This is a genomic window from Helicobacter sp. NHP19-003, assembly GCF_019703305.1.
GTDB lineage: Bacteria > Campylobacterota > Campylobacteria > Campylobacterales > Helicobacteraceae > Helicobacter > Helicobacter gastrocanis.
The window spans coordinates 449,534-506,920 of the sequence record NZ_AP024814.1 but is presented as its reverse complement, the minus strand read 5'-3'; the positions used below and the strand labels follow the sequence as shown (position 1 = coordinate 506,920).

Sequence of the window (57,387 nt, the reverse complement as noted above, 5' to 3'; positions counted from 1 at the left end):
TCGCTCTCGATGTTTCGCAAGGGCTTTTTTAGCATTTTTAGGGGCTCAATCTCAGCCCGCATGGGGGCGACTCGCTTTCTCATCAATAAGAACAACGCCGTTTTTGACAATTTGGACGAAGAGTCCTTCATCGTCTTGCAAGATAAATTGGACTACCGCTGGAGAGAGGCGAGCATGGATGTGGGCATCCACGCCAGCATTTACCGCCACTTCACAGAAGCCCGTTTCATCGCCTATGGCCGCCCCCCACACGCCATTGCCTACTCTTTAACCAACGAATACCTAATTCCCAAAGATTACCTGGGCGCCACCCTCCTAGGGTCAAAAATAGAAATCTACGACCCCAAGAGCTATAAAGATTGGCAAGATCGCTCCTCGGTGGACATTTTGCACTATTTACAAGCGAGCAAGCGGCATTTCATTTTCATCAGGGGGTGTGGGATTGTGGTGTACCACAGAGAGTTACAAGGCTTGCTAAAAATGCTTGATCTCATTGAAGGGAGTTGTGAAATCTTGCAATTTGCAAACTTCACCCAAACCCACAGGGGGGACCCTTTGTCCCACAAGGAGACTCCGCCCCCTGCCCGGGCACTGCCCGAGCAAACGAGCCAAAGCTAGGTTTAAAACTTATAGGCGGCTCGCGTGTTCTTTGAGGTATTCAGCCACACCCTCATGGCTAGCTTTCATGCCCGCATCGCCTTTTTGCCAACCAGCAGGGCAGACCTCGCCATGTTCTTCAAAGAAAATCAAGGCATCCACCATGCGTAGCATTTCATCTACATTGCGCCCTAGGGGGAAGTCGTTGATCACTGCATGGCGGATTTTTTGGTGTTTGTCAATGAGAAAGGAACCTCTAAGAGCGATGGCGTTTTCAAAGAGCACATCGTAGGCCCTAGCGATGTCTTTGGTCACATCTGCCACGATAGGGAAAGTAACTTGACCGATTCCGCCCTTTTCTGTGGGGGTGTTTTTCCAAGCATAGTGGACCACTTCGGTGTCGGTGGAAACCCCAATCACATTAAAGCCCCTTTCGTTAAATTCTTTCACGCGGTGGTCAAAAGCAATGACTTCAGAGGGGCAAACAAAAGTAAAATCTTTGGGCCAAAAGAACAGCACTGCGCCATTGCGTCCTAAATTTTTAGACAATTCAAAATGCTCATCCACTTGGTTATTGGGCAAAACAGCCGCGGCTTTAAAATCGGGTGCGACTTTTGTAACTAACATAAAAAATCTCCTCGTAAATATGATTGTTTTTGTTAGAAAAACTAACGGGCGCATTGTAGCCAAATATCCATTAACAATCAAGGTGGGTTTTGGGTATAATTTGCTCCTTTAAATTGTCTTTTAAGGATTCTACTTGGCTTCAAAGAAGCGTCTCAGCCTCTTTAAAATTTTCTTGCGTTCGCTCTTGCAAATCTCTGCCCTATTTGATAAACGAGATAAAAAAATCTTAGTTGTGTTGGTTTTTATGTCGATTCTGCTCTCTTTGATCGAAGTCTTTTCGATCAGCGCGATCATGCCCTTCATCACGCTGGCTAGCTCGCCAGATTTGATCCTCTCTAACCCCTATGCCCGCGCGGTTTATGACACTTTTCACTTTAAAACCCCTCTACACTTTGCCTACTTTTTCAGCTTTGTGCTCGTGGGGCTGTATGTGTTCCGTTTGGGTTATAGCGTGCTCTTTGCCTATGTCAATGGCCGTTTTGCCTCCAAAAAGGCGCACGCCCTTGCCCAAAGGCTGTTCATGCACCACCTCAAAAGCTCCTACTTAGAGCACATCAACCTCAACCTAGACAAAATCCGCCACGCCATCATGGGAAAAAGCCAGAATGTAGCAGAGGGCTTGAATGCCATTTTAGGATTGCTCTCCGAACTGAGCATCATGTTATTTTTGTATGGACTCTTGCTTTACACCAACTGGAAAATGACCCTTGCTTTAACCTTTATCCTCGCCCTGCAAGTCTTTTTCATTACCAAATACATGTCTAGGTTCATCCAACAAAAGGGGCAGATCGCCAACAACACGCAAGTACAATCCCTAAAAATCTTTTCTAAGTTTTTTGGCAATTTTAAAATCACCAAACTGAAAGACAATCACGAACAAGCCTACCAAATCTTTAGCCAAAACAGCCTCAATAGTGCCAAAGCCAACATCACCTACCGCACTCTGCAAGCGATCCCCAACCGCTTTTTAGAGACCGTGGGCTTTAGTCTGCTCATTTTAGCGGTCGTCTATGTCTTGCATAAATATGGAGAGGCGCGGATGGTCTTGCCCATCATCTCCATGTACGCTTTAGCCCTTTATCGCATGCTCCCCTCCTTAAACCGCATTTTAGATCAATACAACATCATCTGTTACCAACAGCACGCGATCAATGGGGTTTACAAGGACTTGAAGCGCCCCATCCAAGAAGAGGGGGCATTAGATTTACCCTTTAAAGAGGCGATCTGCCTTAAAAATGTCAGTTTTGCCTACAAGCATACCCACCCCATTTTACAAGGCGTGGATTTGGAGATCAAAAAGGGGCAAAAAGTCGCTTTTGTCGGGCCTAGTGGGTGTGGTAAATCCACACTCGTGGACATCATTATAGGTGTGCTGTATCCAAATGAGGGGCAGATTTTCATAGATCATGCCCCCCTAACCCCCCAAAACATCCGTACATGGCGGCAAAAGATCGGCTACATCCCCCAGCACATCTATTTGTTTGATGGGAGTGTGGCAGAAAATGTCGCTTGTGGTAGCCCGCTGGATGAAAACAGGGTCATAGAGGTTTGCAAAATGGCGCACATTTACGACTTTTTGTGCCAACATCGGGGGATTGAAACGACCATAGGCGAGGGGGGGATCAACCTCAGCGGAGGGCAAAAGCAAAGGCTAGGCATTGCTAGGGCCTTGTATGACAACCCCGAGATTTTAGTCCTAGATGAAGCCACCTCTGCCCTAGACACCCCTACAGAGGCAAAAATCATGGACGAGATTTACAGCGTGGCTGAAGACAAAACTTTACTCGTAATCGCACACCGCCTCAGTACCATTGAGCGTTGTGATGTCAAAATTGATCTAAGCAAGCCCTCTGTGTGAGTTTTTCTAAATCTAAGCCTTTAAAAGTATGGATATAGGCATTTGGCCACAACTCTTTTAGGGCGGGGTTGTTGTAACCTAAAAAAGCAATTTTATTGGCCCTTGCGCTCTCATAATCGCTCTTGCTATCGCCGATCAAGACCATTTGGCTAGGCTCATAGCCGTACTTGGCGCAAAGATTGCTTAAAATTTTAACCTTTGCCGGGGGCGTGCCCTCAATGCTCTTAAAATAGGGCACAATCCCCAAAAACTCGCAGAGCACTTGCAACTCGCTATGCAGAGCCGCCGAGGCGATGTGGAAAATATACGCCTCATCGTTTGCCTTGATGAAGTCCAACACTTCTGCGTTTAAATGTTCTCTCGAGAACAGGTCTTTAGAAATGATTTGCCCGAACTCCTCAACTAGGGCGTTGATTTTATCCACATCTATGGTTTTCTTTAAAATTTGGGTGTAAAAATGGGCAATTTTATCAAAGCGACTCACCCCCCCATTGGCGTAATGGTAATCCTCAAACGCCTTTAAGATTGTTTCATCCGCCTTTGTGTGCCGTCTAAACAACGCCTTAAACCCCTCGCCTTTTAAGTGCATGCTGTTAAACACCACTCCATCAAAATCCCACACCACAACTCTTAACGCCATGCTCGCCCCTTTTTGCTACACCTTACCAAATTTGCGTTGTCTTTGGTTAAATGAAGCGATGATTTGCGCCAAATGCTCGGGTGTAAAGTCGGGCCACAACACGGGACTAAAAAACAACTCGGCATAGCTAGATTGCCACAGCAAAAAATTAGACAGGCGCATCTCCCCCCCTGTGCGCACCAACAAATCCACATCGGGCAAGCCAGCGGTGTCTAAATGCGCCCCGATGAGCTCTTGCAAATCTCCCTTTAAGCCACGCTCCAATATGCGCCCACACGCCCTAGCGATCTCATCACGCCCCCCATAGTTTAGGGCTAACACCTGCGTTAAGGCCGTGTGTGTGGCGGTTTCCTGCTCCAAATTTAAAATGGTCTTTTGCAGGGTGGGGCTGAACTTCTTTAAATTGCCGATCGCCTTGAAGCGGATTTTATGCTCTAAATAAGTGGGGCGTTCTTGCACGAGATATTTTTTGAGCATGCGCATTAGAAACTCCACTTCGGTTTTGGGGCGACTCCAATTCTCGGTAGAAAAGGCGTAAAGCGTGAGGTAGGCGATGTGTTCTTTGGCACACCAAATGGTGATGTTTCTTAGGGCATTGATTCCCTGCTGGTGTCCATGGGTGCGGGGTTTGCCCTGCAACTTTGCCCACCGCCCGTTGCCATCCATAATAATGGCTAAATGCGCTAAGTTATTCATCGCTGCACGAATCGACCAAGTAGGCAATGTGCTGGAAGGGGATGTTTGTGTGCTGGCTTAAGCCCACTTCGCAAGTGCTGGAGCTGCAAAAGCCTTTTTTAAGTTTTTTATCTTGGTAGAAGCTGGTGAAATCTAGCAGGGCGTGGTCGTTGAGCTCTGGGGTTAAAAACCCCTTATTGCCGGCAAAACCGCAACAACCCGTGTCGGTGTGCTCTACAACCTTACCACTCACGCATGCTTTAGCCAAATCCCGCATGTTCTGCGCATAGCCCAAGCGTTTGGCTGCACACATTGTGTAAAGGGCGATGTCCTCGTTTAAAGGCGTGATTTTTAAATGGGGCAACAAAAACTCTTGGATGAAAATGGGCATGTCGTAGATTTTGAGTCCCGTGTGTTCTAACTGTTCGATCAAATACGCGCTGCATGCGCTGTGGTCGATCACAATGGGGATTGCGCCATTTTGAGACAACTCTTTTAGCAATTTGGCGTTTTTCTCTGTGTTTTGTACACTCAAGTCTGGATAGTCAATGAACGCCTTGCCACAGCAAAATTTAGGCAACTCTGTCGGGTAGATCACCCCAAAGCCGGCTTTTTGGCACAGCGACTCAAAGACTTCTTGCAAGCTGCGCTGATCGGGCATTAATTTAGAGGGTGCAAACGCCCGATTGATACAAGTGGAAAAATACAGCACGCTTTGGTTGCCGGGCTTGCTGGTGAGTTTAAATTGATTCCTTCTTGGCATGTAATTTGGGACGATGGGCGTGTGGATTTTGGCGTGCAACTTTTGGCTGCACTTGTGGATAAAATTTGCCCCCAATGCCACTTGCCCCACTTGCACCGCGCCAAGCCCCACTTTTAAGCCCCCGACCACGGCACCCATGTGTTTTAAAATTTCTTTAGCCACTAGGGGGGTTTTTTCTTGTCTGCGGCTTTTAAGCGCAATCGTGGCGCTGTCAATGCCTAGCGGACAAAGGGTAGAGCACATATGGCACGCCGCACAGGTTTCATCGCTCAGATATTTATACCCCTCTAACAACTCTTCAAGTAGGGCAATGTCTGTGGCTAAACCTTGTGCCGCTTTTTTGCCCAAATAGGCGATCTCACGCTGTAAGCTTATGCGCTGGCGTGGGGTGAGCGACAAATACCGACTAGGGCAAATGCGCTCACAAAATCCACACTCCATGCAAGGCTCGATCTCGGGGGCAATGGGCACGCTCTCTTTTAAATTCTTGGCGTGGATTTGCGGGTCGTTGGAGAGAATCACATCGGGGTTTAAGAGTTTGTCCGGGTCAAACAAAGCTTTAATGCGCTCGCAAATTTGATAGGCCTTCTCACCCCACTCTAATTTGACAAAGGGGGCGACCATGCGCCCTGTGCCATGCTCGGCTTTGATCGAGCCTTGCAAAGAGGCGACCATTTGGGCTAAATCCTCCATGAGCGCGCTAAATTGCGCCCGCTCTTTGGGGTTTTCTAAAATGGGGGTGATTAAAAAATGCAAATTGCCACTCAAGGCATGCCCAAAAATCACACTATGTTCTTTAAAGCCATGCTTTTCTAACAAGCTTTGCAAGTTGGCAATTCCCTCTTGTAAATGCTCCATGTCAAAGCATAAATCCTCTGTAATCACACTCGCCCCACTGCGCCGCCGCCCCGCCACAATGGGAAAAATGCCTTTTCTAATTTTCCACCATGTGTTGTAGACTTTGGGGTCTGCGCTTTGCTCTAGGGGCAAAATTGTGGGGGCGGCTTGCAATTTTTCTAACACAAAGGTGCTGTTGGCTTCAAGGGTGCTTAGATCGGTGCTCTCAAGTTGCGCCAAAATGCACGCATAGCCCGGCTTCACCTCGTTTAACACGCTAGGCATGCCCTCCGCACCCTTCACGCTGGCTAGACACGCATAGTCCATTAGCTCGGCGGCGCTGATTTTATCCGCATTTTGTGCCAAAATTTGCACCCCTTTTAAGCTTGCCGCCAAGCTCTCGTAAAAGAGCAAGAAGCAGATTTTATAAGGGTAGTCGGGCACACAATGCAGCTCACAGCTAGAGATAAAGCCCAAAGTCCCCTCCGAACCTATGAATAAATGGCTTAAAATGTCTATGGGGTCTTCAAAATCCACAAGAGCGTTTAGACTATAACCTGTGGTGTTTTTGATTTTGTATTTCTTTTGGATCAAGGCGTGCAATTCTTCATCCTCCAGCACCTCTTTGCGCAAAGCTAATAACCCCTCTAGGAGCGGGGCGTGGCTTTGTTTAAACGCCTCCACGCTCTCTTGTTTGCTCGTGTCTAAGAGCGTGCCATCGGCTAAAACTACACGAATCGATTTCAAGGTTTTATAGCTGTTTTGTGCTACTCCGCAGCACATGCCGCTGGCGTTGTTGGCTAAAATCCCCCCCACCATCGCGGTCGCGATGGTCGCAGGGTCTGGCCCGATCTTTTTTTGGTACGCCCTCAGGGCATTGTTGGCTTGTGCTCCGATCACCCCACAACCAAGCCGCACACTTGCCCCATCGTTTTGAGGCTTGATCTCTTGCCAGCCTAAATTTGCCATCACCAACACTCCACTCCCACACGCCTGCCCGGATAAAGAGCTGCCTGCCGCCCTAAAAGTTAGGGAGGTGCTGTGTTTTTTAGCCAAAGCGCAAAGGCGCATGACCTCTGCCTCGTGGCGGACTTTGACGACCAACTCGGGGACATAGCGATAACATGACGCATCGATGCCATAGACCACTCGGCGCAAATAATCCTTATAAACACGATCGCCCAAAAACTCTTGGGCTTCTTGGTAAAATGCGGCGTAATTTTGTTGCATGTGTTGCCTTTGTTGTCAAAATAAGCCAATTTTACCACTTCTTTTGCTGTTTATCTTTGTGTGCGAAAACATGCTAAAATCCCCCGTAAAATTTTAAAGGATTTGCATGCAGAGCAGCTACACCCACCAACTCGTGGATTTAGGGCATTTTAACCCCAAGGACTATCGCGTGATCGACATCAGGGACGCAGAGAGTTACCACAAGGCGCATTTAAAAGAAGCGATCCACATGGACGACTTGAACGCCATTAAAAGGTTCGCCCTTGAACACCCACAAGAAAGGATTATTTTGCAATGCTGGCGGGGCAACACCGCTGCGCAGTACGCCAATGCTTTGCACGGGGCTGGGGTTTCTAATGTCTACTTTTTGAAGGCAGACTTTGACGACTTTAAGGCATCGGGCTTAGAAGTCCTAGAGAATTAGTGCGTCCAATTGTCGTGGTCGGCAGCACTCCCACAGGGAGTGCAAGGCCAGCGGACTTTGGCGGTGTCGGCTACTTGGCCTGTGGCCAAATTGTCTATTTGCCCTTAAATTTAGACAATCTAACCCCCCCCCTGCATTCTTTGAAAGCCTTGCTTTTCACTTCTAAACACGCCCCTTTGAGTTTAGAACACAATTTAAAAAACAGCAAAACCCTCGCCTTTTTAAAAAGCCTGCCCGTGTTTGTATTGGCACATAAAAGCGCACAAGTGGCTAAGGATTTGGGCTTTAATGTGTCCTTTGTGGGGCAAAGCGGAAATGCCACAGGTTTTTTAAGAGAAATCAAAACCCTTTTGCCCAGCCCCACGCTCTTTGTGCGTGCCAAAGAAACCGCCACAAATGCCCTAGACTTTTTACCCTCTCTCATCGCTTATCAAAACACTCCCTTAAAGTTGCCCCAAACGCAAAAACCCAAACCCCACTCTGTGCTGGTGTTTAGCGCGCCTAGCAGTTATAGGCATTTTTTGGCTAATTTTGCGTGGGATTCTAGCTACACCGCTATCGCCATCGGCACAAGCACTTTAAACGCCTTTTCTAAAAACATTTGCGCCCATTTAAGTCCACAGACCAGCCTTGAAGCGTGTATAGAGTTAGCCAAAACGCTCTAAATCTTTGCTAGTATTGGTGAAAATTTTAAAGGACTCGAGATGCATTTGATGTTTTTACTAGCCGCTTTGGGCGGTGCTGTGGGGGCGAGTTTGCGCTATTTTGTGGGCAAGATCGCGCCCACGAAGCTATGGATTTGGCAGAGTTTCCCGGTCGGCACTTTCAGCGTGAATTTGATTGGGTGTTTTGTGATCGGCTTTGCCGGGCATTTGGCGGCCAAGTCTGTGTTGGGCGATAAAATGAGCGTGTTTTTCATCACGGGGGTACTAGGGGGGTTCACGACTTTCTCTTCCTTTGGGCTAGACACCCTAAAACTCCTACAAAAACAAGCCTTCGGTGAAGCCATCGCTTATGTGGTGGGCAGCAACCTCTTAGGCTTGCTGTGCGTGGTCTTGGGCTGGGGCTTGGCTAAATTTGTGACACATTAGACTTTTGGGCTTTAATGTCTAAAAAGAAGCGGGCTAAAATGATGGTCTGTAAAAGTGTGGCGAAGAAGTTAAAGATGGGGATTAAAGAGAACAAATAAGCCATGATCGAGATTTTGTGGTGGGGCACTTTGTAGTCTCTCAGCACTTCCCGATAGGTTTCTTGATTATAAATGGAGCTGCCGATGTCAAAAGAGATCGTGTTTTTAAAGAAGAAGTAATGGGGGATGAGCGACACAAATACACCGATGATGGGGATAAAGTAGAGTGGGGCGCACACCACCAAAAACATACACAAGTAAGCAAATTGCTTTAAGAAGTGCTGGATACAACCCATGAAATCTCCAAAGTTTTCTAGGGGTAGGTTTGTGTAATCGTGGCTGTGTAGGTAGCAGATCACCACAGGGGTGTAAAAGAGAGAGATGAAGAGATTGCCGATGAGGCTGAGCATTAAAACGCTCAACAGCAACAGCACATAAGTGAACATCTTAATGGCGAGCAAGAACATGGCGGGCAAAAGTCCATTTGTGTGGGCGTAGTGATCCCAGCTTGTGGGTAAAAAGCCCTCGATGATGCGCACCATGTTGCCCCCAAAGTGGAACAAGATCACCCCCCAAAAGAGTACCCCCAAGAACACGGGCCCCAAGTTTAAAAACAACATTTTCCAGCTTAAAAAGTCTTTCCAGCTTTTGTGGATGTTTTGTAGTGGTGTTTCCATTTTTTCCTCGTATTTTTAAGATAGCCCACTTTGTAGCTTTAAGTGGTTACATTAAGTTTAGCATGCTAGAATAAACTTTTCATGCCTTTGCAAATGCAAGGCTTCAATTCACAATAAGTTTGGAGAACTTTATGGTTAAGAGAAGCGTTATGAGTTTGGTTTTAATGGGGGTTTTAGGTGTGGGCTTTGTGGGAGCTAAGACTTTAGCCACCGTGACCTTCCCCGCTCCCCAAGACACACCTACTAAGGGTAAACACCATAGGAGACACAAAGAAGCCCCCGCCAAACCTGAAGTGGTGGACATCACAGAGAGCGATTTTAATGTGATTAAACAGCGCAACCCCAATTTTGACTTTGACAAACTCAAACCCGAGCAAAAAGAAGCCTTGTTAGAACAGGCCATCAACAATTTGTTGATTGAAAGAGAAGCCAAAAAAGAGAAGTTAGACGAAACGCCAGAATTTGCCAAAAGGATGGAGGCTTACAAAAAACAACTTCTTGTCGAAACATGGGCAAAAAATAAGGCTGAAGTCATCGGCAAAGAGGACATCCCCGAGGCCAAATTAAAACAATACTACGAAGCGAATAAGGCGCAGTTTGTGCAGCAAGAAGCCCACGCCCGCCATATTTTGGTGAAAACCGAAGCTGAAGCCAAACGGGTGATCTCCGAGCTCAACAAAGTCCCCAAAAATAAAGTGGAGCAAGAGTTCATCAGCATTGCCAACAAAGAATCCATCGACCCTAACACCAAGAACAGCAAGAATGGCGGGGATTTAGGCAAATTCCAAAAAAACCAAATGGCGCCTGAGTTTTCCAATGCTGTCTTTGCACTAAGACCCGGCAGTTACACCAAAACCCCCGTTAAAACCAAGTTTGGCTACCATGTGATCTACCTCACGAGCAAAAACGAGCCCAAGACCCCCACTTTTGAGCAAGCCAAACAAACCATCATCGGTATTCTCAAAGAACACCAATTTCAAGAATATGTCAAAGGGGAGCTGGAAAAATTGCGCAAGCATGTAGAAATCAACATCGCCAAAGACTAGGGGGTTTGTATGTTAGTCACCGGCATTGAGATTTTGAGCAAGGCGCATCAAGAAGGTTATGGGGTCGGGGCGTTTAACTTTGTCAATTTTGAAATGTTGCGCGCCATTTTTGAGGCCGCCGACACTGCACAATCGCCCCTCATCGTGCAAGCCAGCGAGGGGGCGATCAAGTATCTAGGCATCGACATGGTGCTTAGCATGGTCTACACCATGAGCAAGCGCCACTCAAACATCCCCGTGGCTTTGCATTTAGACCATGGCAGCAGCTTTGAGAGCTGTAAAAAGGCGGTGGATGCGGGTTTCACCTCTGTGATGATCGATGCCTCCCACCACCCCTACAAAGAGAATTTAGAACTCACTAAAGAGGTCGTGGATTATGCCCACTCTAAGGGGGTGAGCGTAGAGGCGGAGCTGGGGCGACTCATGGGGATTGAGGACAACATCTCTGTAGATGAAAAAGACGCGGTTTTAGTCAATCCTGATGAAGCTGAAGAGTTTGTGAAGGTCAGCAAGGTGGATTATTTGGCCCCCGCCATCGGCACGAGCCATGGGGCGTTTAAGTTTAAAGGCGAGCCTAAATTAGACTTTGAACGGCTTGTGGAGGTGAAAAGACGCACAAACATTCCCTTAGTCTTACACGGAGCCAGCTCGATCCCTGAGAGTGTACGCCAAGCTTTCTTGAGTACGGGCGGGGATTTAAAGGGGGGCAAGGGTGTGCCCTTTGACTTCATCGAGCAGTCCATCAAGGGTGGGATCAATAAAATCAACATCGACACAGACTTACGCCTCGCTTTCATCGCACAGGTGCGTAAAATGGCAAATGAAAACCCCAGCGAGTTTGATTTGCGTAAGTATTTCACCCCCGGCATGGAGGCGGTGAAAGCCGTCATTGTGGAGCGCATGCGTGTGCTTGGCAGTGCGGATAAAATTTAAGGATTAAAGGAATTAAATGGCCATTGGCATGGGCGAGTTAAAAAAGAATTTGAAGATTGAAATACAGGGCGTACCTTACCGCATTGTGGAATACCAGCATGTCAAACCGGGTAAGGGTGCAGCCTTTGTTAGGGCTAAGATCAAATCGTTTTTGGACGGCAAGGTGATTGAAAAGACCTTCCACGCCGGCGATAAATGCGATGAGCCCAACTTATTGCAAAAACCCATGCAGTTTCTCTACTTTGATGGGAGCAGCTACCAGTTCATGGATACGGAAACCTACGAGCAGATTGCCCTCACAGAGAATCAAGTGGGCGATGCGCCTAAATGGATGCTCGATGGCTCACAAGTGCAAGTGCTCTTCCACAACGACAAGGCGATCTCTGTTGAAGTCGCCCAAGTGGTGGAGTTGAAGATCACAGAAACGCCCCCCAACTTCAAGGGCGACACTTCAAGTGCGAGCAAAAAACCCGCCACACTCGAAACCGGCGCGGTGGTACAAGTGCCCTTCCATGTACTCGAGGGCGAAGTGATTAAAGTCAACACGCAAACAGGCGAATACCTAGAAAAGGTCAAGTAAACCTCCCCCTTTTGTGCTCCCTTTTAGATTTCCCGTTGGGGGCTTTTAATGCCCCCCGCGCTCTTTCGTGAAGTCGTGATGGTTTTTGGTGTCGTTCTCTAAACTCACTTCATTGAAGATCTTTTTCACACCCGCAGTGATCTGCTGAATCGTTTCTGGAGCTAAAGATTTGATTTTTTCTAAAGCCACTTGGAGTTTAGTGGGGTCGTAAAAGTTTACCTGCACCAGCATGAAGACCTCTTGATTGTTCGGGTTGATGTACTCGCCTAGTTGCACGCCATGCCCCAAACTTGCAGAAATGGCTTGGATGACCTGGTTAAAAATCGCGTCATCGTAGGGCTTTTGGTGGGCGTTTTGGCTGGCAGTGTAGGTTTCTTTGAGTTTATTGGCGATGTGGACCGCCACCCTAAAGCGGGCACGCTCTCTGGCAATCACCTCCGATCGCTCCACTTGCCCATCGATCACATGGGAGCTGTCGACCCCTTGCGTGGTGTACCCACTCATGTCCTGCACCATCCAACTGGGCATGTTTTGTAAAAAGACGGCCTGTTTGGGGCCTGAACTACACGCCCCCAAAAGCAATACACTAGCTAAGGTTAAAGCAACGCGCCTAGACATTTCAATCCTTTCATTTGGTTTGGTTTATTGTCGCAAAATCCGCCCCTTGCATCCGCCACGCCCCGATCAACAGACTCCCCACAGCCAAAACAATCAAGGCGCACAGGTCATAAAGCACTGTGCCAAAGGGGGCGGCAAATTGGTTGAGCATCACAAAACCTGAAATGCCATGCGTGGCGGGGATAAGCTGCAAGGGCAGGCGTAAAAAGGCGGGGATGAGCTCAGAAGGCCAAATAAAGCCCATCATAAAAACGAGGGGTAAAGAGCTGACAAGGACGATTTGTGTAGCGTGGGCGGGCTTGGTTAAAAATGTCCCAAAGAACACCCCACAGCTTGAAACTGCAAAGAGAAAGACGAAGCCAAAGGCTAAAAGCTCCGTGGGGTGGGCATGGATGTGCACGCCATAGTAGGGGAAGAGCACGCCAAAGTAAAGTAGCATGTGGAAGAGATATAAAAATGTAAAGCACAACGAACGCGCCAAACAAACCTTTAGTGCTTCATCAAAGCTCTTAAAGCGTCTAAGGTTGGCACAAGTGATCGCCCCCACCCCGATCAAGAGTGTTTGGTGCAAAATGAAGATAAAAACATGGGCGATGGCATAGTTTAGGTAACCAAGGGAGGGGTTGTAAAGCGGGATGGTTTGCAAATCAAAGAGGTTGTGCTCTGTGGTGCGCTCGCTTAGGTATAAATCCTTGTAGATTTTGAGCTTTTGGCTTAGGGCTTGCACGGCCTTAGCGGTGGCGTGCCCGATGGTGCTGTAGATGAGAAAATAGTTGGCGTTGGCGTACAGCTCAATGCTTGCGGGGATACTTGTATAAACATGCCTTTCAAAAAATTTAGGGATCAACACAATCCCAAAGACTTTTTCTTGTTCTAAAAGTTTCTTGGCCTCTTGCATAGAGCTTGGGCGGGAAGCGACTTTCACCTCTTGGGATGCCTCGAGCATTTTGGTGAGTTGGCGGGACAGGCGGCTGTGGTCGTGATCTACAATGGCAATTTTTTGGGCTGTAACGATGTCGTTTTTATAAGGCAGGGGGTAGAGCAAGGCGTAAAAGAGCGGCCCCCCAATCACCACCACCAACACGCCAAAATGGCTGAAAATTTGCCTAAACTCTAGGGCTATGGTCCTAAACACGACAAAACCTTTTTTCAAAAATCCACAAACCCACCGGCAAAAAGAGCGCAAAGAAGGCCAAATTAGACAGCGCGCTCAAGGCTAAACCCAAACCCGCTTGGTAGTGGTCTAGGGCGATGGTGGTTTTGATGAAGTAGGTGGCGGGCAAGAGCGCACCCCAAAACTGCGCTAGGGCGGGCATGTTGTCTGTGGGGTAGGTTACGCCCACAAAGGCTAAAGAGGGGGCGGTGTAAAGCGCAATGAAGGAGGCGGTGCGGAAGGGGTCTTGGATGGTGGTGTAAAGGAAAAGCACCACACTAGAGATCGCCACCACCAAGAGCACCACAGAGAGCAGCGACAGCCCCCAATGGGCGTTGTAGGGTTTTAAATAAAAGAGCATCAACACCCCCCACGCGCTAAAAATGAGCGTGTTGAGCCCAAAAGCCGCCCACACTTCGCGACCATTGTTACAGACTTGCAAGAAGTTAAACATCCCCAAAGCCGCCAAAATTTGCCACACACAGGGCAAGATCGCTGTGAGCAAAAACTGGGCGTAGTTGTTGTGTTCGTTGTAAAGGGCGTGTAAATTTACATGTAGAGGGAAGGCCAGGGCTTTGGCGGTGATTAAATCTCCATGTATGCTAAGATTTTTAGCGACATCTTGCTTGATCTCTAAAGTGGCAAGGGTGTATAAAAAGGCGTTCATTAAGGTTTTACCCACCAAAACATACTCGGCATTGTAGTACAAGGCCACAGGGGTTTGCACGCCTAGTTTGACCTGCCGCTCTAAATTTTTGGGCAAGACCACCACGCCATAGATTTTCTTGGACGCCAAAAAGGGTTTGGCTTGATCTAAGCCGCTGTAAAAATGCGCCACATTGAGCGCGCTGTTTGCGTTGAGGGAGCGCACCATCTCGTGGCTCAGATGGCTGTTGTCTAAATCCACCACCCCGATATTAAGCCTCGTGGGGATTTGCTTGTAAAACAAAACCACCATCACCAACCCAAAGACAAGCGGGGCCACACACACCGCCAACGCAAAGCGCGGTTTGAAGAACTTCGCCCACATTTTAATCGCTAGGGATGTCCACCAACACGCTCATACCCACCCGCAAGGCTTGCATGTCCTTTAGGGGTGTGGCCTCAATGCCAAAGCTTTTCATGTCGTAACTTTGGCTGCTGTTCGTGCTTTTCCAAGTCGCAAAGTCGCCCATCACCGCAATGTGTGTTACCTTAAACTCCATGCTCTCTTTCAAGGCGGGGATGTAGCCTGTAAAAGTCTCTCCTTTTTTAAAGCGACTCAAATACTTCTCAGGCACGCTTAAATCCAACCACGCATGGGCGGTGTCGGTTACAAGCACCACAGGAAAACCCTTGGGGCTCAACTCCCCACCATAAAGCAACACATTGCTCACCTCCCCATCGATGGGGCTGTAGGCCTTTTTATCCCTTAAAAACGCCTGCACTTCATTGAGTTGCCCTAAAGCGGCTTGTTCTTTTTCTTTGGCGGCGATTTTGCTCTCATTAGACGCGCCCTCTAGGGCCAATTGGTATTGCTCGTAGGTGGCGTTTTTCCTAAAGGTTGCGCTTTGGAAGGCGGCATAGGCTTCATCGCGCTTTTGCAAACTCGCCACGCCTTTGTCATAAAGGCTTTGGATGCGTTTATAAGTTTCTTCGGCTAAATCGCTCTGCGCCTTAGCGGCTTGGTAGACATCTTTGGCACTCTTGATGGTTTGGCTTCTACTACCCTTGAGCACTTCATTGCTTAAAGCTTTGGCGGCCTTATGGCTGGAGCTGGCTTGTAATAATTTTGCCTCCGCCTCAGGGCTATCGATCGTGAAGACCAAATCCCCTTTTTTGATGAAGTCGCCCTTGTTGACAAGCACGCTCTCCACCCGCCCTGCAAGCTTAGAACTCACGCTGTACTCCCTAGCCTCTATGAAGCCTTGCAGGCGTTGCTGTTTGTGGTTGTAAACACTGTAATACACCTGCCCGAGCCAAATTAAAATCCCCACTGCCGCCAAAGCGGCTAGAATGATCGGGGTCCTTGTTGTTTTCACTCCGCTTCCTTAATAAACAAAATCGTAAAATAGGTCTGTATGCCCGCTAAGCACCATCAAATCCACCAATGCGCTGATGTATTTATAGGCGTGGGTCTTTTGCTCCACTAAAATGCCCGCCAACGAGTTGCGCGCGTCTACCACCATCGCGTTGGTCGCCATGCCCTGATTGAATGCTTCTTCTTGCAGTTTTAAGTTTTCTTTGGCGAGCTCCACACTCGTGTCCAAACTTTTATACTCTTTAAGTAAGGCTTGGCATTGTAGGTAGGTTTTATGCACCAACAGCTCCATGTCCTTTTTGGCTTGGCTCTGCAGGGCGGATGTTTGCAGTTCATCGATCTTGGCTGCCTGATAATGCATGATACGCCCATTGGGGGTTAAAATAGGCAACCTTGCCCCCACGCCCACAAACCACTCGGGGATCATGTTCATCATCGTGGAGTTGTTCTCTTTCATCAAGTACGCCCCAAAGAAATTAAAATGGGGGAGAAACTTCGCCACTTGTAATTTTGTCATTTGCCTTGCGCTCTGCTGTTTGATGGCTAGGCTTCTTAGCACGGGGTAGGAGCTTAAGGTTTCCTGCACAAAAAAATCCAAACTAGGCAAAGCTTTAGGGCGGATGTTTAAGTGTGCTGTGGGGGCAAAATGGGCTTTGGCTACGGGGATGTTTTGGCTGCTTAAAATGGTGTTGAACGCCAAAGTCGCCACCTCCAGCGCATCGTCTGCTTGCATAGACTTGGTCTTGCTTTTTTCATAGGCGACTTGGGCACTTAGGGCTTCTACTTTGGCAATTTGCCCTGCTTTTAGGCGTTTTAGGGCGTTTTGGTAGTGCTTCAAATGCCCCGCTTGCACGCCCTTAAGCACCTCATCCACCTCCATATTCAGCACCAAGCCATAGTAAATCTTCACCAACTCTTGAAAAGTGGAGAGTCTTTTAAGTCGGGAAACCTCCATCGACTCTTTGTGTGCCAAAGACGCTAACTTTGTCATGTAAAAGCGCTCTCCCCCCATATACAAGGGGTAAATGATGCTTAAAGCCCCCATCACAATGTTTTGTTTAGAGAACAAAAAAGGCTGTGTAAGACCACCCACCATACTCCCAATCCCTTGCGCCACCGCCATGCCCCCCATTTGCGCTAAGGCGGGTTGGCCTAAAAAGCGCTCCAGCCCCGTGGCAAAGTTTTGTATTTGGGCTTTGTCCGATCCGCTGAAGGGCGAAATTGTAACGGGCTTGCCTAAATGGGCGTAAAAAGCACTCAAATCAATTTCGGGCAGAAACGAAAGTTTTGCCGCTGTGCTCAACTTTTTTGCCTTCTTTTCAGCGTAGTCCTGTGCCTTAATGCCATCATAATTTGCCAATACCATGTCCCACGCTTGTTTAAGCGACACCTTTGTGGGCTCGTCGCTTTGCAAAGTCTTTAAATTGTCCGTGGGTTTGTCGGTTTCTAGAAGTTTTAAATCCGTTTGCGCCCCAAGTACGCCACTAAAAACCCCCACTAAAACTCCAAATTGATAAAAGCGCATCATAAATCCTTCTTCACGAGCTTGAGTTTGCGAATCCGCGCCTTGTCCATGTCCAAGACCTCAAAAATGCAGTGCGCATCGCCCACCACATCGCCCACCTCTGGCAACCTCTCTAGCAAGCTAAAAACATACCCCCCTAAAGTTACTTGCTCGTAGTTGTGTTCAAAGCGAAAACCCAAGAGTTCCTCCACACTTTCCAAATCCACTCGCCCATCGCACTCAAGGGTGTGCTCATCTATTTTTTTAATCCCCTCTTTGTGTTCGTTCTGCCCCTCAAAAATATCCCCCATGATTTCCTCAAAGATGTCGTCCATCGTCAGCACCCCCGAAGTGCCGCCGTATTCATCCACCACCAACGCCATGCGCCTTTTCTGTTGGTTCATTTTAATGAGGATTTGCGAAATGGACGCGCTCTCAGGCACAATCAACACCTCTTGCAACAGGTGCTTTAAATCGGGGTCTTTGCGCTCTGAAATGGGGGCGGATAAAATGTCCTTGATGTGCACGACCCCCAAAATATTATCTTTATGCCCCTCGCAACAAGGATAGCGGGTGAAGGGGTGCTTTAAAATCGTCTGTAGGTGTTGCTCGTGGGTCTGCTTGGTGTCTAGGCAAACCATGTCGTTGCGCGGAGTCATGATCTCTTTGGCACTTGTGTCCGAAAAGTCCACAGCGTTTTTAATCAGCTCTTCCTCCACATAGTCGATCACCCCGCCTTTTAAACTCTCCCCCACGATGATTTTGATCTCCTCCTCCGAGTGCGCGCTGTCTTTCTGTGGCTCGATGCCAAAGAGTTTGAGCACCAAGCGCGCCAAGAAGTCAAAGAGATTGACGATGGGATAAGAGAGCATCCAAAAGGCGTGCAAGGGACGAGCCACCCACAAAACCACGCTCTCCGCCCGCACAATGGCAATGGACTTAGGCACAATCTCGCCCAAGATCACATGCAACAAAGTGATGCAACAAAAGGCGATGGCGACACTCAAGACATGTACCACAGCGTGCAAGGCGGAAAAATGCACCCACTTATGCAACATTAAAGTGATTAAATGCGCTAAGGCAGGCTCGCCAAGCCACCCTAGCCCCAAAGAGGCGAGTGTAACACCTAGTTGTGTTGCGCTTAAATAGGTGTTGACCGAAGCGTTGATTTTTAAGGCAAGTGTGGCATTGGGGTTGCTGTGTAGACTCAATTCTTCAAGTTTGGAGCGCCTGACCTTGACAATGGCAAATTCAGAGAGTACAAAAAAGGCGTTGCACAACACCAGAAAAAGGGCGAGGGCACACATTGCAAGCGACTCGTAAACTTCCAAACACTCTCCTTAAAATTAGCCTAACACACCCTATTTTATAATCTATTCCACAAAAAATAATTAACAGACAACAAGCCTAAAGTCTCTCGACAATGTTGAATGTGTCTATTAAATAGTAGCCTAAAGCCCCAAGCAGGGCGGAAATGGGCACCGTGATGAGCCATGCGGTGATGATTTTTTTAATCACCGAGCGCTTCACCAGCTCGCTTTTATAGGCTTTCTTTAAGTGCTTGCGCTCTTTCTTGCTAAGGCCCACGGTGTACTCTAAGGTGTTGTTTTCTTTTTGCAAGGTTTTTAAGTAGGCGAGCATCTCTTTTTTCTGTTTGGGGTTGGCCTTTTCAAAGCGATCCAAGAAGTTCTTGATCACGCCCGCGTCTTCGCCGTGGTGCGCGTCTAAAATCATTTGTTTCATCTCAAAGAGCCGTTTTTGCAAAAACTCACGCAAAAAGCCCACCCCAAAGACCGCCCCGATGGTGATGTGGGTGGAGCTCACAGGCAAGCCCAGCTTAGACGCAAGTAAAACGGTGATCACAGTCGCCATTGCAATACAAAAGGCCTGCATTTTGTCCAATTCGGTGATTTCATTCCCCACGGTTTTTATGAGCCTTGGGCCATACAAACTAAGCCCCGTGGCGATGCCAAGCCCCCCGATGAGCATGATCCACAAGGGGGCATAGGCTTTGGTGGGGATGGCGTGGTGTCCCCACTCTTGCAAACTTTGCACAATGGCAGCCAGCGGCCCCACGGCATTTGCCACATCATTAGCCCCATGCGCAAAGCTAAGCAAAGCGGCGCTAAAGACTAAAGGCAGAGTAAAAAGCGTGTGCACGCTTTCTTTGTTGTTGGTTAGGTGTGGCAACTTAGAAGCCACATAACCTCTAAAGGCACTGTAGGCGAGCAAGCCCACCCCCACGCTTAAAAGCAGTTCATTCAGTCCCCCTAAAGAAAAGCGCAAGACCTTTGCCAACATATACCAAGTGAAGGCTAGCCCCATCGCCCCCACCACTAGAGGCATCGCCTTGAAGGCCGCGCTCTTTTTATCCTCCCGATCGCTGATGCTCTGCTTAAACAAGACCATAAGCCCCATGGCAATCCCCCCGCCCATCACAGGCGAGATGATCCAACTTGCCACGATCCCGCCCAAAAATTGCCAATCCACAGCTCCAGCCCCCAGCCACCAGCCCCGCCCCAAGCACCCCGCCCACAATGGAGTGTGTGGTCGAAACCGGCGCACCTATGGCCGTGGCTAAGTGCAGCCAAATTGCCCCAGAGAGCAGAGCTGAAAACATCATCCCGACAAAAATCGTGGTGTTTTGGATGTGCTCAGGGTCGATGATCTTGCCCTTAATGCTCTGCACCACTTCACTACCGGCCAACACCGCGCCTAGCACTTCACACAACGCCGCCATTAAAATCGCCATGCCCAAAGTGATCGCCTGAGAGCCGACCAGCGGGCCGACATTGTTGGCGACATCGTTTGCCCCGATATTCATCGCCATATACCCCCCCACAACTGCGCTTAAAGCCAGCAAGGGGAGATGTACGGGCGTGTGGCTGCAGATGAGTGCCAAGCCCGCCGCCACCACAACAAACACAATGGCTAAAGTGATCTTGACATTATCTCTTTGGAGTTCTTTAAAGGCCTTTTGGATAGAACCGCTTGTTTTAGATTTCATGGGCAGCTTTCATTGATGGCTAGGACTTTAATATAAAAATCTCTAAGAAACGCTTAAACATAACACTTAAAGCCCTTAGCTTTTTTACGCCCCTAATATTTTATTAGCGTTTATTATTGTTTACCAAGTGTAAAAATCTGTTAACTTTTGCCCCTTGTGGTTTACTTTATTGTGCTATTCTCACCCATTCACCCATTCACGAGACGGGGGCGGATAGGGGGGATCGGGGCTTAGGAGTTTGGTTGTATGCAAAACCCTGATTTAGCCACCTTGATCCAAAGCCACGATGTGCTCTTGATCGATGAGAGTGCACTTGTAGAGGGGGCGTTTTGGAAAATCTACAAAGACAACCTCCAAAAAATCCTACAAAAAACCCAAAAGAAAATCGGGGTCCCCGAAGATGTCCTAGAGCGGATCAACGACCAACGCACAGACGATGCCCGTTACCAAAAGGCATACAATAGGTATCTTTCCATCCAAAAGGAGATCGTCAGCGTGCCGGGCAAACTCACAGAAATCATCAAAGCCACCAAAAACCTGCTTTTCACGAGAAACACAGCCCTTGCCAACATCGCTACCCGTTTTAAACAAAGCACAATCCTTTTTCTCTCCAACAGCAAAAAACGCTTGGAGTTTTACATTGCTAAAGCCAAAGAGGACATCAGCAAACCCAAGCACAAAACCCCCCACACCTCTCAAGGTAAATTACACATCAGTGCAGTCCCACAAGAGGGGCAAGATGTCTATTACGACCACAATGGCAAGCAACACAGCGTAAGGCTCGCCCAAGAGTTAGGGCAGGGCGGCGAGGGGATCATTTACACCACCAACACGCCCATGCTCGCCAAAATCTATGGCCACCAGCACAAGAGCATGCAAACCGGGGGCGTGCCCGACTTCACCCCCCAAAAAATCGCCCTACTCACTAAAATTAAAACCAACCAATGGGTGTGTATGCCCACTTGTCTTTTAAAAAACCAACAAGGCGAATGCGTGGGGTATTTAATGCCCAAAGCAGAGGGCAAGACCTTGCAACATATTTTGGGGGGGTCTAAAGATGTCAAGCAACACATCCCTAACTGGAATTTAAAGGACCTTGTCCGCCTGTGCATGAGCTTTTTAAAAACCGCCCAATCTCTGCACGACAAGGGGATTTTAATCGGCGACATCAACCCCAATAATCTCATGTTCACCCAAAATGCGGAAATGTTTTTCATCGATTGCGACAGCTACCAAGTGGACAAATACCCCTGCCCTGTGGCTGACCCGGCTTATCTCGTCCCCGAGCATTCTGGCAAGCACATGAGCCAAGTGATGCGTACCAAGAGCGATGAATACTATGCCATCGCCTGCTTGTTGTTTGTGATCCTCACTTTGGGCATGCACCCCTACAACCACAAGGGCTTAGGCAGAGATGAGGCGATGAGGCAGGGGGCATTCGCCTACCCCTTAAAGGGAGGGGACATGTCTTTTGTGCCCAATGAAAAGGCACGAGATCAATGGGTACGCCTCAGTCCCAAATTGCAAGAGTATTTTTACGAGAGCTTTCAAAAAGGGGGTAAGTTTTTTGCACCTAAAAAACGCCTCCCCCCGATCAAGTGGCTCGATGCTTTGAATAAATTCCACCAACAACTTTAAGGAAAGGATGACCATGAGTGATTTAGATACAGAATATGAAAACGACTTAGCCGACAACCCCACCAAGCGGGTGCCCGTGTGCCTTTGCTTAGACACGAGTGGCTCTATGAGCGGTGCGCCCATCAGCGAGGTCAATCAAGGCGTGGATTTGTTTTACCAAGCGGTCAATGACCACCCCATTGCCAAACAATCTGCCGATGTGTGCATTGTAACCTTTGGGGATTGTGGGGTGCGTTTGGTGCAAGACTTCCAAAGCATCCGCGATGAATCCGCCCCTAGGTTTAGTGCCGATGGGGGTACGCCCATGGGTGAGGCGGTGAATGAAGCCCTAGACCGCCTAGAGGAACGCAAGCAAGAGTATAAAGACAATGGTACAGAATACTTCCAGCCATGGCTGGTCATCATCACCGATGGAGCGCCCACGGACGACATCAGCAGTGCTTGCAAACGCACCAGCGACATGGCAAACAATAAAAGACTCACCATTTTCCCCATCATTGTGGAGGGGGGCGATGCGGGCATTTTAGGGCAATTTTCGCCCAAGAACCCCCCCGTTAAACTCAAAGGTTTGAATTTTAAAGAGTTCTTTAAATGGCTGGCGGCCAGTGTCGCCGTGGTGTCGCAATCACGCCCGGGGCAAAAGGTCGCCTTGCCCCCCAAAAACGAATGGGAAGAATTGGAAGTTTAAATGGATAAATGGTATGTCATCGGGCATGCCGTGCAGGGTAGGGGGCATGCACTAGAAAGCCCACCCACTCCATGCCAAGATAAAATTTACCCCCCAAAACCCACCACCTACGGCACCACAGGTGAGAGTGTTTTCATTGGTTTAGCCGATGGGGCGGGCTCGGCAAAATTCTCCCATTTGGGGGCGGCAAGAACTTTAGAAGTCGTGGCACAAGAGCTAAGCCAAGACTTTGCAACCTACCTTAACATGCCAAACCAAGCTAAGATGAGCGCCACGCTCTTAGAGCACATTTTGCAAGCCTTGCAAGAGCTTGCTATAGAACAGACAAGTACACTCCAAAGAGATAAAAGCGACATTGAGGGCATTTTCAACGCCCTTTTAGAGGAAGCACAAGAGCTTTTAAAGTGGCAAGAAGCACACCACCTGCCCTTAATGCAGGGCGTGCAAAGTGTGCAAGAGAGCTTTAGCCAAGATCAAGAAAGACGCAAGGAAAACGCCCAAAGGGCCATTAAAACCGCCCTAGAGGGCATGGCAGAGAAAATCAAGAATTTACAAGGGGGCTTTAGCGGCGAGGCTTACCAGCTCCGATTTAGCCCACTTAAAGACAGACTAGAAACCTTAAAAGCAGAGATTAGGGAAGCGGATTTTACGCTGTTTAGTGCTGCCAACATCAAAGAATTGTTCAAGGAAACCGCCCCCATAGAAAAACGCTACTATAAAATCAAGGACAAAATCGCCGAACACATCGATAAAATCAAAAATAAACGCAAGAGTTTGATTAAAATGTGTTATCAAGGGTTTTTGGATTTTATAGGCATGGAGGCTGAGGAGTCCTATGGAGTGGAGAGCCAACTTTATAGTCTTAAGAATGCTTATGTTTTTAAACCAAATTTGACCTCCTTAAACCTGCCCTCTAAAGACCTCAAAAGCTACAGCACTGAGCGGATCAAAAGCACTCTGAAAACCCATAAAAATACCCTCAAAGCACAAATCATGCGTTGCTTTGAGGCGTATAAGGCGTTTTTAGACAAGGTGGATGGGCTTGATTTGAAGGAGTGGAATGAGGATAATTTAGAGGATTTACGCAACATTGTAACCACCAATGGGGGCAAAGAACATAAAAAGCACATCCAAGACATCCAAGCACACATCCAAAAAGCCACCACCACCGCCCAAAACTATAAAAAAGACTTGCTAGAGCAACTGGGCACTAAAGAACAAGAATACACCCACTTAAGAAGGCGTTTTGAGAGTCTAAAAGGCGATGTCTTGAATTTGGAGGGGGATTTAAAGCACACGCTGGACAGACTGCAAACCAAAATCAAAGCCCTAAACCCCCCTTATACGCTCTCAGGGGTGCAAAATCTGCTCTTATCCAAAGCCAACTTGCAAAAGGATTTTACCCTTTATGAAACTTACGCCAAAGACAGCACAACACTTAAACACGATTTGCAAAGTTTAAATTTAAGCCTGCCCCCTCAAGCCATAAAACCCCTTAGCCATGTGCGTGCGAGCCTAGAAAAGTCTAAGGATCGACTAAACACCCCCACCCCCACCAAAGAGTTTTTAAGTGCCCCTAGAGCCAAGGGATTTTTAGAGCATGCCAACACCCTAGAGAGCCAAGCCAAAGAGTGGCAAAACCTACAGAAACGCCAACAACAGCTAGAAAATTTTGTGGAGCAGACAAAAGCCCTAGAAAAAACCCTAAAAGAACACCTAGAGACATTTGGGGTTTGTTGTGCTCACTTGCACGAGGGCGTGAAAAAGCTCCAAGCCCAAAGCCTTTGGCAGACCAAAGACTTAAGACCCTTAAACAACCTCCCCCTAGACGCGTCTAAGAGCAAATTAGAACACGCCCTACACAAAGAAAAAGCCCTCATACAACAATTTAACCAAGAGTGGCATCAATCCATCATCCCCACCACCCTCCCCAAAATCACCCTCAAAGACAATCTCCAAAAACTTTATGACAGCATCCAAAACAAGGCGTGCTCTTTGCATGATTTGGCTTCGACCTTGCTGGCGGTGGCGGTGCAGGGCGATGATTATTTATTATTGCACTTGGGCGATGGGGTGTGTGGGGTGTTGAAGGGGCGGGAGTTGAAGGTGGCAAGCCACCCGGATAATGGCGCATTTAGCAATGAAACCACTTTCACCACTTCCAAAGACGCTCCTTTTAGCATGCGGATTTTTAAAGGCAAATTAAGCGAGAAGAATTTCACGGGCTTTGTGCTGATGTCCGATGGGGCGGGCGAGTCCTTTTACAAAAACAAAGAGCGTACTTTAGTCCCCCTATTGCAAGATTACATGAATGTCGCCCGTGTGCCGGGCATGCAAGAGGGTGTGCAAGGGGCTTTAGAAACCCTATTAGAAAAACGCGTCAAAGAAAAGACCTTTGACGATTGCAGTGTCATCGCTTTGGTGCTAGAAAGTGGCGACCCCTTAAGCGCAACTGAGAAGAAATTACAAGCTAAAATCACAAATACCCCATCAAATTAAGTCTTTACGCCGCCATTTAACGGGGTAAACAATGTTTAGGGTATATTGCGTTATAATGAAAGCTTTGGAGGTGCTTTATGGTTTTTAGCGATGCAGAATTACAAAAACCCGTGGAGCTAGCCCTAGAGAAAATCCGCCCCATGCTTTTAAGGGATGGGGGCGATGTGGTGCTCTTAGGCATTAAAGAGGCAAAGGTGTATGTGAGCTTAGAGGGGGCGTGCAGGGGCTGTGCGTCCAGCGCCAACACCCTAAAATTTGGCATTGAGCGGTGCTTGCAAGAGGAAATCCACCCTGACATGCAAGTTGTGCATGTGTCGCCTGAGCGCTACAAAGAGCTGTTTTCTTAAGTCCTTTATGACAAATGACCCTAAGAAGCGTACCTTTTGCACGCAAGGCTACAAGGCGTTTTTACACAAAGAATACCCTAGGGCGGGGTTTTTATTCGGGCAGGCGTTGTTCTTAGACCCGATGGACTCGCACGCCAAGATCGGCCTGCTTTTAAGCGACATTGCCCTAGACTTCCCCAAAGAGGCACACAGCTTTTACGAGCTGTACCAAAGCTTGTTAGATTCCCAGCCCCGCCGTTATAAACTGAGTATCCAGCACCAAATCCTAGATTTGATTGCGTCTTTTGACGAGAGTTTGAGCAAAATGGCGCAGGCATTCAGTGCAGAAAACCAACTCAAAGCCGAGAGTTTGGAGGGGATTTTATACGCTGACTTTAAAAAAATGTGTGTCGGCAGGGACTTTAAGGAAGTCTTTGAGAACTTAATGTTTAGCACAAAAGTCATTTTTGACAGGAAAGAGGACTTTTACGAGTTTTTAGACAGCCTTGTAGAAAATGGTTTTTACGACATGTCCATCTCTTACATTGAAAACATGCGTGAATTGCTGTGGTATGATAAAAGGGTTGCGCACATTTTGCAAAAAGCCCTAGAGCTAGAAAAGCAAACCAAAAAATGAAACACTTTTACCCCATCGCCCACAACGCCCAAAACTTCACCCACTTGAGCGAGGACACAAGAGAGCTAGACACGAGCACCCTTTTAGTGCAAACCCCCAGCAATGCTCCCTTCGTGCAAGCACATTTAGCCAAAGAGCCTAAAACGCCCACCATCCACGCCCTAGAGCTTTACAAGCTTTTAAACTTAAACCTTAAGATTGTCGGCATCACGGGCACCAATGGCAAAACCACCACCGCAAGTTGCATTTATTCACTGCTTTTAGATTTGGGGCACTCCTGTGCTTTGCTGGGCACTCGGGGGTTTTTTATCAACGACAAACGCCTTAAAGAAAAGGGTTTAACCACGCCGACCTTACTAGAGCTGTATATGGACTTAGCTAAGGCACAGGCTGAAGGCGTGGACTACTTCATCATGGAGGTAAGCTCGCATGCGATCGCCCAAGAGCGCATTTTGGGTTTGGAGTTTATGGCACGGGTGCATACCAACATCACCAGCGACCATTTAGACTACCACCACGACCTAGAAACTTATAGAGCCGTGAAAAACTCTTTTTTTCAAGGCGAGGGGCTTAAAATCATCAATAGAGATGACCCCTTTGTGCGTTTTAACCCCACCAATGCCTACGGCTATGGCTTGGAGCACAAGAGCCATTTAAGCACGGACGCTTACAGCCTGCACCCCAGCTTAAGTGCGCATTTAAGCTTCAAGCCCACCCCCAAAGCCCCCCCAGAACATTGCTTGCTCCACTCCCCCCTAATTGGCCGCCACAATCTTTATAATCTTTTGGGGGCTGTACTTTGCGTGCGCTTGATCACCGATAAACCCCTAGAGGACATTTGCGCCTGTGTGCCAAACTTCTTAGGCGTGAAGGGGCGTTTAGAAGTGGTGCATACCAGCCCCTTAGTGGTGGTGGACTTTGCCCACACAGCCGATGGCTTCACGCAGATTTTTAGCAGCTTTAACGGACAGAAAGTTAAAGTCGTCTTTGGGGCAGGGGGCAACAGGGATAAAAGCAAACGCCCTTTAATGGGGCAGGTGGCGGTAACCCATGCCCTAAAAACCTACATCACCAGCGACAACCCCAGACACGAAGACCCCCTAGACATCATCAAGGACATCCTAGAGGGCATCCCTGAAAACAAACGCCCTAGCGTGGTGATAGAGGCGAACCGCCAAAAAGCGATTGAGCTCGCCTTAAGCGAGCTTAAAGAGGACGAAATTTTATTGATTTTAGGCAAGGGCGATGAGAATACACAAATCATCGGCGATGCCTTGCACCCCTTTAAGGATTGCCAAGTGGTGCGGGCATTTTACAAGGATTAGGACATGCAAGACTTTTATTTGTGGTGTGATTTCATTGAGCGGGATTTTTTAGAAAGCGGGTTTCAAACCCTTTTAAAGCAGGGGCAGATTGTGGGGGCGACTTCTAACCCGGCGATCTTTGCTAAGGCTTTGGAGTCTAAGGCGTATCAAACGCAAATCACGGAGCTGAAAAACGCCAAAATGGGGGCAAAGGACATTTATGAGCATTTAGTCATTGCCGACATTAAAAGGTGCGCTGAAATTCTCTTGCCCCTTTGGGAGAAAAACAAGGCCACGGGCTACATCAGCCTAGAGATCGACCCCTTTTTAGCCGACAAGGTGGGGGCGAGCGTGGCAGAGGCGCGGGCGTTGTTTGGGCGTGTTAATATGCCCAATGTGATGATTAAAATCCCCGCCACCGATGCAGGGCTAGAAACGATGGAACATTTAGCCAAGGACAAGAATATCCCCCTAAATGCGACCTTAGTCTTTGATGCCAAAAGGGCTAAGGATTGTGCCCTTGCGCTCAAAAAAGCCCCTATGGGTGTGGTGAGCGTCTTTGTTTCAAGGCTGGATACTTTAGCCAATCCGCTTTTACAAGACAAGGCTAACCGCCTAAGCTCTAGCACACAAGCCACGCTTTTAAACCAATTTGGCATCGCCAACGCCCTAGAGTGCTATGACAAAATCCAAAGCGTGGGGGCAAACCATGTCTATCCCCTTTTTGCCAGTGTGGGCACGAAAGACCCTAATTTACCCAAAGACTACTATTTACAAGCCCTAAATCTCGAGCATAGCATCATCACCGCCCCCCTAGAGGCTCTTAAAGCCTATTATGAAACCCCTAGCATGCCCATTACCCCAAATAAGCATATCAAAGAAACCATACAAGATTTGGGTTTAGACTTAGACGAAACGCCACAAGATCGCGATTACATTAACTTCAATCTAGGCAGGGACTCGCTTTTATTTCCGGGGCTTAAAGCCTTTGAGGACGCGTTTAGTAAACTCTTAAAGGCTTTGGGTCAATAAGGCTTCGATCAACGCCATACGCATCACCACGCCGAGTTTCACCTGCTCTAAAACTTGACAGCGAGGGTCGCTTAAAAGCTTGTCTTCAATGTCAATGTTGCGGTGCACGGGCCCGGGGTGCAACACCACGATTTCTTTTTTTAGCATGGAGGCTTTGAGGCAGTATTGATAGGCGTAGTCTTGCAAAGAGCCATAGGTTTGCAAAGAGTGCCGTTCGGTTTGGGTGCGTAGGCTCATCACAATGTCTGCCACTTCTAGGGCTTCTTGTAGATCGTGGGTGTAGTCAAACGAAGTCTTAGGCAGAAAATGGGGGGGAGCGACTAAAAGGGGCTTGAGCCCAAAGCGGGGCAAGAGGGCGAGATTGCTGTTAGCCACCCTTGAGTTTTTAATGTCGCCCACAAAGGCAATGGTTTTGCCCTGCAGTTGCCCCTTAAAGTGCCTATGCAGGGTGAGTAAATCTAAGAGGGCCTGGGTGGGGTGGGCAAACGCCCCACTACCCGCATTGACTAGGGGGGTGTCTAGGTGCTTGGCTAAATAGGGCAGGGCACTTGAGTGGTGGTGGCGGATGACAAATAAGTCGATGCCCATGGCCTGCAAGTTATAGAGCGTGTCTAGCAAGCTCTCGCCCTTTTTGGCGGAGCTGGTTTGCACGCTGAAGGTGTTGAAGTGGGCGTTTAGGCGGGCGGTGGCGGTTTGGAAGCTCGCCACCGTGCGGGTGGAATGCTCGAAAAAGAGGGCGGTAACGCTCTTATGGTGCAAATCGGGGGTTTGTTGGCTCTTGTCTAAAAACCCATTGGCTCTTTTTAGCAAGGCTAAAACTTGTGTATCGTCTAAATCCTGTGTGCTGATGAGGTGTTTTAACATAGGGGCGATTGTAAACAAAAAAGCGTAAAAGTGTGCTTTAGATAGTGTCGATTAGCCACTGGGCTTTGTAAATCTTAAACCCTATGAGATTGCTTAAAACAATTTATAGATGGCGGTGGAAATGGTGATTAAACCAAAGCACAAAATAAACAGGTTTTGCCATAAATTTTTATATTTGTGCAGCTGCGGGAATTTATAAATGGCATAAAGGGGCATTAAGTAAAGGATGATGGCTAAAATGGGGCCACCGATGTTCTCAATAATCTCCAACACGCTGGGATTTTTATACGCCACACACCAAGCCACAAGAAAGGTCAGCAAGGCGGTGGTTTTATTTGCATTAGATGGAGAGATTTTTTGTTTTGTGGCATAAAACAAGATGCGATTCAAGCCTTCGCGTGCCCCCAAATAATGCCCGAAAAAAGATTTTCCCATCGCCACAAAGGCAATGACGGGCGCAACCAGCGCAAAAGTTTTCATGTCTTTAAAATGATTGGCTAGATAAGACAAAATGGGGAGATTCTGTTCTTTAGCCCCTTTAACCACCACCTCTTCACCAAAGCTCACCACGAACATCAAAATACCCACCGCAAAAAAAGAAAGCAACAAACGGTTAGGCTCTGCCAATCCTAATTGATTCACGAAAAAACTACTGATGTTATTGGTGATCCCCACACTATACACGAGCAAAATAGGAAAAATGGCAAAAAAATAAAGAAGTGTGAGTAAAACCCCCCCAAATTTGCCAAAATAATTTTCCCCCACTATGGTGATGTCATCGCTCTTGTCTGAGCCCCCCAGCACAAAGTGGCACAAGGCACGGTGTGTCAAAAAAGTTAGAGGAAACGCCAATACGAGCATCACAATCAAGGGGATCAACCCCCCCATCCCCGCATTGATGGGCAGAAACAACACCCCAGCACCAATGGCTGTACCATAAAGGCTTAACATCCACATCGTATCTGCTTTATTCCATTTTGCCATCACATCTCGCCTTGAATTTTTTGCAAACAGGTATGATAGTCTATTTTTATGGAGAACAAATTGAATTGTTGAGACTTTTTTACAAAAATAGACCTAAGATTCTACTATTTGTATATTTAAAGTCATCAAAATCCGCTCATTCCATGCGATCATCGATGCAAATTACCCTTGCGATCAAGGTGCAAACCCCATCAACCAAAATCTCTAGCGATCGCCCAAAACATCTTAAATGGTGTTAACCCCTATAACCTGCCTACGCTCTTTGGAAAATCATGGCAGGGTTGTGGATTTTATGCCCTGTGTTTTCTACAGAGCTTGTGCTGGGCTCTATGTTGCCCCTTACGCCCTAAAGCCCCAGCTTTAGCTAAGCGGATAGCTGGCTAGCTTAGCAATCTTGTGCCAATATCTGCCCTGCGATCAAGGGGTGATGCCCTTGGGGTTTTAGATGTCAACCTTGGCCATGAGAAACACAAGACTCCTAGCGGAGCGCCCCTGTTTGAAGCCATGATTTTTGGCTAAAGCTTAAATCTCCTAACCTCAGTTATGGGGAGGGTGTCAAAGCGTTGTTTGGGAGGAGTGGCCTTCCATTAATTGCCATTAAATTAAGATATGTTGTCTAAAATCATGAGAGCGGTAAGAAGCTGTGGCTCGATTTTTGCTCTTCCCCCTCGATATGTTCATGTTGAGGGCATGCCAACCGCTTCCCATGTTTAATCTATGCAAAACGGAGGATATTTATGTCTTTTCTTAAAAACCTCAAACTGGGTGCAAAAACGGCTTTAGCCATTTCCTCGATTTTGGTTTTATCATTTATGGTCTTAGGCGTGTACTACATCAAGGAGATCACGAGTGTACTGGTTAAAAACGCCAACGACACAGTGCAAGTCCGCGCCACAAACAAAGCCATAAGCATCTCTTTAGAACTTAAGAGCGTTAAGGAAACTTTGGAGAGTTACGCCAATTATTTTTCAGAAGATGGCTATGCCTTCATCAAAAACTCGGGCGGGACAGAAATTTTAGACAATGTCCGTAAATTGTGTGTCCATAGTGATTTTGTACGCGGGGCATTCTTAGTTTTGCTTAAAAACAATAAACCTGTATCCAGTTATGAAGTTGCCCAAAAACACGATCAAAGCTTGGTCGTGCAAACCAATGACTCAGATGTCCTAAACTCTGCCATCGTGTCCAAGGTGATCCAAACAAAAGCCATGAACCGTACCGTTAGCGATCCAACAACCTTGCCTGGAGGGAGCGTCTACTTTGGCTTCACCATGGCTACCCCTATTTTTGATAGCCAACACCATTTGAAAGCCGTTGTTGGCCTCTTTGTGAGTTTTGATTACATCCAAGAACGCTACTTCCCCCAAAATACAGGGGAAAATGGATTTTTATTAGGCTCGAGGGATCGCATTTTTGCCATTAACCGCAACCATAAGCTACAAGGACTGGTGTTCACTAAGGTGATGCAAGCTAAAGAGGCCCAATCCGTTGTGGACTTTAGAAAAAACGCGCACCCGGGCGATAGCCTCATCACCTCCTTTTACTCCCATGTTTTGCACGAACAAATCATTTTGTCCCTGCATGCGTTTAGGCCCTATGACGAACTCATGGATCATAACTGGGTGATAGGTTCGGCCATCACAAAATCACAGGTCTATAACCATGTCCACCATGTGCAATTCACGATCGTTGGCATTGGTCTCATCACCTTGATCATTTCCATTTTTGTGATGAATTTTTATGTCCGCTTGCAAATCGTGGCGCGTGTCCATAAGGTGGTGGCCACGCTCAACAGCTTTTTTAGACTGCTCAATCACGAAGAAAATGTCCAGTTAGAAATCTACCATTCCACCCAAAAAGACGAAATAGGGTGGATGCTTAACTCCATTAACTCCAACATCACTAAGATACAACAAGTTTTCCATGACGACAATGCCGCTGTTGTGGAGACCACACAATTAGCCCTAGGTGTCCAACAGGGCATCATTGTCGCCAAAGAAGCGCAAAGCAAAGCAAACACACCCAAACTCTCCGAGCTCATCAAGGTTACACACTCGATGGTGGAGAGCCTAGAAAAGGGTGTGGGTTCGGATTTGAATAAGATCTTATCAGTGGTACACGCCTACCAAAATTTAGATTTCACCCCACAAATTCAAGGTGCAAAAGGGGAGATCGAGATGTCCATTAACCAGCTGGGGGCTGAAATCATCGATATGTTAAACACCTCCCTAGCTTTTGCCAACCAACTCAACACCAAAGCCTTAGATTTAAAAGAGAGTATGGAAAGACTTTCCTCGAGCTCAACCAAACAATCTGCCCAAATCAAACAAGCCACACAAAACATTGAGAGCATCACCCAAAACATCACCGGCGTGAGCGCAAAGAGCGATGAGATGATCACCCAAAGCCAAGACATCAAAAGCATTGTGGAGATCATTAGAGACATCGCCGATCAGACGAACTTATTGGCCTTAAACGCTGCCATTGAAGCCGCACGGGCGGGCGAGCACGGACGGGGCTTTGCAGTCGTGGCTGATGAAGTGAGAAAACTAGCCGAACGCACCCAAAAGTCTTTGAGCGAGATCGAAAGCAATATCAATGTGTTGCTCCAAAGCATCGCCGACAATTCAACAGCCATTAAGGCACAAGCCTCTGCGGTGCTAGACATCAATAAATCCATGGGGCAATTTGACGCGAGTTTGGCACATAACTTAGACATTGCCCAAAATTGCTTAGACATCAGCCAAGAGATCGAACACATCGCGGGCGACATCTTAGAAGACACAGGAAAGAAGAAGTTTTAAGCCTTCTTGGCAGAAATCCCACTCGTCTTTAGCGGGTGGGATGAATGCCACTAATTCGTGATACAATATCTCCATACATTTGTATCTACGGCAGGAAGTGCCGAAAGTTACGCCTTTGGAGATACGATGTGTGAGACCTGTAGGGAATGCGTTGGAGCTCAAACTCTGTAAAATCCCTACTATAGGGCACAGAGCGAGAACCAAACTCTCCCTACGGGCAACATCGGCCAAGGAAGCCAAAATGTCTTTAGCATTTGGGTACTTCACTAGGAATCCGTTTTACAGACCCATAAAATCACACTGCCAGGGTGTAACTTTCGGCACTCCCTGCGCAAGATGCGGATGTGTGTGAGCACCACACCACGCATGGGGTGGCATCCACCCCCCCCCACCTGCTAAAACAAATGAGTGGCGTTTGCTAAGGGGGATTGCCAAAGAGCTTTAAACGGCTTCTTAGGGTTTTGGAGTGTGGGTGAGATTGTTTGTCCAAAATGCCACAATTTTGCAGTAATCTAAATTTGTTCTTTTTCTGTCCGCTGGACTTTAAAATCTCATAGCATGGCTCTTTAGCCACTAAGTTTTTTACCAGCACTTCCATAAAGTTGCCAAATTGGATGCCCATGCTCTGCAAAAGTCCGCCCAAATGCGAAACTTTGTGGGGATGAAGTGGAGTTTTTGGCTGTGTCTTTGCGTGAGCTCTGCAATTTTAGAGTCTAGGCAATTTTGTAAAATCTCTTGCACGCTGGCATGGATTAGGGCTTGGTAGTCATTTAGCATGGTTGTCCTTGTCATACAAATAGCGCAACTCATTTAAGGGGATCAACTCCCCCCTATGGTGGGTGTAGAAATAGTCCCAGCCATTGTGGTTGATTTTGTTTAAAAGTTTTGCGCTCATTTTATGGATGGACAAAATAACTCCACTTCCATCTTGCACATGCCCGCTTGCTAAAATTTGACACGCCCTAGCTTTGCTTGGGGTGTATAAGACTTGCCCCACTTGCAAATACCCCGAATCGATTAGGGTTTTCATCGCCACTTTGGGGGGCCTGCTCTCAAACTCTAGGGCACTAAAAGCGTCCATTTTTAGGGGCGTTTGGTCTATGCGCTCTTGTGCGGCCTTAATGTAGGTGGGGTTTTTTTCAATGCCTAAGAAGTTGCGCCCCAAGCGTTTAGCCACCGCCCCCGTAGTGCCCGTGCCAAAGAAAGGGTCTAGCACCAAATCCCCCGGCTTCGTCGCCATTAACAGCAATTTTTCTAAGAGTTTTTCGGGCTTTTGGGTGGGGTGGAGCTTTTGCCCCCTTTGATCTTTAAGCCTCTCAGTCCCCGTGCATAGGGGGATTTCCCAAATGGATTTTTCTTGCTTGCCCTTGTTTAAGGTCTTTAGGGTTTTGTAGTTGAAGGTGAAGGGGGTCTTCTTGTCCTTAGCGCACCAAAGCAAACTCTCATGGGCGTTGCAGAGGCGACTCCCATTGAAATTTGGCACGGGGTTGGATTTTGCCCAAATGATGTCATTAATCACCCAAAAGCCCAAATCTTGCATTAAGCCGCCTAAGCGGTAAATGTTTTGAAACGAGCCTATGGCGCAAATGCTCCCCCTTAGTATGCGCTTGCACTCCCTAAGCCACGCCTCACAAAAGCTGTCGTAATGTGCGAAGTCTTTAAACTTGTCCCAATCCTCAGCCACGCCGCTAAACTTTGCGCCCCCCACTCTTAGTAACTCCCCTGAAGTTTGCATAAAATAGGGCGGATCGGCAAAGATAAAATCCACACTTGCGCTAGGCAAAGTCTTTAAAACTTCGAGGCAATCGCCTTGTAAAATGGTGTTTGGTTGCAAAAAAACCCTTTACTAAAAGGGCTATTGTAGCGGATTTAAAGATCATGCCCCTTAGGGTTGAGACTTAGCCAATGTCGGTGTTGTCGGGGTGTTCTTTAAATGGATGGCCTTTTGTATCTCTGTGATTGCCCGTTCAAATTCCGCCCACACATCGGTGTTTTTAAGATTGAGGGGGATGGGGTCAAGCTCTATTGCGTTTTTTTCTGCGGTATTAGTGAGTCGGATGCCTGTAGGTTCTGCAAATATTGCAAAGTTTTTAATCACAAACTGGCGTTCACCAAACTGCCCATCCTCATATGTGCCTAGCCCCTCCAGCCCTTTTGTTTGGCAATAATGATAAAAGGCATAGCCTAATAAATCCACATAGGGACTTCTCTTGTCTTTAACCTGCAAGAGATAAACCCGCTCCCCCTCCTTCTATTTTAATCCGTCCGCATTTTTTGCTTTGTTTAGCGTTCATGTATGCGAACAATTTCTCCTCTTGCAAAAGGCATTGTTCCCACCAAGACCTTTTGATGAGTTGTTCTCTTTGGAATGTGTACGCGGCAATGATGGAGTGCATTTTTTCAACTAAATCGGCCTTAGAGGTGCCCAACAGACGATCTAAAAGTTTGCAAAAAAAGTAAGTTTCACCGGCTCCATTTATTTTCTTGGCAAACAACTTAAACACGGGATTTCTGTAGCGAAACTCCCCCACTTGGTGGCGGTTGCCAAAAAATTTATTCTCCTCCTCAATGCTGTAATCCCCAAAGCATAACCAAGCCCTTTGCAACACACCTAAATCATTGTCGTTGAGAAAAAAGGTGTCTAAAATATCTATCGTGTGTTTTGCATAAGCTTGGAATTTTTGTAAATTTTCTTCGCCTCCTTCTTTGCTAAAGTCCAATAAAAAGCCCACATAGCCCACAAGATAGCGGTGCTCGCTGGTTCTTTGCAATGCCTCCTCCCAATCCTTAAACTCTTTAGATTCTCGGCTTTTGAGGATCAATTTGGCTTTTCTTGCCTCCAGTTGGTATTGATAAGCTTCAAATTCTTTAGAGTCTTTGGCCAAAAAGGCATAGACACCGTTTTCTGGGTGTTGGCTAGAAAAAGCGTTAGACACAAAATCTAAGATTTTCAAAACCCCTGGGATTTTACCGAGCTGAAAAATAAAATTTTCGACAAGGTGGCGTACCACTCTAAAATAATCCTGTAGGTTTTGGTCCAACTGAGCTTTTGGGTGTTTTTTAAGCACAAAGAGCAATGCGAAAAAATAACAAATTTCTTTATTGTCAAGACCATTGGTGAAAAAATCAGGGCTTGCAAATAGGGGTTTAGAGCCCCAGGGAATTACGACTTAAAAGCGGGGGGCAATGTGGTGCAGGTGGTGGGGGATCGAGAGGGGGCGTGGGACACCACGATCTTAGAAAACATCAATCCACTTATTTTGGGCGTTAAAATTTTGAGTCCCTTTGTCAATTTCCAAGACAACGAAACAGACGAGGCCTTGAAAAAACGCTACACCACTGCTTTAGCCCAATTCTCCACCGCCGGCAGTGCCCTTAGTTATGCCCACTTTGCCAACATCAAGGGCGTGGGCAAAATTAAGGTCATTAGCCTCAATGCCGGGGAGGTCACGATCTACTACACTGCTAAGGACAATTTAGACGCGCCCAAACTCATCAAGGATGCCCTAAAGGGCAACACCCCAAAACAACAAGAGGTGTTTCTATCACTTGACTAGCAAGATTTTTGACACCAACTACGCCAAGCACGCTACACTTTTAGAGTTGGTGTCTGTGGCTTTAGCAGATAGCCGGTGGCATGAAAACGAATGCGACACCATTTACGCCCATACTAAAGAAATGGGCGTATCCGCTGAAAAAGTCGAGCAACTCAAAGAGTGGGTGTTGCAAAACTTTAGGTTCTATCAAGAAGCCCTAGAACTTCCAGCCTAAGAGGGCAAAGTGGCAGAGAAATCCTAAATGCCAAAAATCCCCAAACCCGCTGCAGGCTTTGCCATCAGCGGGGCACTAAGCCTTAGAGAAAAGAACACCAAAGCGAGAAACAAACCCCTAGCGCACATTTGCCTATGGTTTTCTAAAACAAGTTACAATGGCCCTTCTAATCCCAACTAAAAGGACATGTATGCAAGCACAGACCTTGACCCCAGAAACTATAAACAGCTTTTTACACCGCCGTTTTGCGTGTAAACGCTTTGACCCCAACGCCCCCCTGTCTAAAGAGGTTTTAGAGCAAATCCTAGAAGCCGCCCGCCTTGCCCCTAGCTCTTACAACACCCAACCTTGGGAGTTTATCGTGTTACAAGGCGCTATGAAAGACAAACTCTTGCCCTATGTTTATTTCAACGCCGATCTCGTCAAAAGTTGCGCCGCTTTGGTGGTGGTGGGCTATATGCACTCTAGCGAGCTCAACCCTGCCTACTTGAGTCAGTTTTACAGCAAAGAGTACCAAGAGAGGGTAGCTAGTGGCGTGCAGGTCTTGTTGAAGGAACGGCTCAAAAACGACCAAACCCTGATTGAAGCCTACATGAAGGAGCAATGCTACATCGCGGTGGGGCAAATGACCCTGACAGCCACCTTAATGGGCGTGGATTCGTGCATAATCGGGGGCTTTGAGGCGCAAAAGGTGCAGAGCGTGTTAAACGCCTACTTCAACCCCCCCAACCTCGCCTGTTGGTGGCTCTAGGCAAGGCGGCCATGCCCACCACCGCCAAGGCCCGCAAAGAAAAAGGGAGTGCTGTTAAGTTTTTGTAAGTTTTATGTTTTAGGGAGATTTTTGTGGAAGTCGTGCAGAATGAAAGGGAGTTGCAAAAAGCGTTAGAGGGCGATCTTGAAGACATCGGCGTGCAGGGGCGGCTTGTCGCCAAAATCACCCCCCTGGTGAGCGCCAACAACGCTTCGTGGTACATCGCTATGGTCGCCATCACCACAGCTTTTATTGAGTCCACAGAGGCGACCGGCATGGGCGCGGCCATCCCACAGCGCATCATGGCGACAGAGGATGCGGCGGGGGCGGTGGATATTTTGGGCGCGGAGGCGACTTACACCGCCATCTCTATGGCTGTGGCGGCAGGGAGTGTGGAGATTTTGGAACATTTGCGCGCTTACCGCCTGGAAAAGTGCGAGGACAACAAGGCAGTGTTGGTTAAGAGGTAGCCAACAAGTAGAAGTTTTTCTGCTCGAACACCTGAGCATAAATCTCCACTTCAAGCACCTCCCCCACAAGGGCATTTAAATCCTGCACGAGAAAGATCGCCTGGATGCTCTCCACCCCTGCGATTTTCTCCCTTAGATATAGCTCTTGCTCGTAGGTGAGTTTCAGGGCTTTTAGGGGGGTTGGTGGGGTGTTTAACAAAAGGGCAACGCTGGCAGTGTCTATAAAGAGGCTATCGTCTTTGGGACTAAAGCCTAGTGTGATGGAGATTTGGGGCGCGCGCACGCCTAGCCTAGCGCAGAGCATTTCTTCGGCTAGGGTGGGCTTTAGGGAGGTGGTGGTGGTTTGCAAATCCTTGATTTTCACCTTTTTGGGGTTGGAGTGGGTGAGGATGTGGCTGGGGATGGTGCGCTGATTGACACAGAGCCGCCCCCTTAAGAGCAAATAAGTTTGCAAGTTCTGTTGCAAAAGATGGTAGTTTTGTGCCCTAGACTCCAACTCTTGGCGCTCTTTAAACAACTCTAAGCGGCGGGCGATGCCCGCCGGGTGCATTTGGCAGCTTAGGGGGCTGATGAGTTCGATACAGGGCTTGTCCTGCGCTTGGCGTTGCTTTTCAAGGGCGAACACACAGCCACAATAATTCTGCCGGTACAACTTGTCTTTTTTGGCAAGTGCATTCTGCTTTTGAACCCCCCCACAAGCGCGCACATTTGTGTAAACAAACTCTAAGCCATATTTTTGCGCTATGGCTTGCCCCTGCTCTTTGAGTACCGCCTGTTCTTTCATGGGGCTTGAGAGCAGGGTCGTGCTGAATTGTTTTAAGCCCAGCATCAACGCCATTTGTGCACTCACCTCAAGACGCGTATCAAAGCACACGCTACACCTTTTGCCCTTCTCTTCCTCTTGCTCTAGCCCCCTAATGGCCTGCATCCACGAGCTTAAAGTGTAATCGCCCTCAAGTAGAGGGATCTTTAACGCCGCGCACGAGCGTTTGACATCCAAGAGGCGCAGGTCATACTCTTCTTTGGGGTGTATGTTGGGGTTGTAAAAAAAGCCTGTGAGCGGGGTTTGGGGGTAAAGCTTTTTGAGCTCTTGCAAGAAATAATGGCTATCCACAGAACAACAAATATGCACTAACATGCGCACTCCATTTTTGCGCCATTGTAGCCAAATTTGCTTTTCTTGGCTAGAATGCCCCTTATTTTCAACCAAAGGCATTCCATGCAAATTTTACGCTTCTTAGAAAACCCCAATTTCCAAACCCTAGACATCCAAAAACTCTTTGAAACCCCACAAAGCAAAGAAATCCGCATTTGCATGCCCCAGGGCGCACAAATGCAAGAACACCAAGCCCCCGGGGCGATTGTGGTACGGGTCTTGCAAGGGCGCATTTGGTTTGAGGTAGAGGGGCAAAAGCACACCCTAGAGTGTGGCGATTGCATTGCCCTAGAGGCAAATGTCCCCCACAGCCTAGGCGGCCTAGAAAACAGCGTGATCAATCTCACTTTAAGCAAATTAGACAGCCTGCAAAGGGTGCTGAGTGTCCCCTCTAAGTAGGGCTTAAGTCCCTTTTGTTGTCTTTTCTCTGCTACAATCCCCCTTCATTCCAAACAAAAGGACAAACCACACTTTCCACTTTCAGCAAAGCTTTAGAAAATGCCTACCACCAAAGCACAGAGGACGACACAGAGTTAGAAAACGCTTTAGCGCAATTTAAAAAATGCAAAGTCAAAACAAACGCGGCGTTAAATGCCCTCAACTCTGCCACAGCAAGCCCCCAAGCTTTAGAACAAGCCAATAACTTAGCTAAATCTTTAGAGGATTTAGAAGTGTTGTTAAACGCTTTGCAAGAAAGCCACACAGATTTATTGCAAGGCACAAACTCTAGCCAAAACCCTAACCCCACACAAGCCACAAATGCGGACGCGTTGCGTCCTTCCCCAAACACCACAGCCCTTGAAGTCAAGCCCCTATGGAAATACGGCGCAAACACTTTGCAAGCCTTTAAAGATTACATGCAAGCCAAAGACACCGGTAGTGCTAGCGCGTGGCTAGAGCTAGGCAAAATGGCGGTGGAGGGGATTGTGTTATACCCGGATAACAACACAGCCATGCGTTGTTTTCAAAAGGCCATAGAATTAGGCTCCGTGCAAGCGATGGTGGAGCTGGGTAAGGTGTATATGGAAAATAGGGACACACAAATTACAGAGTATGGGAGTGGGGAGGCATTGAGTGGGGAGGAGGTCATTCATGCCTTAAACCCCCTAAAAGACGATCTAGAGAGCGAGGATTATTTAACAATTTTCAAACATTGCCAAGTCTTTAAAGACAAAACGCTCACAAATTGCCAAGAAAAAGCACAAGAGCTTTTTGAAAAAGCGGTGGGCTTAGGCGAGGGGCGGGGGTATGTGGGGTTAGCTGAGATGTTTGCGTATTATAAGGATGATGATGAAATGGCAAAAACCTATTACACCCAAGCCATGCAGTCTTTAAAACCCCAAGCCCAACAGGGCGATGGGGAGGCTTATGCTCTGTGGGGCGAGGCTTTAAAAGAGGTTGTGGGTTATTATGATGAAGAGAAGAGGTGATGCAACTCTACCAAAAAGCCATTGATTTAGGCTATGCAGAATGCAAGTATGCTAGGCAGGGCAACAGCGGAGGAAAGAGAGGAACGAAGCAACACCTACTTTAAACAAGGGGCTAGATTAGGCAGTGGCAAGTGTGCCATGTATTTACGCTTTTCAACAGATAACCTACCCTATGAAGGCAGAGATGATTTAGACAATTTTGAATTAGCCGCTACGCAAGCCATAGAGTTTATGGATAGACTCATGGAGTGTATCCAAATCCAAAAATTTGTCGCCTTGCATTGTAGGCACCACCAAGTGCTTTTAAGATTATTAGAAAATCTAAGTTTAGCGAAGGCAATCAATGAGCGTATCGGCTTACACGAAGTTAAGCGTTATCGACTCTTATTAAAGCTTGAAATCAATGGAATTGTTGATGCTCTATCGCGCCCCAACACATGGTTTGCAAAAAGTTTAGGGCGAAACCAATGGCGTTTTAACGCTTTTGCAGATTACCCAAATCTTAGAGTATTTGCAAAGCCCTACGAAAACCGCTATCAAAAAGTCAATGCTGAGGGGGAAGTTGAATTTGATGCTAGCCTCTTGTGATGCCGATAACACCCCAGCCTATGGGGGAAAGCAAGCCCTAATGCCCCCACAAAGACGGCTAGTCTTTGCTTGAGTGTTTATCACTTCCCCTAAAACCCCCCCCAAAAAGCCAAAAATGGGGGCAATCTCTCTCCCACAATGCTAGTCTAAAAAAGGGGGAGTGATGAGAAAGGGAGGGTGTGAGGAGAGATACCCAAAAGGGGGGCTATACCCCAAGTGTATAGGGGGCAACTCCCTAAGTTTATTTATTAGGCGTGGAGCGTCCATGCCCTTTAACTTGAGTCCCGTCTTTTTTCGTGTAGGGGGGCACACGCACGATTTTTTTACCGCCATTTGTCTTTGCCATTGTATCACCGCCTTTCTATGAGAGATTTTGCGATATCGGCACTTTCTACCTAGAAACATAACCCCCCTTCTCAAAATCCCCAACTTTTGCCAACTTTTGCTAACATGTCTTTTTTACCAGCAAGAGAAGGAAAAACATGCAAATCGAATCGATCCAAGCCTATGAAGTCCTAGATAGTCGGGGCAACCCCACACTCAAGGCGCAAGTGGCGCTTAGTGGGGGCTTTTTGGGGCACGCGATCGTGCCCAGTGGGGCAAGCACAGGTAAAAAAGAGGCGTTGGAGTTGCGCGATGGAGAACATGGACGCTTCTTGGGCAAGGGGGTAACAAAGGCGTGTGGCTTTGTCAATGGGGCGATCCAAGAGGCTTTGATCGGGCAAGACCCTTACAACCAAGCCAAAATAGACCATGCATTGCAAAGCTTAGACAACACCTCTAATTACAGCCACTTAGGGGCTAATGCCGTTTTAGGCGTGTCTATGGCTTTGGCAAGGGCAGCGGCGCGCTCTTTAAACCTGCCCCTTTATGCCTACTTAGGCGGGCTAAATGCTCGCTTACTGCCCGCCCCCATGCTCAACATCATCAATGGCGGAGCACACGCCAACAACCGCCTAGACTTCCAAGAATACATGATCATGCCCCTAGGCTTTGCGAGTTTTAAAGAGGCTTTAAGGGCAAGCGTGGAGGTGTATCACACCCTAAAGGCGATGCTAGCTGATGCCAAGCACCCCACAAGTGTAGGCGATGAGGGCGGGTTTGCCCCAGACTTTAGGGACAACACCGAGCCTTTGGAGTGGATCCTAAAAGCCATTGAAAAGGCGGGCTACAAACCCGGTGCGCAAATCGCTTTAGCCTTAGACATCGCCAGCAGCGAGCTCATCAACATAGCGGGGCATTATGTGCTGGCAGGGGAGAATAAAGAGTTAGAAGCAGAAGAGCTGATCGAGTATTACGCCCAGCTTGTAGCAAAATACCCCATCGTATCCATTGAAGACGCTTTGGGTGAAGAGGATTACAGTGGGTGGGCTGAACTCACCAAAAAGCTAGGCAATAGGGTACAGCTGGTGGGCGATGACTTATTTGTAACAAATGAAACGCTGTTAAAAGAGGGTATAGAAAAGGGCTTGGCCAATGCTATTTTGATCAAGCCCAACCAAATCGGCAGCTTGACACAGACCATGCAAACCATGCACCTAGCGCAAAAATCGGGCTATGCGTGCGTGATGAGCCACAGAAGTGGGGAGAGTGAAGACAGCTTCATTGCCGATTTTAGCGTGGCACTCAACACGGGGCAGATCAAAACCGGCGCGCCCACAAGGGGTGAGCGCACCGCTAAATACAACCGCCTGCTAGAAATTGAAATGGCAAGCCATGCGCCCTATGCTGGACCCACTCTCTTTCAATAAAATTTATAAAATTTGGCTCATTGGGTTTATGGGCTGTGGCAAAAGCACTTTGGGAGCAGTGCTCGCTAAGGCCTTGGGCTATAAATTCTTAGACACGGATTTACAAATCAGCGCACAAGAGGGCTTTAGTGTCGCGCAAATTTTTAAAGAAAAAGGGGAGCACTATTTTAGGGATTTAGAGAAGAGTTTAGTGGCGCAAATCGAACAAGTGCCAAGCCCCTTAGTGATCGCCACAGGGGGTGGGTTGCCCCTACACGCCCCCTTGCAAGGCACAATCATTCACTTGCATTTGGACTTTGAGAGTCTATACATAAGGCTTTTAAACGACCCTAACCCCAGACCGCTTTTTAAAGACAAAGAGAGCCTATTTACCCTTTACCAACAACGCGCCCCACTTTATGAGAGGATGGCGGCCTTAAATTTAGACGCTCAGGGCACGCCTAAAGATTTGGCGTTACAGATCATGGGATTTCTCGCCCCAAAAGCTTAACTGCTAGAGCTTGTTAATATCTCTGGGCTATAATAGCCTTTTTATTAAAGGAGAAGTATGGGTAAGGGAATTTTAGTTTATGCACCTGGGGAGTTAGAGCAAAAGGCTGTAGAGTTTTTGCAAGCCCTATTAAAGCACCGCCACAAGAGTGTAGCGCTCTTTGCCCCCACAGAGTTGCTGAGCGAACAAGACATTTTAAGCAGACTAGCAGACAAAGACGAGGGCGTGTTTGCGCAAATGCTAGACATTTACACACCCCTAGCCAAAGAACACGACTATGTCCTCGTGCTTGGCGGTGGTTTAAAGCATTTAGGAGAGCTGGATAGACAAATTTATGAAAATTTAGCGAGGCATTTGAACTTAGTCGTGGTGCAAGTCTTTAACGAACACCCACAACTCGCGCACCAAATCCAGCTCGCGCACCTTAGCTGGGAGCGTTTGGGGCTTTTAAACCCCTTGAGTTTGGCTTTAAAGCCCCTAGAAGTGTGCCAGCTTGCGCTCTGTGTGAGTGGCATGCAAAGCCCTAACGAGGCGCAAAGCGCCTTTGAGAGTTTGGAATATGCCGACACGGCGTGTTTAAGCCCCGTGTGTTTCCAGCACAGCCTGCTTTCTCGTGCCCAACAAGAGACGAAAACCATTGTGTTGCCCGAAAGCGGCGATGAGCGGATTTTAAAAGCGGCGCATGCGATCTTGCAATTAAAGGCGGCAAAATTGATTTTATTGGGCGAAAAAGACAAAGTCCACAAAGACGCTAAAGATTTGGGGCTGGACTTAAAGGACACTTTGGTTTTAGACCCAAAGACTTCTACACATTTAGATGAGTTTGCCAACACTTTATACGAGTTGCGTAAAGCTAAGGGCTTAAGCCTAGAGGAGGCACAAAGGCTCGTTAAAACCCCCACTTACTTTGGGACAATGCTTGTACACTTAGGGCATGCGCATGGCATGGTTTCAGGCGCGACCCACACCACCGCCGACACCGTGCGTCCCGCCTTGCAAATCATTAAGCTCGCCCCGGGCAATGATTTGGTTTCTAGCATATTTTTCATGTGCTTGGAGACAAAGGTCTATGTCTTTGGCGATTGTGCGATTAACCCCAACCCAAGCAGCGAAGAACTTGCCCAAATCGCCCTAGCTTCCGCCAAAACCGCCAAAGCCTTTGGCTTTGAGCCTAAAGTGGCCATGCTCTCTTACTCTACGGGCACTTCAGGCAAGGGCCCGGATGTGGACAAGGTCGCCAAAGCCGTGCAAATTGCCAGAGAAATGGACAGCGCTTTGGCTTTAGATGGACCATTGCAATTTGATGCCAGTGTGGATCCGCTCACCGGTCGGCGTAAAATGCCCGGTAGCCCCGTGGCGGGCAAGGCAAATGTCTTGATATTCCCCAATTTAGATGCAGGCAACATCGCCTATAAAGCCGTGCAACGCTGTGCACACACTCTAGCCATAGGCCCTGTGTTGCAGGGGCTTAAAAAACCCGTAAACGACCTTAGCCGGGGTTGTTTAGTCGATGATGTGATCAACACCATCATCATCACCGCCATACAAGCACAGGGGCTGTAAATGCGGGTACTCGTTTTAAATTTAGGCAGCTCGTCCATCAAGTTCCAGCTGTTTAACATGGACAAACACATGGTTTTGGCTAAAGGGCTTGTGGAGCAAATAGGCGAGCCTGAGGGCAAAATCAGCATCACCACTAATGCCAAAGCTTCACAGAGCGAGAGCCTACACATCGCCGATCACGCCCATGGGCTGTTGAAAATGCAAGAAAAACTACAAGTAATGGGGGTTTTAAAAAGCTTGGATCATATCGATGGCGTGGGGGCATCGGGTCGTGCAGGGGGGGATTTATTCATCAAGCCCACTTTAATCACGCCTGAAGTCATCGGGCATTTAGAAGAGCTTTGCCCCCTAGCCCCACTGCACAACCCCGCCCACCTAGCCGGGATCAAGGCGATGCAAGCACAAGTGCCCAATCTGCCCCAAGTGGCCGTGTTCGACACCGCTTACCACCAGAGCATCCCCCCCCACGCCTATATGTATGCCCTGCCCTACGAGCTTTACCAACAGCACAAACTGCGCCGCTATGGCTTTCACGGCACTTCACACGACTTTGTTGCCCAAGAGGCCGCTAGATTTTTACACATCCCCTATAGAAACTTCAACGCCATCTCTTTGCACCTTGGCAATGGGGCGAGCGTGTGCGCCATTAAGGATGGCAAGAGTGTAGAAACCTCTATGGGGCTCACCCCCCTAGAGGGGCTTGTGATGGGGACTCGTTCGGGCGATTTAGACCCAGCCTTGCTCTCTTACATCGGGCAGCTCACCAACAAGGACACCGCCAGCGTGGTGCACATGCTCAATCACGAAAGCGGTCTGAAGGGGCTTTGTGGAGACAATGACATGCGCTCCATTGAAAAGCGCATGGCCGCTCAAGATAAAAAAGCCAAACTCGCCTTTGACACTTATGCGCACCGGATTAGAAAATACATCGGGGCTTACGCCTTTGTACTTGGGGCTTTGGATGCGATCATTTTCACGGGGGGAGTGGGCGAAAACAGCACCAAGTTACGCCACACCGTGTGCAGTGGGCTGGAGAACTTCGGGATTTTCCTAGATGAAGAAGCCAACGCCAACCCCCGCCCCGGGATCGCGCTTTTGAGCCAAGCGCGTAAATTGCCTATTTTAAGAGTGCCCACCAACGAAGAGTTGGCGATCGCTAAGGCGACTGTGCAGGTTGTACGGAGGCTTTAAACTACCACTCCCAACCCCGCCCACCCGAAAGGCTAGGTAGTTGGGGAGTTTCATACTTGCTAGAGAGCCTAAAATCCCTTGCGCCCCCGAACCGCCTAGGGCAACGGTTTGCAAGCCCGATTGCACCGAAAAGTCAATGACTTTAAACAGGCGAATCCCCCCCGTTAAAATCACCCCTTGGTGCAAGCCCTCTTTAGCCACATTCCCCATTGCTCCCAGTTTCAAGGCAAACCACTTCCAGTTAAACATCACTCCGCCCCCAATCATTTGGCTGCGCTTATCCAACATCATGGTTTGATTCGAAGTTAAATCAAAGTCCATTGCCAAATTCAGCCATTTCCAGCGATAACCCAGCCCCAAACGCACCTGCGGATCGATTCGCATGTTGGGCAAATGGGCGTAGCGGATTTTGGGGGCGTTTAGGTATTTGCCCACAAGCCCCACCATGAAGCCCTTGATGCGGTAAGCCCCGCCCAAATCTAGACCAAAGTGGCTTTGGCGCACCATGTCCTGTGTGCTGAAAGAGAAGTTAGAAAGCAAGTTTTCAGCGTTGGCGATGAAAGCCTGCCCTGCCCCAGAAAACCCAAGCCCATAGCTCAAGGTGTAAAGGTATTTAAAGGTTACTCCAAAGGCGATCCGCCCCGCTTTTTTAAGGTCAAAGCCCTTAGCGTAGGCAAAGGGTACAGCCCCGATCCCCAAAGCCTGCACCCGCGCGGCGTTATTAGCGTAGGGGGAGAGCAAAGATGAATTTAAAAAGGCACTTTGGTTGCTTTGGCTTAAAGTCAAGCTGTCTTTATTGATTTGCGCCCCAGCGTAAAAACCATGGCCTAGGGGCGCGATGAGTTGGTGATAGCGGGGGTTGGTTACGGCACTCGCGCCGGCAAAAAGGCTGGCAAAAACGCCGATGCTAAATGTTCCGATCCCGCCCTTATGGTTTTTCAACTTGGGGCTGATCTGCACCACAATGCCATTTTGCGAATCTACATGCAAGCCATTTAGCTTTAAAAAGTCTTTCAAAGCATTGCCCGCATTGACAATAGTTTGCGCTGTGGGGCTTTGGGCGGCATCAATGCTGAGAGTCCCCCCTTGTACCAAGCTTTGTAGGGCTTGTGGGGGGAGCTGCTCGGCTAATTGTGTGAGATCGTCCAAGCTTGAGCCTTGCAGGGCACTAGACACGAGGGGTAGGATATTTTTCTCCCTAACCCCGATCCCAAAGCTATAACCTAGTTTGGCTTTACTGCACTCATCCATATCCAGCAAGGCGGGGTTATAATACAGCCCCCAAGCAGAGTTTTCAAGGGCGACTCCTGCCCCACCCATGCCAAAGCTGGTGTTGCCCATTTCGCCAAACTCCAAGCCCTCCAAGCCACCACAAGCCAAAGCGCACAAAACTAAGGTTTTTCTCACCGCTATCTCTCCCTTCATAAAAATAAAGGGATATCCTAGCATGTTTTCTTTTTGTTTACAAAGCTATTTTAGAATGGAGGTTTTACATTTATGTATTTTTGGGGAGTTGCCACAACTCCAGCATGCAATCAGGCAGATAGCTTTTATTCCATTTCTTGGGGTCAAGCAAGTTTAGATGTGTTTCTTGTACCCTGGCTTTAAAGCCTTCAAAATCCACCACTTCTAGGCTCTCTTGTGGACTGAAGTTTAAGCTCCCAAAACCCTCGTAAAGTTGGTTAAAATCCGCATTCTCTAGCCCCAAAAACGCCCCTATGTCTAGCAGGGCTTCCCTTTCTTCAGACCCCAACGCCCCATCGCTGTAAGCCAAAACAAAAAGCAGTTCCACCCACTTCACCCGCTTTTTATACTCCCCATGCGCTAGGCTAGAGAGCGCGTTGCAGAGTTCTTCAAGCGGGCGGTCGTCTTTTTGGTAAATCTCGGTGAGTGGCTCCAAGTCCTTGTGAAACACTTGGCTCAAGTCTTGCAAAAACACTTGGCTTAAAGCAAGACTTAGAGGGGTTTCTTTGATGTGTTTGCTAAACACCCCCATTAAAGCGGCAAACAAGCCCGCTTCGCTGTTTTTGAGCGTTTCTAGGGGGGTGGGCAGCACATAGGTTTCAGGCGGACTGAACTCTTGCTTCTTGAGCTCCGGGGGGTTTTTAAGCGGATTTTTCAAATACTCCTGCAAGGTGTAGTATAGATAGATCAACACCACCGCCACCCCCACAATCAACACCACTTCCAACATTAAAGCAAACTCGTGTTGCTGTCGCGTTTTTTATAGTCCCGTTCTGTAGCGGCTTGATTCAAGCGCCGCTTCTCCTCTTTCTCTTTTTTCCGTAAATCCATTTTGCGCTCGTAGCTCCTTTTGAGTTGTTGTATGTAGTCCTCCCGCTTTTCTGGGGGCTGAAAGGATATGGGCTTGATGAGTAATAAGAACGCTACAAAAAAGAAAATCATGAGGGCTAAATCTCCCGAAGTTTCGCCATTGACAATATACCAGGCCAGGCCAAGCACTGAGGCAAATAGGATTTTTAGCCCTGTTTTCAAGCGTACTCCCTCACAAGAAGTTAAAGGCGTTTTTGTGGCTGTCTAAGCCCAACGCCTTAGTTTCTCTCTCACCCAACGCCAAAAGCACCACCTGGGGCAAGAACAAGGCACTCGTGCAGTCGTGATCCCTTTGGTAGGCTTTAGAGGCTTGCTCGGCGAGAGTGTCGAACATGTGGAATTGGCTGAGCGCATCCACCATTAAAAAATCCACGCCCAAATCAATGCCTGCATAGCGGATTCGCGCCGACTCTTTGAGTGCCATTTGGCGGTCAATGTCTAACAAGTGGGCGTAAGATTCTTTACTAAATAGGGGGCTGTGGGTGTGTAAACCCAGCCACTTCAATAGGGCGGGGTGTTCTTGTGCGCTCTCTTTAAACCACACGGCGCTAAAGCCTTTAAAAGGGGTGATGGGCTCAAGTTGCAACACCTCTTTTGCCAATAAATCGTTTAAAAACACCGCTGTAGCCTCGGGACTGTAGCTTAAGCCATAGGCGGCTAGGTTTTGATTGACACTCTCTAATAGGTCAGGCTCGCTATCCAAAAGGACTTTGGCATGCGTGGCGTTCTTGTAAGCGTCCTCCTCAGCGCACAGCAAGACTCCCCCAACTTTATGCGCTAGGGCAAGGTTGTAGGCGCTGGCTGCTAAAAATTTTTCTAAATCCGCCAAACGCCCCCAATGTCCGCCATCAAAGACACAGGGCAACTCTAAAAAGTGCAGGTTCAGCTTTTGCAACAAGAGGCGTGTACTTTGCAGCAGGGGGGTGGCATTGTAACTTTGTGGATAGGTGCTGTAGAGCAAGTAGGGGGCTTGCTTGCTTGTGTCGGGCTTAGAGAAGTTGTAGGCAATGTTGCCTAGTCTGGCCCACGGGTTGTTGGCTAAGGGGCATTTTGAGCCATTCAAGAGCATTTGTTGCAGGCTGTAAATCTCTACATCGAGCGCATCGCTCTCGGGGTAAAGGCGGTGTTTTAAAGGTACAAAGTGCATCACGCCATGCATTTTGTCGGCAATGCTGCTTAAGATCTCCGGGCTTCTGTGGGGGTAGCGCTCCATCAGCCACTTGGCGTATAAGAAAAACCCGTCCCCAAAGTAGCCCGCATGCTCTTTAGGCGTTAGGGTGTTGATGTTGGCGTATTTGGCAAGCTCTGCCCTCTCCTCCTCAGTCAAAAAGGGCGCGCTTGCAAAGAAGTTTGCATAAGGCTCGAGCAGGGCTTCCTCATCCAGCAATAAATCTTGTTTGGCGTAAGGGATCGCCAAAGGTTCAAGCACCCACTCTTTGCCAAAACGATCGATCAAGTCGGCAATCTCTAAATCCTCAAACACAGCGATTTGGTTGATCTTTAGCCCCAAATGCACCGAGTCGTAGGCAAGATTAGGCACACTTGCCAGCACTTCTTTTAAACGGCCCCCAGGGTTATAGCTCACGCCATAAAGCACATAAGCGGGGTTGTAATCGCAAATGGGGTTGAATTTAAAGGCGCGGATTTTTAAAGTGAGTAGGCTCATTAGGGTTCTTTCTGTAAAGTGGCGATCACTTCTTGGTTTCTTGGGTCGGACAAGAGCGCATCCTTAGAGCTTTGCAGGGCTTCGGCGGTGCTGTCTGTGAAAATCGTATGCGGATCACAGCGGTTAAACAGCACGACATTGGAGTCGTTTCTATCCTTAACGATGATTTGCACGATCCCCTCAAGCGCGATTCGCACTGTGGTTTCAAAATTGTCGCCCAGCCCCGCCTCAAAGCTGATGCGTGGAGGCTCTTTGGCGATTTTCAAGCTTTCAAAGGTGTAGCCGGCCAATACAAAGAGTACAAAACTCCCAAAGTCGGCAATCTGCTCTTCGGGGATGGGGGGGTCAAAGCGCACATGCTCTAGGGCGCAAAAGACACTAAAATGCGTGTGGGTTTGGTGCAAAAAATGCAGGCAATCTAGGCAATGTTGGTCGCTCATCGCCTTGTATCTTTGCAGGATATCCATTAAAGCAAGCCCTCGAACTCTGCGAGCATTTTCTCCACCTCGCCCATGCCAATTTTCCAAAATTCTTTATCGGCAATGTTTAAGCCAAACATGCCCACCAACTCTTCAGGGCTTTGGCTGCCCCCCTTGCTTAAAAAGGTGGTGTAGGTGTCTACAAACTCTTGTTTCTCTTTTAGGGTTTTCTTAGAACGGTATAGCCCAAAGAGCGCTAGGACCAACAACTGCCCATAGCTGTAAGAGTAGCAGTAAAAGGGCGAATGGATGAAGTGAGGGATGTAGCTCCACCAACGGGCGTAGTTTTTGCTGAGCTTCAAGCTCTTGCCAAACATTTTGGTGTTTTCCTCTTGCCAAATTTTGTCAAAATCTTTGGCTTTCAGCTCCTCAAAATGCTCCCCATTTTGGTGGATACGCCTTTCAAAATTCGTCATCACCACCTGCCTAAACATCGTGGAGAAAATGTCCTCTAATTTGCCCGCATAAATGCCCCTTAACTCCTTCTTATCTAGGTCTTTCTTCAGGTTCTCAAACAAAAGCATTTCACCAAAGACAGAGGCGGTTTCGCTCGTGGTCAAGGGGGTGTTGGTGTTTAAATAGCCCACTTGACGGCTCAAGGTCTGGTGGATCATATGCCCAAACTCGTGAGCGATGGTGAAGGCGGAACGCCGATTGCCCGTGAAGTTTAAAAGCACAAAGGGGTGTGCGCTAGGCACCGTGCTGTCGCTAAAAGCCCCGCCCCGTTTATCGGCTCTAGGGTGCGAGTCCACCCACCCCCCCTCAATGCCCTGCTTGACAATTTCGTAAAATTTGGGCGAAAACTCTTTGTAGGCCTTACACACCAAATCCAACGCCTCTTTGTAGCTTAAAGGGGCTTCTTTGGATTCAATGGGGGCGTAGCGGTCGTGGTCCTTGAGTTTATGGCCTAAAATTTTTGCCTTGCTTTTGTAGTAGCGGTGCACGAGGGGGTAGTGTTCCTCCACAATCTCGATCATGCTATCCACGCTGGCTTGGGAGATTTGGTTAGACAAATGCCTAAAAGTTTCGGGCCTTTCGTAGTGGCGTAACTTCGTGTCGATGTGGAGGTCTTTACGCACCATGTTTAAAACATAGGTCAGCACCAACTCTTGCTTTTTTAAGGATTTTGTCAAGGTCTTTTGCGCCTGTTTGCGTAGTTTGCGATCGGGGTTGTGCAGCTCGGATAAAATCTCTTCCTCGCTCAGCATTTTATTTTGAAAAGGCATTTTAAGCGAAGTGATGACCTGATCGAACAAATTAGAAAACGCCTCCACGCCCACACCACAAGTGGCTAAAAGCACCTTTTCCTCAGGCAGGCTCAGCATGTGGGGCTTTTGGCGCAAAAGCAAGCGCAAGAAATAGGCGTATTTGGGCGTGGCGGCAATCAACGCCTCTTGTTTTGCGCTCTCTAGGGCACAAAACTCGTTTTCCACAAAGAGCAAATGTTTGCCCATATCGGCACACAGTAGTTGGTATTTGGCGTAAAGGTCGCTTCTTTTCGCATCCACACAGAAAATCAAAAAGACATAACTCATCGCCCGCGAAATGCCCTCACTCAAGGTTTCATACTCTGCCAGCACCGCCTCAAACTTCTCGGGCTCAATCTTAGCAAAACTGCCCGCATGCTTTTTCTCAAAACTCGCGACCTTTTTATCCCAAGCCGCTAGGTGCTTGTCTAAAGCTTCTTGGTCTTTAAAAAGCGCGCTCAAATCCCACCGGTGTTCTAAATCTTTTGCTTCTTTGCTTCCCATAAAAACTCCTTTGAAAAATAACCCCTATTCTAGCATGTTTTAGTCTGTGCTATAATGTCCTTTTATTTTAAAAGTCAAGGGGCTATTTTGTCAAAGAAAGCGATTTTAGCGGGAGTGTTGTGCGGGAGTGTGTTTTTAGGTTGCAGTGTGTACCAAAGCAGCGACCCCGATGCCACCCCACAACCCCCTAGAAAAGAAAAACCCAGCAAGCAGGCTAAAGAAGAGGCTAAAGAAACCCACGCCCTAGAGCAACAAATTGAGCAGCTCAAAAACGCCGTGGCCACAAATGAGCGCAAAATGGATGCGTTGGACAACAAGCTCAAAACCCCCCACCCCCAAAGCCCCAAGAAAAACCAAAACCACAGCCCCAACCACAAACCCACCAAGCCCCAGCCCCTAAACCCAAGAGTGCCCCCATACACACAAGCGGGCACTTTTTGGTGGGCTATGGGGTGAGCGATGCCGGCGCTAAAACCCCCGAAGACGCGCGCGAGAGTGCCTACTTCAACGCCAGACGGCAACTCACCTTCGCCCTTTACAACCGCCTAAACCAAGCCTTGAGTGCACACCACTGGAAATCCGAGCACTTGCGCAATGTCCTGCTTTTCACCATTGACAAAGCCATAGACAGCCCCCAAATCTACAAAGAAAAAACCCTAATCCCCCTCACCTACTACCACAAAACCTTAATGGTGTTGCTCGTGGATAGTGCGGCGATCGAGCAAATCCGCCAACTCATGCGCACGCAATACCACTTCTCCACCCAGCATTGGCGCTTATTTGACCACTTGCTCTATGGCGTGCAAACCGAGTTGTTGTACTAAAGGGAAACAGGGGGCATTAAACCCCCAAGCCCCCTATTCTTAAACTTTCAAATTTATTCTAAACAAACGCATCGCGTTTGTTTGCGTAGCGTTTGCTGTCCAAGCCGCCCAAGTAAGGGCAAATGCATCGCATTTGCTTCCCCTAGCGTCTCAAGCTAGGGGGCAAACTCCGCAGGACCAGTTGCTTTAGACTTAGTTTTACCCAGAAACGCGCAGCGTTTCATTAAAGTAAAGCGTTTCATAAAATACTGCTTGTCAAAAACACTGATTTATCAAAAGCGTTGCTTTTGTGGTAAAATACCCACACGGAGTTTTTGCTATGATTTTTGGGCATAGCAACTCCTTTTAGAATTAAGGTTCTTGCAAATGCTACACATTTGCTCCCTTGAGCAAGACGGGGCAACCCAATTATAGCCAATTCTCTTTGGGATTGGCGTTTTTTAAGTTTCTTTAAAGTTTTTGTTTGTTTGGCTTCAACCCCCCCATTAACCCCCTTTACGCTACAATACCCCCTTTAACACTTTTCAACACCTAACTAAGGGCGCGCTAAAAATGCAAGACCAAACCAAAAACCAACCCCAAGACCAAACCCCCACCAACCAACAACCCCACCAACCTACACTCATCGACCTACCCACCCCCATATTTTCACCACCAACACCCTTTACACCCCCAGACCTTAAGAGAGCTTGGGCGCATTTATGCCTTTGACACCCACAAACAAGCCATGCAAGAGGCGTTAAAACAAATCCAAGCCCTAAGCCCCAAGTTAGAGCAAGCCATCAAAAGCGACAACGAGCACCAATTAGAGGATAACTTCATCTCACAAGTCCTAGAGATTTTAGGCTGGCAATTTTTACGCCAAGAAGAAAAGGCGTTTCAAGGCAAGAGCTTAAAACCAGACTTCTTGTTATTTGCAAGCCCAAACGAGTTAGAAAGCTACCAAGCCCTAGACAAAGACCAACGGCGCGAAAATCTAGGCTTTAGCGCCATCTTAGAGAGCAAAAAGCCCAGCCAAGAGCTAGACACCCGCAAGGTGCAAGACAACCCCCACCACCAAATCCTAAACTACCTAGACACCCTAGATCACAAATACGGCTTTTTAACCAATGGACGGCTGTGGCGCTTTTACGACACTAACAGACGCACCAGCCACAAGGCGTATTTAGAATTTGACCTAGAGGGCATCTTAAACCCCCAACTCTTCAGCCAACAAGCCCTACAAGCCTTTGAGCTCTTTTACCACCTTTTCAACGCCAATAAGTTTGCCACACGCACCCAAGAAATCAAAGACACTGAAGAAAACGCCATCAATGCCAAGAGGGAGGACTTAGAGCGGGTGATCTTCGCCCGCACAGACGCGCGCCCCATTTTTGAGCAAATCGGCGTGGCTTTGCATGCCAAAAACCAAGAAGCCCCCCTAGACTTGATTTACGAAAACACCCTTTACTTCATCTTTAGATTGCTCTTCATCGGCTACTTTGAGGACAAATACGGCACACTCTTAAAAGCCAAACGCAAGGACTTTAAAAAATATTTGAGCCTAGAGCGGATACTCCAACTCAGTGCCGACCAAGACCCCACCAGCTACGGCGGTATGGGCGAATTAGAAACCCTGTTTAAAATCTACGACAAGGGCAATGCCAACTACAAAATGCCCGTGTTTAACGGCGGGCTGTTCGACTCGTCTAAGACCGCCCTGTTTGACACGGGGCAAATCTTAAGCGACAAAGAATTGCACCAAATCTTAGCCCAACTGCTCTACTTTGGGGACGAAAAACGCAACTACACCAACTTAGGCGTGGCCCAGCTCGGGCGGGTGTATGAAAAACTTTTAGAATTTAAATTCGCCATCGCCACGCAAGACACCTACCTAAGCACGGAGCAAAACGCCACCTTCACCCCCACCAAGCCTACAAAAGGCAACTTCACCACCTACAAAAAAGGCGCGCTTTACTTTAAAAACAACAACAACTCTAGAAAAGCCAGCGGGAGCTACTACACCCCCCAAGACATCACCCGCCACCTAGTGAAAAAAGCCCTAAAGGACTTAAACGCCCAAAACCTAGAGAGTTTTAAGGTGTTAGACAACGCCTGTGGGAGCGGAGCGTTTTTGGTGGAGGCATTAAACCAAGCCAGCAAAATGGCAAGAGAATTTACCTTCACCCCCACATTTAAAAAGGCGTTTGACGCTGAGCGCGCCAAAATCAAAGCCATCGCCAAGACTTACCTAGAAGGCTATGAGCCAGACGACGACGACATCTTAAAACGCCTGTTGTTGAAGAAAATGATTTACGGCGTGGATAAAAACCCTTTCAGCGTGGAGTTAGCCAAATTGTCGCTGTGGATAGACAGCTTCATCTTTGGCACGCCTTTAAGCTTTTTAGAGCACCACATCAAATGCGGAGACGCGTTAATGGGCTGTAGCGTGAAAGAGTTTTTAGCGTGGGCACAAAAGGGCGGGGCAAATCTCTTCAACTCTTCCTTTAGGCAAGAATTGGAAACCTTGCAAGCCGACTTAGGCAAACTTGCCGACATCAAGGACACCGACCAAGACGAAATCCAAGAGTCCAAAGCCCTTTACGCCCAAATCAAGCCCAACCTAGACAAACTCAATTTATACCTAAACTTCTACACCGCCACCCAGCTTGTCAAAGCCCGCAACGACCCCCAAGAACTCAAGTTTTGGAAAGAAAACGCCGAAGGCTTAGAGGGCATTAACCTAGAACTCTTACTCCCCCCACAAGAACGCACCGACCCTAAACTCAAACAAGACCCCGACACCTACGCCAAGTTACGCCAAAAAGTCCAAACCCTAGCCACAGAGTTTCGGTTTTTCAACTACGATTTGGAGTTTGCGGACGCTTTACAAGCCCAAACCCTATTTGCCAGCGGGTTTCACGCCATCATCACCAACCCCCCATGGGAGAAAACCAAATTTGACGAAGCCCAGTTTTTCGCCCCCTTGATAGACAACTACCGCCGTCTAAGCCCCCAAGAAAAACGCCTAGCCCAAGAAAACGCCAAAGCTAAAGACACCAGCCTACAAGCCCAGCTAGAAAAAGAACAAGCCCACGCCAAAACCCTAAGCGAGCACTACAAAGCCCGCTACCCCCTAAACAAAGGGGCAGGCGATAGCAATCTCTTCCGCTTTTTTGTGGAGCGGGATTTGGGCTTATTTAGCGGGCGTTTGTGCCTTGTCGTGCCCGCTGCCCTGATGCTTGAGGAGGGCTCTTTAGCCCTAAGAGAGCACCTACTCACGCACCACAGCCTAGAGAGCTTTGAGAGTTTTGAAAACCGCCAAAAGATTTTTAAAGAGGTGGATAGCCGTTTTAAATTCGCCCTGCTCTGCCTAAAAGCCACCCCCCCAAGCCCTAAGCACCAAATCAACGCCCGCTTTTACTGCACCCATTTAAAAGAGCTAGAGCACCCCGCCCTTGAAATCCCCCAGCAAAGCGTCCTAAACAGCCCCAAGAAGTCCATAAAAGAAATCCACACCCAAGAGGATTTAACCATCTTAGGGCATTTAGAGGCGGGGTTTGCACGGCTTGAGGCGGGGTGGTTAGATTTTAGGCGTGAGCTAGACATGACCAATGATAACGACCTATTCACCCCGATAGGAGAGAAGTGGTTCACCCACGCCCACACAGGCCTGCCCTATAAAGACGAACCCAAAAAGGCGAGAGGAGCAAAAGCCACGCCACCGCAAACGCCCACCGACCAGCTAGAAACCTTCTTACTCTTAGAAGGCAAGCACATACACCAGTTTAACGCTAATTTTGCCAACCCCCGCTATGAGGTGTTAAAGAGTGCTTTAGAGACACGCCTAGAGAGCAAAGAGCAAGCCAGAGCTAAAAAAGCAGGCTACACAGGCGAAACCACCCACGAGCACCGCTATTTTAGGCTAGGGTATCGTGGCATTGCTAGGGATACGGACGAGCGGAGCTTAATCGTGTCGCTACTACCCGCACATTGCACCGCCGGCAACAGCATTTATGTCAGCGTCCCTTACCGCTACACAAGCGAGGGCATACAAGAAACCCCCCTTTTGCAAACCCTTTTTGCGTTAGGCGTGTTG

General features: G+C 48.1%; 56 protein-coding genes and 2 pseudogenes (2 of these 58 only partly in view). 32 read left to right on the top strand and 26 right to left on the bottom strand.

Annotated features, from left to right (window positions below; all coding sequences use genetic code 11):
* A protein-coding gene (locus K6J72_RS02700) for a class II aldolase and adducin N-terminal domain-containing protein (RefSeq protein ID WP_221280423.1) crosses the window boundary here: on the top strand, positions 1-618 show its 3' portion. The gene continues 60 nt to the left of window position 1, outside the view; the window shows 618 of its 678 coding nt (coding positions 61-678); its start codon lies beyond the left edge, outside the window; the stop codon is at positions 616-618.
* A 9-nt stretch (positions 619-627) separates the two neighbouring features.
* On the opposite strand, the gene K6J72_RS02695 is transcribed toward K6J72_RS02700, so the two are convergent.
* Positions 628-1,224: a peroxiredoxin gene (locus tag K6J72_RS02695; protein WP_221280421.1), complete on the bottom strand. Its 597-nt coding sequence runs from the start codon at positions 1,222-1,224 to the stop codon at positions 628-630.
* 133 nt (positions 1,225-1,357) lie between these two features.
* On the opposite strand from K6J72_RS02695, the gene K6J72_RS02690 reads away from it, so the two are divergent.
* Positions 1,358-3,082 (top strand): ABC transporter ATP-binding protein/permease, encoded by a 1,725-nt coding sequence (locus K6J72_RS02690; protein ID WP_221280418.1) that lies wholly within the window; start codon positions 1,358-1,360, stop codon positions 3,080-3,082.
* Here K6J72_RS02690 and K6J72_RS02685 read toward each other — a convergent pair.
* The 3 genes from K6J72_RS02685 to K6J72_RS02675 are packed head-to-tail and all read right to left on the bottom strand — an operon-like array spanning position 3,051 to position 7,227.
* Complete coding sequence (locus K6J72_RS02685; RefSeq protein ID WP_221280416.1) at positions 3,051-3,722, bottom strand: HAD family hydrolase; 672 nt, start codon at positions 3,720-3,722, stop codon at positions 3,051-3,053. The two genes, K6J72_RS02690 and K6J72_RS02685, sit on opposite strands and share 32 nt — an antisense overlap.
* 15 nt (positions 3,723-3,737) lie before the next feature.
* Entirely contained in the window at positions 3,738-4,418 is a 681-nt protein-coding gene (locus K6J72_RS02680) for a di-trans,poly-cis-decaprenylcistransferase (protein WP_221280414.1), read from the bottom strand.
* Positions 4,411-7,227 (bottom strand): FAD-binding and (Fe-S)-binding domain-containing protein, encoded by a 2,817-nt coding sequence (locus K6J72_RS02675; protein WP_221280412.1) that lies wholly within the window; start codon positions 7,225-7,227, stop codon positions 4,411-4,413. Before K6J72_RS02675 ends, K6J72_RS02680 begins: the two co-directional genes overlap by 8 nt.
* 106 nt (positions 7,228-7,333) lie before the next feature.
* Here K6J72_RS02675 and K6J72_RS02670 point away from each other — a divergent pair, with 106 nt between their 5' ends.
* Genes K6J72_RS02670 through crcB form a run of 3 tightly spaced genes read left to right on the top strand, consistent with a single transcriptional unit; the run spans position 7,334 to position 8,742 of the window.
* Positions 7,334-7,651 carry a rhodanese-like domain-containing protein gene (locus K6J72_RS02670; RefSeq protein WP_221280411.1) on the top strand — a complete coding sequence of 106 codons (318 nt, stop codon included), beginning with the start codon at positions 7,334-7,336 and terminating at the stop codon, positions 7,649-7,651.
* The gene (locus tag K6J72_RS02665) at positions 7,651-8,316 is read left to right on the top strand and encodes a uroporphyrinogen-III synthase (RefSeq protein ID WP_221280409.1); all 666 of its coding nucleotides are present in this window, start codon (positions 7,651-7,653) and stop codon (positions 8,314-8,316) included. Before K6J72_RS02670 ends, K6J72_RS02665 begins: the two co-directional genes overlap by 1 nt.
* Positions 8,317-8,355: 39 nt before the next feature.
* Positions 8,356-8,742: a fluoride efflux transporter CrcB gene (gene crcB, locus K6J72_RS02660; RefSeq protein WP_221280407.1), complete on the top strand. Its 387-nt coding sequence runs from the start codon at positions 8,356-8,358 to the stop codon at positions 8,740-8,742.
* On the opposite strand, the gene K6J72_RS02655 is transcribed toward crcB, so the two are convergent.
* Positions 8,723-9,457, bottom strand: a complete 735-nt coding sequence (locus tag K6J72_RS02655; protein WP_221280405.1) for an EI24 domain-containing protein — start codon at positions 9,455-9,457, stop codon at positions 8,723-8,725. The two genes, crcB and K6J72_RS02655, sit on opposite strands and share 20 nt — an antisense overlap.
* A gap of 131 nt (positions 9,458-9,588) precedes the next feature.
* On the opposite strand from K6J72_RS02655, the gene K6J72_RS02650 reads away from it, so the two are divergent.
* Genes K6J72_RS02650 through efp form a run of 3 tightly spaced genes read left to right on the top strand, consistent with a single transcriptional unit; the run spans position 9,589 to position 12,016 of the window.
* A complete protein-coding gene (locus K6J72_RS02650) occupies positions 9,589-10,503 on the top strand; it encodes a peptidylprolyl isomerase (protein WP_221280403.1) in 915 nt (304 codons plus the stop codon).
* 9 nt (positions 10,504-10,512) lie between these two features.
* Positions 10,513-11,436: a class II fructose-bisphosphate aldolase gene (locus K6J72_RS02645; RefSeq protein WP_221280400.1), complete on the top strand. Its 924-nt coding sequence runs from the start codon at positions 10,513-10,515 to the stop codon at positions 11,434-11,436.
* A gap of 16 nt (positions 11,437-11,452) precedes the next feature.
* Positions 11,453-12,016, top strand: coding sequence for an elongation factor P (gene efp, locus K6J72_RS02640; RefSeq protein ID WP_221280398.1), 564 nt, complete (start codon positions 11,453-11,455; stop codon positions 12,014-12,016).
* Positions 12,017-12,061: 45 nt separating this feature from the next.
* On the opposite strand, the gene K6J72_RS02635 is transcribed toward efp, so the two are convergent.
* The 7 genes and pseudogenes from K6J72_RS02635 to K6J72_RS02605 form a co-directional block, all read right to left on the bottom strand.
* On the bottom strand, positions 12,062-12,634 hold the full coding sequence (locus K6J72_RS02635) for a hypothetical protein (RefSeq protein ID WP_221280395.1): 573 nt from the start codon (positions 12,632-12,634) through the stop codon (positions 12,062-12,064).
* Positions 12,635-12,644: 10 nt separating this feature from the next.
* On the bottom strand, positions 12,645-13,769 hold the full coding sequence (locus K6J72_RS02630; protein WP_221280393.1) for an ABC transporter permease: 1,125 nt from the start codon (positions 13,767-13,769) through the stop codon (positions 12,645-12,647).
* Positions 13,762-14,817 (bottom strand): ABC transporter permease, encoded by a 1,056-nt coding sequence (locus tag K6J72_RS02625; protein ID WP_221280392.1) that lies wholly within the window; start codon positions 14,815-14,817, stop codon positions 13,762-13,764. The genes K6J72_RS02630 and K6J72_RS02625 overlap by 8 nt, the downstream gene beginning before the upstream one ends.
* A gap of 1 nt (position 14,818) precedes the next feature.
* Positions 14,819-15,808, bottom strand: a complete 990-nt coding sequence (locus K6J72_RS02620) for an HlyD family secretion protein (protein ID WP_221280391.1) — start codon at positions 15,806-15,808, stop codon at positions 14,819-14,821.
* A gap of 9 nt (positions 15,809-15,817) precedes the next feature.
* Entirely contained in the window at positions 15,818-17,332 is a 1,515-nt protein-coding gene (locus K6J72_RS02615) for a TolC family protein (protein WP_221280390.1), read from the bottom strand.
* Positions 17,332-18,618 (bottom strand): hemolysin family protein, encoded by a 1,287-nt coding sequence (locus K6J72_RS02610; RefSeq protein ID WP_221281075.1) that lies wholly within the window; start codon positions 18,616-18,618, stop codon positions 17,332-17,334. Before K6J72_RS02610 ends, K6J72_RS02615 begins: the two co-directional genes overlap by 1 nt.
* 100 nt (positions 18,619-18,718) lie before the next feature.
* A pseudogene (locus tag K6J72_RS02605) lies at positions 18,719-20,318 on the bottom strand (inorganic phosphate transporter).
* A gap of 246 nt (positions 20,319-20,564) precedes the next feature.
* On the opposite strand from K6J72_RS02605, the gene K6J72_RS02600 reads away from it, so the two are divergent.
* From K6J72_RS02600 to tal, 7 genes are all read left to right on the top strand, one after another.
* Positions 20,565-21,956 carry a protein kinase gene (locus tag K6J72_RS02600; protein WP_221280389.1) on the top strand — a complete coding sequence of 464 codons (1,392 nt, stop codon included), beginning with the start codon at positions 20,565-20,567 and terminating at the stop codon, positions 21,954-21,956.
* Between the two features lie 13 nt (positions 21,957-21,969).
* On the top strand, positions 21,970-22,644 hold the full coding sequence (locus tag K6J72_RS02595; protein WP_015106749.1) for a vWA domain-containing protein: 675 nt from the start codon (positions 21,970-21,972) through the stop codon (positions 22,642-22,644).
* On the top strand, positions 22,645-25,143 hold the full coding sequence (locus tag K6J72_RS02590) for a protein phosphatase 2C domain-containing protein (protein ID WP_221280388.1): 2,499 nt from the start codon (positions 22,645-22,647) through the stop codon (positions 25,141-25,143).
* A gap of 77 nt (positions 25,144-25,220) precedes the next feature.
* Positions 25,221-25,490 (top strand): NifU family protein, encoded by a 270-nt coding sequence (locus K6J72_RS02585; RefSeq protein ID WP_221272433.1) that lies wholly within the window; start codon positions 25,221-25,223, stop codon positions 25,488-25,490.
* Between the two features lie 7 nt (positions 25,491-25,497).
* Positions 25,498-26,106: a histidine kinase gene (locus K6J72_RS02580; RefSeq protein ID WP_221280387.1), complete on the top strand. Its 609-nt coding sequence runs from the start codon at positions 25,498-25,500 to the stop codon at positions 26,104-26,106.
* Positions 26,103-27,431 carry a UDP-N-acetylmuramoyl-L-alanyl-D-glutamate--2,6-diaminopimelate ligase gene (locus K6J72_RS02575; protein ID WP_221280385.1) on the top strand — a complete coding sequence of 443 codons (1,329 nt, stop codon included), beginning with the start codon at positions 26,103-26,105 and terminating at the stop codon, positions 27,429-27,431. The genes K6J72_RS02580 and K6J72_RS02575 overlap by 4 nt, the downstream gene beginning before the upstream one ends.
* 3 nt (positions 27,432-27,434) lie before the next feature.
* On the top strand, positions 27,435-28,442 hold the full coding sequence (gene tal / locus K6J72_RS02570) for a transaldolase (RefSeq protein WP_221280381.1): 1,008 nt from the start codon (positions 27,435-27,437) through the stop codon (positions 28,440-28,442).
* Here tal and K6J72_RS02565 read toward each other — a convergent pair.
* Positions 28,422-29,306 carry an aspartate carbamoyltransferase catalytic subunit gene (locus K6J72_RS02565; protein ID WP_221281073.1) on the bottom strand — a complete coding sequence of 295 codons (885 nt, stop codon included), beginning with the start codon at positions 29,304-29,306 and terminating at the stop codon, positions 28,422-28,424. The genes tal and K6J72_RS02565 overlap by 21 nt on opposite strands.
* Before the next feature lie 93 nt (positions 29,307-29,399).
* On the bottom strand, positions 29,400-30,290 hold the full coding sequence (locus K6J72_RS02560) for an aromatic amino acid transport family protein (RefSeq protein ID WP_221280379.1): 891 nt from the start codon (positions 30,288-30,290) through the stop codon (positions 29,400-29,402).
* A 2,405-nt stretch (positions 30,291-32,695) separates the two neighbouring features.
* On the opposite strand from K6J72_RS02560, the pseudogene K6J72_RS08265 reads away from it, so the two are divergent.
* A pseudogene (locus K6J72_RS08265) lies at positions 32,696-33,094 on the top strand (methyl-accepting chemotaxis protein); the annotation flags it as partial.
* A 418-nt stretch (positions 33,095-33,512) separates the two neighbouring features.
* On the opposite strand, the gene K6J72_RS02550 reads toward K6J72_RS08265, so the two are convergent.
* Genes K6J72_RS02550 through K6J72_RS02530 form a run of 5 tightly spaced genes read right to left on the bottom strand, consistent with a single transcriptional unit; the run spans position 33,513 to position 36,135 of the window.
* On the bottom strand, positions 33,513-33,725 hold the full coding sequence (locus K6J72_RS02550) for a hypothetical protein (RefSeq protein ID WP_488592940.1): 213 nt from the start codon (positions 33,723-33,725) through the stop codon (positions 33,513-33,515).
* The gene (locus tag K6J72_RS02545; protein ID WP_221280371.1) at positions 33,677-33,871 is read right to left on the bottom strand and encodes a PIN domain-containing protein; all 195 of its coding nucleotides are present in this window, start codon (positions 33,869-33,871) and stop codon (positions 33,677-33,679) included. Before K6J72_RS02545 ends, K6J72_RS02550 begins: the two co-directional genes overlap by 49 nt.
* Positions 33,861-34,928, bottom strand: a complete 1,068-nt coding sequence (locus K6J72_RS02540; RefSeq protein ID WP_221280369.1) for a DNA methyltransferase — start codon at positions 34,926-34,928, stop codon at positions 33,861-33,863. The genes K6J72_RS02545 and K6J72_RS02540 overlap by 11 nt, the downstream gene beginning before the upstream one ends.
* Positions 34,929-34,979: 51 nt before the next feature.
* Positions 34,980-35,321, bottom strand: a complete 342-nt coding sequence (locus K6J72_RS02535) for a hypothetical protein (RefSeq protein ID WP_221280367.1) — start codon at positions 35,319-35,321, stop codon at positions 34,980-34,982.
* Positions 35,311-36,135: a hypothetical protein gene (locus K6J72_RS02530; RefSeq protein WP_221280365.1), complete on the bottom strand. Its 825-nt coding sequence runs from the start codon at positions 36,133-36,135 to the stop codon at positions 35,311-35,313. The genes K6J72_RS02535 and K6J72_RS02530 overlap by 11 nt, the downstream gene beginning before the upstream one ends.
* Before the next feature lie 147 nt (positions 36,136-36,282).
* On the opposite strand from K6J72_RS02530, the gene K6J72_RS02525 reads away from it, so the two are divergent.
* From K6J72_RS02525 to K6J72_RS02505, 5 genes are all read left to right on the top strand, one after another.
* Positions 36,283-36,651: a baseplate J/gp47 family protein gene (locus tag K6J72_RS02525; protein ID WP_221280363.1), complete on the top strand. Its 369-nt coding sequence runs from the start codon at positions 36,283-36,285 to the stop codon at positions 36,649-36,651.
* The gene (locus K6J72_RS02520) at positions 36,644-36,865 is read left to right on the top strand and encodes a hypothetical protein (RefSeq protein WP_260320643.1); all 222 of its coding nucleotides are present in this window, start codon (positions 36,644-36,646) and stop codon (positions 36,863-36,865) included. The genes K6J72_RS02525 and K6J72_RS02520 overlap by 8 nt, the downstream gene beginning before the upstream one ends.
* 27 nt (positions 36,866-36,892) lie before the next feature.
* Complete coding sequence (locus K6J72_RS02515; protein WP_221280360.1) at positions 36,893-37,045, top strand: hypothetical protein; 153 nt, start codon at positions 36,893-36,895, stop codon at positions 37,043-37,045.
* Positions 37,046-37,055: 10 nt separating this feature from the next.
* Positions 37,056-37,616: a nitroreductase family protein gene (locus K6J72_RS02510; RefSeq protein ID WP_260320642.1), complete on the top strand. Its 561-nt coding sequence runs from the start codon at positions 37,056-37,058 to the stop codon at positions 37,614-37,616.
* 92 nt (positions 37,617-37,708) lie between these two features.
* A complete protein-coding gene (locus tag K6J72_RS02505) occupies positions 37,709-38,086 on the top strand; it encodes a hypothetical protein (protein WP_221280358.1) in 378 nt (125 codons plus the stop codon).
* Here K6J72_RS02505 and K6J72_RS02500 read toward each other — a convergent pair.
* Positions 38,076-39,224, bottom strand: coding sequence for an epoxyqueuosine reductase QueH (locus K6J72_RS02500; RefSeq protein WP_221280356.1), 1,149 nt, complete (start codon positions 39,222-39,224; stop codon positions 38,076-38,078). The two genes, K6J72_RS02505 and K6J72_RS02500, sit on opposite strands and share 11 nt — an antisense overlap.
* Positions 39,225-39,305: 81 nt before the next feature.
* Between K6J72_RS02500 and K6J72_RS02495 the strand changes: the two genes are divergently transcribed.
* The 7 genes from K6J72_RS02495 to K6J72_RS02465 all read left to right on the top strand — a co-directional run bounded on the left by K6J72_RS02495 (position 39,306) and on the right by K6J72_RS02465 (position 46,255).
* Positions 39,306-39,641: a cupin domain-containing protein gene (locus K6J72_RS02495; RefSeq protein WP_221280354.1), complete on the top strand. Its 336-nt coding sequence runs from the start codon at positions 39,306-39,308 to the stop codon at positions 39,639-39,641.
* Positions 39,642-39,655: 14 nt separating this feature from the next.
* Positions 39,656-40,672: an SEL1-like repeat protein gene (locus tag K6J72_RS02490; protein WP_221280352.1), complete on the top strand. Its 1,017-nt coding sequence runs from the start codon at positions 39,656-39,658 to the stop codon at positions 40,670-40,672.
* 33 nt (positions 40,673-40,705) lie between these two features.
* A complete protein-coding gene (locus K6J72_RS02485) occupies positions 40,706-41,260 on the top strand; it encodes a hypothetical protein (protein WP_221280349.1) in 555 nt (184 codons plus the stop codon).
* 482 nt (positions 41,261-41,742) lie between these two features.
* Entirely contained in the window at positions 41,743-43,011 is a 1,269-nt protein-coding gene (gene eno / locus K6J72_RS02480; protein ID WP_221280347.1) for a phosphopyruvate hydratase, read from the top strand.
* The gene (locus tag K6J72_RS02475) at positions 42,977-43,501 is read left to right on the top strand and encodes a shikimate kinase (protein ID WP_260320641.1); all 525 of its coding nucleotides are present in this window, start codon (positions 42,977-42,979) and stop codon (positions 43,499-43,501) included. Before eno ends, K6J72_RS02475 begins: the two co-directional genes overlap by 35 nt.
* A gap of 57 nt (positions 43,502-43,558) precedes the next feature.
* Entirely contained in the window at positions 43,559-45,064 is a 1,506-nt protein-coding gene (gene pta, locus K6J72_RS02470; RefSeq protein WP_221280345.1) for a phosphate acetyltransferase, read from the top strand.
* The gene (locus K6J72_RS02465; protein ID WP_221280343.1) at positions 45,065-46,255 is read left to right on the top strand and encodes an acetate kinase; all 1,191 of its coding nucleotides are present in this window, start codon (positions 45,065-45,067) and stop codon (positions 46,253-46,255) included. It abuts the gene before it with no gap.
* Here K6J72_RS02465 and traF read toward each other — a convergent pair.
* The 6 genes from traF to K6J72_RS02435 all read right to left on the bottom strand — a co-directional run bounded on the left by traF (position 46,187) and on the right by K6J72_RS02435 (position 52,485).
* Positions 46,187-47,680 (bottom strand): conjugal transfer protein TraF, encoded by a 1,494-nt coding sequence (gene traF, locus K6J72_RS02460; protein WP_260320640.1) that lies wholly within the window; start codon positions 47,678-47,680, stop codon positions 46,187-46,189. The genes K6J72_RS02465 and traF overlap by 69 nt on opposite strands.
* 70 nt (positions 47,681-47,750) lie before the next feature.
* Positions 47,751-48,449, bottom strand: coding sequence for a TerB family tellurite resistance protein (locus K6J72_RS02455; RefSeq protein ID WP_221280341.1), 699 nt, complete (start codon positions 48,447-48,449; stop codon positions 47,751-47,753).
* Positions 48,449-48,751, bottom strand: a complete 303-nt coding sequence (locus K6J72_RS02450; RefSeq protein WP_221280339.1) for a hypothetical protein — start codon at positions 48,749-48,751, stop codon at positions 48,449-48,451. Before K6J72_RS02450 ends, K6J72_RS02455 begins: the two co-directional genes overlap by 1 nt.
* A gap of 10 nt (positions 48,752-48,761) precedes the next feature.
* Entirely contained in the window at positions 48,762-50,255 is a 1,494-nt protein-coding gene (locus K6J72_RS02445) for a DUF5644 domain-containing protein (RefSeq protein ID WP_221280337.1), read from the bottom strand.
* Positions 50,255-50,722, bottom strand: coding sequence for a hypothetical protein (locus K6J72_RS02440; protein WP_221280335.1), 468 nt, complete (start codon positions 50,720-50,722; stop codon positions 50,255-50,257). Before K6J72_RS02440 ends, K6J72_RS02445 begins: the two co-directional genes overlap by 1 nt.
* On the bottom strand, positions 50,722-52,485 hold the full coding sequence (locus K6J72_RS02435) for a M3 family oligoendopeptidase (RefSeq protein ID WP_221280334.1): 1,764 nt from the start codon (positions 52,483-52,485) through the stop codon (positions 50,722-50,724). Before K6J72_RS02435 ends, K6J72_RS02440 begins: the two co-directional genes overlap by 1 nt.
* An 87-nt stretch (positions 52,486-52,572) precedes the next feature.
* Between K6J72_RS02435 and K6J72_RS02430 the strand changes: the two genes are divergently transcribed.
* The 4 genes from K6J72_RS02430 to K6J72_RS02415 form a co-directional block, all read left to right on the top strand.
* Positions 52,573-52,941 (top strand): PspA/IM30 family protein, encoded by a 369-nt coding sequence (locus K6J72_RS02430; protein ID WP_221280331.1) that lies wholly within the window; start codon positions 52,573-52,575, stop codon positions 52,939-52,941.
* Positions 52,938-53,309, top strand: a complete 372-nt coding sequence (locus K6J72_RS02425; protein WP_221280329.1) for a hypothetical protein — start codon at positions 52,938-52,940, stop codon at positions 53,307-53,309. The genes K6J72_RS02430 and K6J72_RS02425 overlap by 4 nt, the downstream gene beginning before the upstream one ends.
* Positions 53,310-53,861: 552 nt before the next feature.
* Positions 53,862-54,020, top strand: a complete 159-nt coding sequence (locus K6J72_RS02420) for a hypothetical protein (protein ID WP_221280327.1) — start codon at positions 53,862-53,864, stop codon at positions 54,018-54,020.
* Between the two features lie 16 nt (positions 54,021-54,036).
* Positions 54,037-57,387 carry the 5' portion of an Eco57I restriction-modification methylase domain-containing protein gene (locus K6J72_RS02415; RefSeq protein WP_221280324.1) on the top strand. The gene runs 516 nt beyond the window's last position, so the window shows 3,351 of its 3,867 coding nt (coding positions 1-3,351); the start codon lies at positions 54,037-54,039; its stop codon lies off the right edge, out of view.

Excerpts from the sequence above, each read along its gene's own strand:
- K6J72_RS02695 (WP_221280421.1), bottom strand. The coding sequence starts at position 1,224 with ATGTTAGTTACAAAAGTCGCACCCGATTTTAAAGCCGCGGCTGTTTTG.
- K6J72_RS02685 (WP_221280416.1), bottom strand. The coding sequence starts at position 3,722 with ATGGCGTTAAGAGTTGTGGTGTGGGATTTTGATGGAGTGGTGTTTAAC.
- K6J72_RS02680 (WP_221280414.1), bottom strand. The coding sequence starts at position 4,418 with ATGAATAACTTAGCGCATTTAGCCATTATTATGGATGGCAACGGGCGG.
- K6J72_RS02675 (WP_221280412.1), bottom strand. The coding sequence starts at position 7,227 with ATGCAACAAAATTACGCCGCATTTTACCAAGAAGCCCAAGAGTTTTTG.
- K6J72_RS02670 (WP_221280411.1), top strand. The coding sequence starts at position 7,334 with ATGCAGAGCAGCTACACCCACCAACTCGTGGATTTAGGGCATTTTAAC.
- crcB (WP_221280407.1), top strand. The coding sequence starts at position 8,356 with ATGCATTTGATGTTTTTACTAGCCGCTTTGGGCGGTGCTGTGGGGGCG.
- K6J72_RS02655 (WP_221280405.1), bottom strand. The coding sequence starts at position 9,457 with ATGGAAACACCACTACAAAACATCCACAAAAGCTGGAAAGACTTTTTA.
- K6J72_RS02650 (WP_221280403.1), top strand. The coding sequence starts at position 9,589 with ATGGTTAAGAGAAGCGTTATGAGTTTGGTTTTAATGGGGGTTTTAGGT.
- K6J72_RS02645 (WP_221280400.1), top strand. The coding sequence starts at position 10,513 with ATGTTAGTCACCGGCATTGAGATTTTGAGCAAGGCGCATCAAGAAGGT.
- efp (WP_221280398.1), top strand. The coding sequence starts at position 11,453 with ATGGCCATTGGCATGGGCGAGTTAAAAAAGAATTTGAAGATTGAAATA.
- K6J72_RS02635 (WP_221280395.1), bottom strand. The coding sequence starts at position 12,634 with ATGTCTAGGCGCGTTGCTTTAACCTTAGCTAGTGTATTGCTTTTGGGG.
- K6J72_RS02625 (WP_221280392.1), bottom strand. The coding sequence starts at position 14,817 with ATGTGGGCGAAGTTCTTCAAACCGCGCTTTGCGTTGGCGGTGTGTGTG.
- K6J72_RS02615 (WP_221280390.1), bottom strand. The coding sequence starts at position 17,332 with ATGCGCTTTTATCAATTTGGAGTTTTAGTGGGGGTTTTTAGTGGCGTA.
- K6J72_RS02610 (WP_221281075.1), bottom strand. The coding sequence starts at position 18,618 with ATGTGTGCCCTCGCCCTTTTTCTGGTGTTGTGCAACGCCTTTTTTGTA.
- K6J72_RS02600 (WP_221280389.1), top strand. The coding sequence starts at position 20,565 with ATGCAAAACCCTGATTTAGCCACCTTGATCCAAAGCCACGATGTGCTC.
- K6J72_RS02595 (WP_015106749.1), top strand. The coding sequence starts at position 21,970 with ATGAGTGATTTAGATACAGAATATGAAAACGACTTAGCCGACAACCCC.
- K6J72_RS02590 (WP_221280388.1), top strand. The coding sequence starts at position 22,645 with ATGGATAAATGGTATGTCATCGGGCATGCCGTGCAGGGTAGGGGGCAT.
- K6J72_RS02585 (WP_221272433.1), top strand. The coding sequence starts at position 25,221 with ATGGTTTTTAGCGATGCAGAATTACAAAAACCCGTGGAGCTAGCCCTA.
- K6J72_RS02580 (WP_221280387.1), top strand. The coding sequence starts at position 25,498 with ATGACAAATGACCCTAAGAAGCGTACCTTTTGCACGCAAGGCTACAAG.
- K6J72_RS02575 (WP_221280385.1), top strand. The coding sequence starts at position 26,103 with ATGAAACACTTTTACCCCATCGCCCACAACGCCCAAAACTTCACCCAC.
- tal (WP_221280381.1), top strand. The coding sequence starts at position 27,435 with ATGCAAGACTTTTATTTGTGGTGTGATTTCATTGAGCGGGATTTTTTA.
- K6J72_RS02565 (WP_221281073.1), bottom strand. The coding sequence starts at position 29,306 with ATGTTAAAACACCTCATCAGCACACAGGATTTAGACGATACACAAGTT.
- K6J72_RS02560 (WP_221280379.1), bottom strand. The coding sequence starts at position 30,290 with ATGGCAAAATGGAATAAAGCAGATACGATGTGGATGTTAAGCCTTTAT.
- K6J72_RS02545 (WP_221280371.1), bottom strand. The coding sequence starts at position 33,871 with ATGCTAAATGACTACCAAGCCCTAATCCATGCCAGCGTGCAAGAGATT.
- K6J72_RS02515 (WP_221280360.1), top strand. The coding sequence starts at position 36,893 with ATGCCAAAAATCCCCAAACCCGCTGCAGGCTTTGCCATCAGCGGGGCA.
- K6J72_RS02510 (WP_260320642.1), top strand. The coding sequence starts at position 37,056 with ATGCAAGCACAGACCTTGACCCCAGAAACTATAAACAGCTTTTTACAC.
- K6J72_RS02500 (WP_221280356.1), bottom strand. The coding sequence starts at position 39,224 with ATGTTAGTGCATATTTGTTGTTCTGTGGATAGCCATTATTTCTTGCAA.
- K6J72_RS02495 (WP_221280354.1), top strand. The coding sequence starts at position 39,306 with ATGCAAATTTTACGCTTCTTAGAAAACCCCAATTTCCAAACCCTAGAC.
- K6J72_RS02485 (WP_221280349.1), top strand. The coding sequence starts at position 40,706 with ATGCAGAATGCAAGTATGCTAGGCAGGGCAACAGCGGAGGAAAGAGAG.
- eno (WP_221280347.1), top strand. The coding sequence starts at position 41,743 with ATGCAAATCGAATCGATCCAAGCCTATGAAGTCCTAGATAGTCGGGGC.
- K6J72_RS02475 (WP_260320641.1), top strand. The coding sequence starts at position 42,977 with ATGCGCCCTATGCTGGACCCACTCTCTTTCAATAAAATTTATAAAATT.
- pta (WP_221280345.1), top strand. The coding sequence starts at position 43,559 with ATGGGTAAGGGAATTTTAGTTTATGCACCTGGGGAGTTAGAGCAAAAG.
- K6J72_RS02465 (WP_221280343.1), top strand. The coding sequence starts at position 45,065 with ATGCGGGTACTCGTTTTAAATTTAGGCAGCTCGTCCATCAAGTTCCAG.
- traF (WP_260320640.1), bottom strand. The coding sequence starts at position 47,680 with ATGAAGGGAGAGATAGCGGTGAGAAAAACCTTAGTTTTGTGCGCTTTG.
- K6J72_RS02455 (WP_221280341.1), bottom strand. The coding sequence starts at position 48,449 with ATGTTGGAAGTGGTGTTGATTGTGGGGGTGGCGGTGGTGTTGATCTAT.
- K6J72_RS02445 (WP_221280337.1), bottom strand. The coding sequence starts at position 50,255 with ATGAGCCTACTCACTTTAAAAATCCGCGCCTTTAAATTCAACCCCATT.
- K6J72_RS02440 (WP_221280335.1), bottom strand. The coding sequence starts at position 50,722 with ATGGATATCCTGCAAAGATACAAGGCGATGAGCGACCAACATTGCCTA.
- K6J72_RS02435 (WP_221280334.1), bottom strand. The coding sequence starts at position 52,485 with ATGGGAAGCAAAGAAGCAAAAGATTTAGAACACCGGTGGGATTTGAGC.
- K6J72_RS02420 (WP_221280327.1), top strand. The coding sequence starts at position 53,862 with ATGCAAGACCAAACCAAAAACCAACCCCAAGACCAAACCCCCACCAAC.